The organism is Streptomyces sp. NPDC043854 (assembly GCF_056436005.1).
Map to the genome: position 1 here is coordinate 57,366 of NZ_JBWKDK010000014.1, position 57,671 is coordinate 115,036.

At 74.2% G+C, this 57,671-nt stretch carries 31 protein-coding genes and 1 pseudogene (2 of these 32 cut by a window edge); 18 read left to right on the forward strand and 14 right to left on the reverse strand.

The features are described 5' to 3' along the window. From AC068A_RS15440 to AC068A_RS15460, 5 genes are all read right to left on the reverse strand, one after another. Positions 1-142 carry the 5' portion of a hypothetical protein gene (locus AC068A_RS15440; RefSeq protein ID WP_478585067.1) on the reverse strand. The gene continues 422 nt to the left of window position 1, outside the view, so 142 of the gene's 564 nt are visible here — the first part of the coding sequence; the start codon lies at positions 140-142; its stop codon lies off the left edge, out of view. Positions 143-355: 213 nt separating this feature from the next. After that, positions 356-1,471: a hypothetical protein gene (locus AC068A_RS15445; protein WP_478585069.1), complete on the reverse strand. Its 1,116-nt coding sequence runs from the start codon at positions 1,469-1,471 to the stop codon at positions 356-358. A 112-nt stretch (positions 1,472-1,583) separates the two neighbouring features. Next, on the reverse strand, positions 1,584-2,210 hold the full coding sequence (locus AC068A_RS15450) for an SMI1/KNR4 family protein (protein WP_478585071.1): 627 nt from the start codon (positions 2,208-2,210) through the stop codon (positions 1,584-1,586). Positions 2,211-2,224: 14 nt separating this feature from the next. After that, positions 2,225-2,380: a hypothetical protein gene (locus AC068A_RS15455; protein WP_478585072.1), complete on the reverse strand. Its 156-nt coding sequence runs from the start codon at positions 2,378-2,380 to the stop codon at positions 2,225-2,227. 159 nt (positions 2,381-2,539) lie between these two features. After that, positions 2,540-3,733, reverse strand: coding sequence for a PucR family transcriptional regulator (locus AC068A_RS15460; protein ID WP_478585073.1), 1,194 nt, complete (start codon positions 3,731-3,733; stop codon positions 2,540-2,542). A gap of 182 nt (positions 3,734-3,915) precedes the next feature. Here AC068A_RS15460 and AC068A_RS15465 point away from each other — a divergent pair, with 182 nt between their 5' ends. The 3 genes from AC068A_RS15465 (at position 3,916) to AC068A_RS15475 (ending at position 6,163) form a co-directional block, all read left to right on the forward strand. Next, positions 3,916-4,884, forward strand: a complete 969-nt coding sequence (locus AC068A_RS15465) for an SGNH/GDSL hydrolase family protein (protein ID WP_478585075.1) — start codon at positions 3,916-3,918, stop codon at positions 4,882-4,884. Between the two features lie 134 nt (positions 4,885-5,018). Then, the gene (locus AC068A_RS15470) at positions 5,019-5,687 is read left to right on the forward strand and encodes a tetratricopeptide repeat protein (RefSeq protein ID WP_478585136.1); all 669 of its coding nucleotides are present in this window, start codon (positions 5,019-5,021) and stop codon (positions 5,685-5,687) included. Between the two features lie 143 nt (positions 5,688-5,830). Next, positions 5,831-6,163 (forward strand): hypothetical protein, encoded by a 333-nt coding sequence (locus tag AC068A_RS15475; protein ID WP_478585076.1) that lies wholly within the window; start codon positions 5,831-5,833, stop codon positions 6,161-6,163. A 35-nt stretch (positions 6,164-6,198) separates the two neighbouring features. Here AC068A_RS15475 and AC068A_RS15480 read toward each other — a convergent pair whose 3' ends face one another. Next, complete coding sequence (locus AC068A_RS15480; RefSeq protein ID WP_478585077.1) at positions 6,199-6,552, reverse strand: hypothetical protein; 354 nt, start codon at positions 6,550-6,552, stop codon at positions 6,199-6,201. A gap of 268 nt (positions 6,553-6,820) precedes the next feature. Between AC068A_RS15480 and AC068A_RS15485 the strand changes: the two genes are divergently transcribed. Further along, positions 6,821-7,186 carry a hypothetical protein gene (locus tag AC068A_RS15485; protein ID WP_478585079.1) on the forward strand — a complete coding sequence of 122 codons (366 nt, stop codon included), beginning with the start codon at positions 6,821-6,823 and terminating at the stop codon, positions 7,184-7,186. 24 nt (positions 7,187-7,210) lie between these two features. Here AC068A_RS15485 and AC068A_RS15490 read toward each other — a convergent pair whose 3' ends face one another. Then, a complete protein-coding gene (locus AC068A_RS15490) occupies positions 7,211-7,396 on the reverse strand; it encodes a hypothetical protein (RefSeq protein WP_478585081.1) in 186 nt (61 codons plus the stop codon). Between the two features lie 181 nt (positions 7,397-7,577). Between AC068A_RS15490 and AC068A_RS15495 the strand changes: the two genes are divergently transcribed. Beyond that, positions 7,578-8,219 (forward strand): endonuclease, encoded by a 642-nt coding sequence (locus AC068A_RS15495; protein ID WP_478585082.1) that lies wholly within the window; start codon positions 7,578-7,580, stop codon positions 8,217-8,219. 420 nt (positions 8,220-8,639) lie between these two features. On the opposite strand, the gene AC068A_RS15500 is transcribed toward AC068A_RS15495, so the two are convergent. Continuing rightward, on the reverse strand, positions 8,640-10,427 hold the full coding sequence (locus AC068A_RS15500; protein WP_478585084.1) for a thiamine pyrophosphate-requiring protein: 1,788 nt from the start codon (positions 10,425-10,427) through the stop codon (positions 8,640-8,642). 219 nt (positions 10,428-10,646) lie between these two features. On the opposite strand from AC068A_RS15500, the gene AC068A_RS15505 reads away from it, so the two are divergent. The 6 genes from AC068A_RS15505 (at position 10,647) to AC068A_RS15530 (ending at position 16,205) form a co-directional block, all read left to right on the forward strand. After that, positions 10,647-11,153, forward strand: a complete 507-nt coding sequence (locus AC068A_RS15505; protein WP_478585086.1) for a DUF5709 domain-containing protein — start codon at positions 10,647-10,649, stop codon at positions 11,151-11,153. 42 nt (positions 11,154-11,195) lie between these two features. After that, the gene (locus AC068A_RS15510; RefSeq protein ID WP_478585088.1) at positions 11,196-11,915 is read left to right on the forward strand and encodes a UdgX family uracil-DNA binding protein; all 720 of its coding nucleotides are present in this window, start codon (positions 11,196-11,198) and stop codon (positions 11,913-11,915) included. A 70-nt stretch (positions 11,916-11,985) separates the two neighbouring features. Next, entirely contained in the window at positions 11,986-12,252 is a 267-nt protein-coding gene (locus tag AC068A_RS15515; protein WP_478585090.1) for a DUF4235 domain-containing protein, read from the forward strand. Between the two features lie 255 nt (positions 12,253-12,507). Continuing rightward, on the forward strand, positions 12,508-12,996 hold the full coding sequence (locus AC068A_RS15520; RefSeq protein WP_478585092.1) for a (2Fe-2S)-binding protein: 489 nt from the start codon (positions 12,508-12,510) through the stop codon (positions 12,994-12,996). After that, a complete protein-coding gene (locus AC068A_RS15525) occupies positions 12,993-13,991 on the forward strand; it encodes an FAD binding domain-containing protein (RefSeq protein WP_478585094.1) in 999 nt (332 codons plus the stop codon). Before AC068A_RS15520 ends, AC068A_RS15525 begins: the two co-directional genes overlap by 4 nt. Positions 13,992-14,048: 57 nt before the next feature. Further along, on the forward strand, positions 14,049-16,205 hold the full coding sequence (locus tag AC068A_RS15530; RefSeq protein WP_478585096.1) for a xanthine dehydrogenase family protein molybdopterin-binding subunit: 2,157 nt from the start codon (positions 14,049-14,051) through the stop codon (positions 16,203-16,205). Positions 16,206-16,662: 457 nt separating this feature from the next. Here the strand turns inward: AC068A_RS15530 and speB are convergent, their stop codons facing one another. Further along, on the reverse strand, positions 16,663-17,652 hold the full coding sequence (gene speB, locus AC068A_RS15535; RefSeq protein WP_478585098.1) for an agmatinase: 990 nt from the start codon (positions 17,650-17,652) through the stop codon (positions 16,663-16,665). A gap of 139 nt (positions 17,653-17,791) precedes the next feature. Then, a pseudogene (locus AC068A_RS15540) lies at positions 17,792-18,064 on the reverse strand (carboxyl transferase domain-containing protein); the annotation flags it as partial. A 483-nt stretch (positions 18,065-18,547) separates the two neighbouring features. Between AC068A_RS15540 and AC068A_RS15545 the strand changes: the two are divergent. From AC068A_RS15545 to AC068A_RS15560, 4 genes are all read left to right on the forward strand, one after another. After that, positions 18,548-21,454, forward strand: a complete 2,907-nt coding sequence (locus AC068A_RS15545) for a helix-turn-helix transcriptional regulator (protein WP_478585100.1) — start codon at positions 18,548-18,550, stop codon at positions 21,452-21,454. Further along, positions 21,435-22,361, forward strand: coding sequence for a metallophosphoesterase family protein (locus AC068A_RS15550; RefSeq protein WP_478585102.1), 927 nt, complete (start codon positions 21,435-21,437; stop codon positions 22,359-22,361). The genes AC068A_RS15545 and AC068A_RS15550 overlap by 20 nt, the downstream gene beginning before the upstream one ends. Further along, entirely contained in the window at positions 22,358-23,125 is a 768-nt protein-coding gene (locus AC068A_RS15555; RefSeq protein WP_478585104.1) for a 4'-phosphopantetheinyl transferase family protein, read from the forward strand. The genes AC068A_RS15550 and AC068A_RS15555 overlap by 4 nt, the downstream gene beginning before the upstream one ends. A gap of 183 nt (positions 23,126-23,308) precedes the next feature. Then, positions 23,309-24,976: a flavin monoamine oxidase family protein gene (locus tag AC068A_RS15560; RefSeq protein WP_478585106.1), complete on the forward strand. Its 1,668-nt coding sequence runs from the start codon at positions 23,309-23,311 to the stop codon at positions 24,974-24,976. Between the two features lie 67 nt (positions 24,977-25,043). On the opposite strand, the gene AC068A_RS15565 is transcribed toward AC068A_RS15560, so the two are convergent. Together AC068A_RS15565 and AC068A_RS15570 are read right to left on the reverse strand one after the other, a co-directional pair. After that, on the reverse strand, positions 25,044-26,459 hold the full coding sequence (locus AC068A_RS15565) for a class I adenylate-forming enzyme family protein (RefSeq protein ID WP_478585108.1): 1,416 nt from the start codon (positions 26,457-26,459) through the stop codon (positions 25,044-25,046). Positions 26,460-26,781: 322 nt separating this feature from the next. Continuing rightward, positions 26,782-27,429: a thioesterase II family protein gene (locus tag AC068A_RS15570; protein ID WP_478585110.1), complete on the reverse strand. Its 648-nt coding sequence runs from the start codon at positions 27,427-27,429 to the stop codon at positions 26,782-26,784. A gap of 492 nt (positions 27,430-27,921) precedes the next feature. Here AC068A_RS15570 and AC068A_RS15575 point away from each other — a divergent pair, with 492 nt between their 5' ends. The 3 genes from AC068A_RS15575 (at position 27,922) to AC068A_RS15585 (ending at position 30,994) form a co-directional block, all read left to right on the forward strand. Next, the gene (locus AC068A_RS15575) at positions 27,922-28,932 is read left to right on the forward strand and encodes an ABC transporter ATP-binding protein (protein WP_478585112.1); all 1,011 of its coding nucleotides are present in this window, start codon (positions 27,922-27,924) and stop codon (positions 28,930-28,932) included. Then, complete coding sequence (locus tag AC068A_RS15580; RefSeq protein WP_478585114.1) at positions 28,929-29,795, forward strand: ABC transporter permease; 867 nt, start codon at positions 28,929-28,931, stop codon at positions 29,793-29,795. Before AC068A_RS15575 ends, AC068A_RS15580 begins: the two co-directional genes overlap by 4 nt. Before the next feature lie 248 nt (positions 29,796-30,043). Beyond that, positions 30,044-30,994 (forward strand): ACP S-malonyltransferase, encoded by a 951-nt coding sequence (locus AC068A_RS15585; protein ID WP_478585116.1) that lies wholly within the window; start codon positions 30,044-30,046, stop codon positions 30,992-30,994. 99 nt (positions 30,995-31,093) lie between these two features. Here the strand turns inward: AC068A_RS15585 and AC068A_RS15590 are convergent, their stop codons facing one another. Together AC068A_RS15590 and AC068A_RS15595 are read right to left on the reverse strand one after the other, a co-directional pair. Continuing rightward, positions 31,094-48,079 carry a type I polyketide synthase gene (locus tag AC068A_RS15590; RefSeq protein ID WP_478585118.1) on the reverse strand — a complete coding sequence of 5,662 codons (16,986 nt, stop codon included), beginning with the start codon at positions 48,077-48,079 and terminating at the stop codon, positions 31,094-31,096. Between the two features lie 76 nt (positions 48,080-48,155). Beyond that, a protein-coding gene (locus tag AC068A_RS15595) for an SDR family NAD(P)-dependent oxidoreductase (RefSeq protein WP_478585120.1) crosses the window boundary here: on the reverse strand, positions 48,156-57,671 show its end. Its footprint extends 13,014 nt past the window's final position; 9,516 of the gene's 22,530 nt are visible here — the last part of the coding sequence; its start codon lies beyond the right edge, outside the window — the gene reads right to left on this strand; its stop codon occupies positions 48,156-48,158.

The following is a 57,671-nucleotide window of genomic DNA, read 5'->3' on the forward strand; positions in this document are numbered from 1 at the left end:
AGGCGGCGCCGAGGTATCCGGCGGCCGCGCACCACCCCCACAGCCGGTGCGTGGCGAGTGTGGACACCAGCGGGAACGACAGCGCCCAGGCGGCCGCGCACAGCCAGCCGAAGGCCCACCAGGAGATACGGGAGGAGGTCATGCCCTCATTGCAGCCGCGGCCGCCCCGCCGGGTCTGCACACCCAGGCGGACACTTGGGGGTCGGGTTTCCCCTACCCCGCGGAGCCGTGGAAGGGTGGCCGGCGGCGGCCGCCCGGGCCGGCGGCGCCGTCAGCGCTTCGGCCCGGAGCTGCCTCGCCCGCCCGCCACGGCGGGTCGCTCCGTGGATCCCGATGCCGGATGCCGGCGGCCCCGTCAGGCCTTCGGCAGGAACGCCTGCCTGCTCGCGCAGGTCCACACCGTGGCCCGGCCGTTCCCGTTCTCGTCGAGGAGGCTGCCGCCGACCCGGTCGTCGTCGGTGACCGCGTGGGCGCTGCCGCGGCGCGGTCCGGAGCCGCCGGGCAGGGCCAGCACCGGGCCCTGGCCGGGCCAGTACGCGGGCTGCGTGCTCTTCCTCCAGCCCTCCTCCATGGAGACGGCCGAGCCGACCACCGCCCCGCTGGTGGGGCTGGTGGCCTCCAGGGACAGTTCCTCCTCGCCGGCCAGCCGACCGGGCTCGGTGGGGAGCCCGTCGTACGGCCTCTTCCAGGTCGCCGGCCGGAAGTGCTGGAGTTCGCGCCAGGACGTCCACTCGTGGCCGACCACCCGGCCGCGGTTGTCGATGGCGCTGCCGATCGTGGAGTAGATCTGCGCCTCCTGGTTCCAGGCCCGGAGGCTGTACGGCGGGTACCCGCCGGCCGGCCAGACCACCGGGTGGGAGCGCATGATGATCTCGTCGGTCTCCTGGTTCCAGTACTCGCCGTACAGGTTGCCGAGGACGTCCCCGCGCTTGTTGATCGAGCTGACGGCCACCCGGCTGTTCGGGTAGGCATCGGCGGGCGCCGGGAGTTCGCGGACCACCGCGCCGTCCGCCCACTCCTTCGCGACGCCGTTCTCGCTGGTGACCACCCGCCCGGTCGCGCTGATCGCGGCGGCCGCCCCGTAACGGCCCGGGGTGGTCAGCAGCCGGACGGCGGTGTCGCCCGGCCGGTGGCTGAACGCAGCCTTGGTGTCGACGTCGCGTGTCAGCGTGCCGACCATCAGCCCTTTGTCGCTGATCGAGGTGACGGCGCCCCCGGTCCAGCCGTCGGGCAGCGGCACGGCGTGCGCGGTGGTTCCGGTCCAGTAGACCGGCAGGCCGTTGCTCGTGCCGACCGCGAGGTCGCCGCGCCCCAGGCCGTACACGGTCCCGCTGCGCGTCGGCCCGCCGGCGGACAGCGCGTCCAGCGTCCGGAGTTCCGGCGTGCAGCCCGCTGCACCGGCCGGCCCCGCGGCCGTGATCAGTCCTGCAAGCGCGATGGCGGCAGCGGCCGCGGCAGTGCTCTCCCGCATTCGGAAAATCCCCCTGGTCATGACATGTACGAGCACATACTGCCGGGTAAGGGAGCGGAACGGTACGGACCGCTTGTGATCATCAGGCACGTAGGTCGTCGTGCCGCAGCGCTCACTGGGTGTGCGCCATCCATTCGGCGAACAGGTCGGACGTGTTGGGGAACGCGTCGAGTGCCGTGCCCTTCGGCCTGACGGCGCCTCCCTCGAAGACCCAAGCGCCGGATCGCAGGCCGCGAAGGTGGCCTTCCAGGGCGTCGCGGAGGCTCGATCCCATGACCACCAGGTCGCACTCGGAGACGAAAGTGATCACTTGGCCGCTGGATCCGTGAGGCCCCGGGTACAGGTCGACGTACGTGTTGTCGCCGTCCCACCATTCGTTTCCTGCGATCGGGATGCGTCGAGGATGTCTCACCAGGTTGCGCAGGAGCCCGTCGTCACTGATCGTGTGGTCCGCCTCGTCGCCCTCGTCGAACCACTCCCTCTCGTCGCGCCATTGCTCGACCACCGCTTCCAGCGGTGCCAGGGGACTGCACCCGGGCAGCCATTCGAATGGTTCTCCGGAGGACGGGTCCTGGCCGTCGTGGTGGAGGAAGGACTCCCGCAGGTCCCTCGGAAAGGCCACCCCCATGGCCTTCTCCGCCTTCTCGATGCGTTCCGGTGATACGCCGGGCCGGAGGCGGAGCGACCGGTCCGCATGTGTCCGCGCCCACTTTTCGAGCTCGTCCCAGAGGGTGTTCATGATTCCGGCTCTCCTCAGCCCTCGTAGCCCTTGTCGGACAGGATCCGGTCGATGCCGCCCGGGACGCCTTCCCACAGGGGGCGGATCCCGCTGTCCAGGACCTGCCGGCGGCCGAGGATGTCCGCCAGGGTGGTGGTGGGCGTGCTCTTGAAGCCGCTGACGTCGCTCATGTCCCGTTTCCCCCTACGCCTTGGTGTCGTCCCCGGCACCCTACGCACTCCCCTCAGGTCGATCACTGCCGGGAGGGGTCCACGAGCCGGTCCGGGGCGGCCGAGGCCGGCGTCGAGGACGGGCGGCGGACGAACCACGCCCGGAGGGGGACCGGCGGGCTACGGTTCGGGCATCAGCCGCAGCGCGTGGAGCGCCACGGCGAGGTCGGCCACCGCGCGGGGGTCGCGCAGCGGGCGCCCCGTCAGCTCCTCCAGTCTGTGCAGCCGGTAGCGGACGGTGTTGCGGTGGCAGTACAGGAGCCGCGCCGCGTCGGCGTTCGAACCGGCCGCCGCGAACCAGCACTCCAAGGTCTCCAGCAGGCGGTCCCGTTCGTCGGCCGGCAGCCGCAGGACGCCCTCGAGGACGGCGCGGGCGATCCGTCCGGCCTCCTCCGGGGCCGCTGCCACCAGCAGGGCGGCCGGGCTGTTGTCGAAGCGTGCGACGCCCGCGGGTCGGCCGCGTGCGCCGGTGAGTGCCAGGCGGGCGAGCCTGAGGGCCCTGGGGGTGTCGCGCAGGTCGCGGTACGAGGGGCTGACGCCCACGCGGACGGCCGGCGAGCGTTCCAGGACGTGCAGGACCGCGTCGTCGGCTCCCGGGCGCCGGACGGCCACGACGCCGACGTGGAGGTCCGGCAGCAGGCGCCAGGCGGACCGCAGGTGTTCGGCGAGCAGGCGGGCCTCGATTCCGGGCAGCGCCTCCCGGCCGGGGCCGGGGACCTCGGCGGCGACCACGACGTAGGGACCGCCAGTGGGCAGTCCGAGTACGTCGGCGGCTTCCCAGAGGGTGGTGCGGTCGGTGAGCAGGCCGGTGAACAGGGCCTCGACCATGGCCGAACGCTCCCGCTCGCGCTGGAGCACCATCTCGGCGGCCTCCTCGCGGTACGCGTCGCTCGCCGACGCCGCGAGGCCTCCGTTCACCCACCAGGCGGCCAGCGACATGACGGTTTCCGTGGTGAGGCCCTGGGTGGCACGGGCCTCGGCGGCGATCGCGGACCACAGGACCTCGGAACCGACGCGGTAGGCGTGCAGCAGTTCGGCCAGCGGCGTTCCCTGGCGGGCCCGTTGGCGGCCGGTCTCGTGCGCCGGCGAGGCCCCGTCCCCGCAGCGGCCGTCGACGAGCTGCCGGAGCACCTGCTCGCAGTTGTGCCGGCACGATGCGGCCAGCTCCGCGAAGGGGACGTGTTCGTCGTCCCGGTAGTACGTCACCTCGGCACGGATGCGGCGGGCCATCCGCGTGCCGAGCTCCTGGGTGCGGGTGAGCAACGAGGCTGCCACGGGAGCGATTTCGGCGGGTGCGTCGGGGGTGCGGCTCATGCCCGCAGGCTACAAACGGACGATAGCGGGAGGGGGCGCATTGTGCCCCGGGACAACGGGGTCGGGGCGGGTCTGTGTGTCGGCACATGGCCCGCGCGGGGTCCGGCCAGCACGATACGAGGACGTTACCGGCCGGTATCGGACCGCATCCCGTCGTGCTGCCTCCTCAGGGGGAACCAACCGTGTCCACACCCGCAACACCCCACACCGCACCCCACACCGCACGCCGCACCGGACGCCGTACCGCGGGCCGCGCCGCCCGCCGGGCGTCCGCCCTGGCCGGCGCCGCTCTCCTCGCCTCGACCCTCACCCCGGCCACCGCAGCGGCCTCCGCGCAGGCCGCGGCCGCGGCCCCGGCCCCGGCTCCCGCCTGGACGGGGAAGTACGTGGCCCTCGGGGACTCCTACGCCGCCGGGGCGGGGGTTCCCGCCCAGTCCGCCGGCCTGTGCCTGCGCTCCGACCGCAACTACGGCCACCTCGTCGCCGCGGCCCTCGCCCCGTCCTCCTACGTGGACAGGACCTGCACCGGGGCCAAGGTGAGCGCACTCACCACGCCCCAGACGGACGCCGGGACCGTCGTCAACGGCCCGCAGCTCGACGCCGTCACGCCCGACACGTCCCTGGTCACCGTCACGCTCGGGGGCAACGACATGGGCACCTCCGATGTCGGCTTCGTGGACGTCGTGGCCGTCTGCTCGACCCTGGCCGTGACCGAACCCCTCGGATCACCCTGCCGGGACCACTACGGCGACACGCTCAGCAGGCGGCTCGACTCGGCGGCCGCCCGGCTGGCCGACGGCCTGCGCACGCTGTCCGCCAAGGCTCCCCGCGCCAAGGTGGTGGTCGTCGGGTACCCGTCGGTGCTGCCCGACGACCCGCTGACGTGCCTGGGCAAGCTGCCCGTCACGACCGGCGACCTCCGCTTCCTGCGCTCCGTCATCGGCGAGCTCAACGAGAAGGCGGCCGGGGCCGCCGCCGCGGCGGGCGCCGCGTACGTCGACACCCTCGGCCCGACCAGGGGCCACGACAGCTGCTCCTGGTCCCCTTGGATCGAAGGGGTTCTGCCCACCTCGCCCGCAGCGCCCCTGCACCCCAATGCCACCGGCCAACGCGCCATGTCCGAGGCGGTGCTGAGGGCCCTGGGCCACTGAACCCGCCCGACCGCCCCCGGGGCGGCGGGCCCCGGCAGTGATCTGGGCATCGATCTCTTCCGCGGTTCTGCCGCCGTATCGGAGGATCTGCTGCTGCCGCAGGGCCGGATGGTCTGCCGGAACTGGCCGGCCTGCTGAACGAGTTGGCCGTCACCTGCAAGTACACCGGTGAGTTCGACGAGGCCGAGCGGCTCTACCGGCGGGTGTGGGCGTTGCTGGTGGAGGCCGGGGGTCCCGCCCATCCGGAGCTGGCCACCGTCTGGCACAACCTCGCGGGCCTGGCGCATGCGCGCGGGGACTTCGCCGCCGCCGAGCCGCTGGCCCGCCGGTCGGTCGCCCTGCGCGAGCGCGTCCTGGGCCCCGACCACCCGGCCGTGGCGGAAGACCGTGCCGCCCTCGCGGCGGTCCTGGACGGCCTGGGCAGACGGGAGGAGGCGGAGGGGTTGTTGCGGGCGGCGCTCGAGGTCTTCAGCCGTGTCCTGGGCCCCGGGCACCACGAGACCGCCGTCACCTGCCACAACCTGGCCGGCCTCGCCTACCGCCGCGGCAGCCTCGACGAGGCCGAACAGCTCTTCCGGCGTGCGCTGGCCGTCAAGGTGGCGGTCCTCGGCCCGGACCATCCGGAACTGGCGGTGACGCTGCACAACCTGGCCCTGGTCCTGGAAGACCGCGGCAGGCGGGCAGAGGCGCTCACGCTCGCACGCCGTGCCCTTGCCGTCCTGGACGGGGCGGTGTCTCCCGACCATCCGTTGCTCGCCGCCTGCCGCGGACTGGCCTGCCGCCCGAGCGCGCCGCCGCGTTGATCGCCGGCCGGTTGGACGCGGTCACCGCGGCGGCGGAGTCGTCCTCGCCGTGGAAGCAGGTCACGGCGGTGAGGGGCGTGCGGGTGGGCGCGTCGGCCGTGGAACGGGGTCCCGCGCCGATGTGCGCCTCTACAGTGCGGACTGTGGATGATCACGAGACGGAGTTCCTGGCTGCGGTACGCACCTTCCTGAGCGAGGCCGGGTTCACGGTGAGCGCGGCCGGCGCCGAGGGCGTCTATACGGTGCAGCACGCCCGCGGCGTCATGGTCGGCTGGATGCCCGAGGAGAACCCACGCGTTCGCGTGCGTCGACGCGGCCCGCGCCGCAACCGCAACGCCCGGCCCGACCTGCCCGGGCTTCGGCAGGCCTTCGGCCTGGCCCTCGCCGCCGCCTTCCGGAACGCCGGATTCACCGTCGAGGCCCGCGGCGACGAATGGCTGCTGGTCATCAACCCCCAGCACCAGCCCGAGCTGTAATACCGGGTGGCGGCTGCCGGACCGGCCACGCCGTGCTATCCCGCGCGGCCGTGGATCCGCAGGTGGATGTCCTTCTCCTGGTCGCCGGCGGCGGTCCCCACCGTGTCGATCACGAAGGCCGAGTCCAGCACGGCCACCACGCGGTCCACTGCCCGGTAGCCGCCCTGAGCCTCGACGCTGACCTGGTGTGCCAGGGGGGTGGCGGCCGCCGGGGTCCCTTCGGCGGGGACGGCCACGTCGTATTCGGACGTCCAGACCGTCGCCCCGGTGCCCGACCGCGGCCTGGTCGTCCTCTCCGCCGTGAAGGCCGCGTCCAGAGTCGCGAAGACGGCGCGGGCGTCCTCCTCGGCGCAGTCGCTGACCACCACGGTCACCTCCGTGCTGCTCATGACGGGCTCCTCCCTTGCAGCCGGAACGGGTTCGGGTCCTCCTCCAGCATCCACCCGCGCCCGCCGCGGCGCGCTGCGGCCTGTCCGTGCCCGTACGGACACCGACAGTGCCCGGCCCGTCTGACGTCGGCGGGCTCGTCCTGATGCTCGGCTTGGCCGCGTTGTTCGCGCATGGTCGCGGTCGCCGTGCTGATCGTGCTGCGCACGGTTCCGGGACCGGCGGCCGCCCGGGCGGCGGTCCGCGGGATGCGGGGCTACGCTCCGCAAGATGGAACGCGCAGAGATACTCAAACGGGTGATCGGCATCCTGACCGAGGCGCAGGACATCCGCCTGGCCGTGGAGGCCGGTCAAGACGTCGAGGCTCCCGCGGCGGGGAACGGCGTGGCCACGCTGCTCCTGAACGAGATGCTGCCGTCGATCAGGGTGCCGGCCGACGCGTCTCCGCAGCAGGTGGCGGCACATGTCTCCCGGGCGCTCGGCCCCGCGCTGCACACGATGGTCTCCGGATTCAGCCTGGCGTTCACCAGCCTGGCCATCGCCCACGACAGCGGGCGCACGGACGTCTCCTCGATCGAGGTCCTCCAGGAGCTCGCCCTGGAAGTCGAGGCGGGAATGTACGACGAGGGGCCGTAGGCCTCGGCATGCGGCCGGGGGTGGTCACTCCGCGTCGTCGGCGTGCCCTCGGGCCATCTTCCGCTCCTGCCGCCTCCTCAGTTCCTCGGGGCTCTTGCCGGGAACCGGCTTGCTGGCCTCGGGGTGAACCGGATCCGGACCAGGGTGCTTCTGCGGCTGCTCCTCGCGGCCCTGCTCCGGCTTCTGCCGCTTGTCGTCGTTGCCCTTCACGGCTGTGCCTCCCGGAGGGTCTCCGTCCGGTGTTCCGGACCGCCTGCGTCTGCCCGCCGGCGCCCGGTGCAACCTTCCCTCCGCCTTCCCCGGATCGGGAGTGGCTTCCGGGAGTCGGGGCAGGCGCTCCCGGAAGGGGCGGGCCTCCCCGCCCGTGGAACGACTGGGCAAGGACACCCCGATGGACTCCACGAAGGCGATGGCCCGGCGAATACTGCGCGACTACGGGGAGACGTACGTGCACGAGGCCGGTATCCGGCTGCGCGACACTCCCGCCCCGCTCTACCAGCTCCTGGTGCTGTGCGTCCTGCTGTCGGCGCCCATCCGTGCGGCGACGGCGGTCGCGGCGGCCCGGGAGCTGTTCGCGGACGGGCTCCGCACGCCGCGGCGGATGGCCGATTCCGAGTGGCAGGACCGCGTCGACGCGCTCGGCCGGGCGCACTACCGCAGGTACGACGAGAGCACGGCCACCGCCCTCGGCGAGGGGGCGCGGCTGCTGCTCGACCGCTGGAACGGCGACCTGCGCGCCCTCCGGGACGAAGCCGGCGGCGACCCCGCCCGGGTACGGGAGCTCCTCCAGGACGTACCGCGGATCGGCCCTGCCGGAGCGGACATCTTCTGCCGTGAGGCCCAGGCCGTCTGGCCGGAGCTCCGGCCCTTCGCCGATGCGCGGGTGCGTGACGCGGCATCCGGCGTCGGCCTGCCCCGTACGCCGGGGAAGCTCGCCGAGCTCGTGCCGCGGCGCGAGTTCACCCGGTTGGCCGACGGCCTGGTGCGCATGAGCCTGACCCGTGGCGCAGCCGATCGGGTGCGTGCCGCGTGACGACCGCCCGCAAGCCCCCGCCTGCATGCCGCGAACCCTGGAGCGAAACCACGGGCGCCGGCGGCTGCCGGAGAGCGGACGACGGGGAGTCGTCGGGCGGGTACGGGGTTGCTGCGCCGCCGCAGGACGCGCGCGTGACGGGAGCAGTCGTGATCGGACAGAGCCTGGAGCCGCTCCTGCGGCCGTACCGGCCTGCCGAGTCCCACGGGCACGGCAGGCGCATCGTCGACGGCCTGGCCACCGCCTGGGGCGTCACCCAGCGGCCCGACGGCAAAACCGTATGGGCGCCCCTTGCCGTGCCGGAACCCCTGTCCGTTGCCCGCCCGGCACGCGGCGACGGAGCCACGAGGGCCCGGAAGCAGTCTCACCAGCGGCAAGCGCCTTGAGGTTGAGGGCGCCGCACGGCCGTCCGCGAACACGTCAGCTTCCTCCGCCGCCCGGCAGGAACTCCTTGAGTTTCGCCTTGAATCCCTGCCGGACCACGGCGGCACGGTCGCTCTCCCCGCCCAGCACGTCGGTGGCGGCGGACTTGATCTGTTCCCAGGTGGCGTGCGGCGGGATCGGCGGCACGGCCGGGTCCGTCCGGAAGTCGATGACGTACGGCCGGTCCACGGCCAGCGCCCGGCGCCAGGCGGGGGTCACCGTCGCGGCCGTCTCCACCCGCTCGCCGTCCAGGCCGAACAGGGCGGCGACGTCTGCGTAGGGCGCGTCGGGGATGCTCTGCGAGGGTTCGAACTGCGGGGCGCCCTGGAGGGCGCGCATCTCCCAGGTGACCTGGTTGAGGTCCTGGTTGTTCAGCACCGCGACGACCAGCCGGGGATCGGACCACTGGTGGAAGTACTTCGCCGCGGTGAGGAGTTCGGCCAGTCCGTTCATCTGCATCGCGCCGTCCCCGACGAGCGCGATCGCCGGGCGGTCGGGGTGGGCGAACTTCGCGCCGATCGCGTACGGCACACCGGGGCCCATCGTGGCGAGGGTGCCCGAGAGGGAGCCGCGCATGCCGTCGCGCAGCCGCAGGTGCCGCGCGTACCAGTTCGCGGCGGACCCGGAGTCGGCGGTGACGATCGCGTTGTCCGGCAGCAGTCCGTCCAGGGCGTGCACCACGTACTCGGGGTTGAGCGGTTCGGCCGGCACCTGGGCCCGCTGCTCCATGACCTCCCACCAGCGCGCGGTGCCCTTCTCGATCGTCTCGCGCCAGGCGCCGTCCGTACGGCGGTCCAGCAGCGGTACGAGGCGCCGCAGCGTCTCGGCCGCGTCACCGACGAGATTGAGCTCGAACGGGTAGCGCAGGCCGACCATGGCCGGCTCGATGTCGATCTGGACGGCGCGGGCCTGGCCGAACTCCGGCAGGAACTGCGTGTAGGGGAAGCTGGAGCCGACCACGAGCAGCGTGTCGCAGTCCCGCATCATCTCGTACGAGGGCCTGGTGCCGAGCAGCCCGATCGCCCCGGTGACGTACGGGAGGGTGTCGGGCAGGGCGTCCTTGCCGAGCAGCGCCTTGGCGACGCCCGCGCCGAGGAGGTCGGCGACCTGCTCGACCTCGGCGCGGGCGTGCCGGGCGCCCTGGCCGATGAGGATCGCCGGCTTCTCGCCGGCGTTGAGGATGTCCGCGGCCCGCGCGAGGTCCTCGTCGGCGGGCACCGGGGCGTAGTGGCCTACGCCCAGGCTGGAGGGGACCTGCTTGAACGCGTGGGCGGGCGGCTCGTAGTCGAGTTCCTGCACGTCGGCGGGGATGATCAGCGCGGTGGGTGCCCGGCGGGTGGCGGCGATGCGCACGGCACGGTCCAGGACGTTGGGCAGCTGCTCGGGGACGGTGACCATCTCGCAGTAGTCGGAGGCGACGTCCTTGTAGAGGGAGAGCAGGTCGACTTCCTGCTGGTAGGAGCCGCCCATGGCGCTGCGGTCGGTCTGCCCGACGACGGCGACGACGGGCACGTGGTCGAGCTTCGCGTCGTACAGCCCGTTCAGGAGGTGGATCGCGCCGGGTCCGGAAGTGGCGGCGCAGACCCCGATCCGGCCGGAGAACTTGGCGTAGCCGACGGCCTCGAGCGCGGACATCTCCTCGTGCCGCGCCTGGATGAACCGCGGCCGGTCCTCGGCGCGTCCCCAGGCCGCGAGGAGACCGTTGATGCCGTCGCCCGGGTAGGCGAAGACGTACGTGACCCGCCATTCCCGCAGTCGCTGCAACACGTAGTCGGCAACCTTCATCGTCCTGCTCCCTCGTGGTCGGGTCTGCTGGGTCCACCCCCCTCGAACCTCGCCCCCCTCGCCCCTGTCGTCCCCCTCGCCCCGGTGTCTGCCCGGCCGGGTCCGTCCCATGCGGGGCCGGTCCGGGCCGGATTCCGGAAGGCGCGGTACGGGACGTGGAACGCGGGTAGCCGCAGGGCAGGGCACGGAGCAGCGGACGCCCAGTGAAAGGCGCACACCATGAGCGACACCGATCCCACAGGCGACAACGTGTACCAGCTGCCGAACCCGGACCAGCCCGGCGAGATGCAGCCGGACCTGGAGAACACCCTCGCCGAGCCCGGCCTCGACGAGCGCCTCGACACCGGTGAGTCGCCGCCCGAGCGCCCGTACGCGGCCACGGACTATGGCACCACCCGGCGCGAGCAGCGCGAAGGGGAGAGCCTGGACGAGCGCCTTGCCCGGGAGGTCCCCGAACCCGACCCGACGCAACCCGGTGAGGACAACGGAGTCGGCGACCTCCCGGGCGGCGAGGGCGAACCGATCGACCCGCAGGCCGGTACGGTGCGCGCCGGCCGCCTGGCTCCCGTCTACGACGCCGGTGCAGGGCGGCAGCTCACCGTTCGGGCCAGCGACGTGGGCATCGACGGGGGTGCCGCAGCGGCCGAGGAGGCCGCGATCCACGTGATCGAGGAGATCGAGGAGGAGGACGAGGGCACCGGTGCCCCGGGGGCGGACGCCGGGTGATGCCGGAGCACGGCGGCAGCGGACGCGACGGAGGTGAGCGACGTGGGGCAACGGACACGGGACGCGGACGGCGACCGGAATCCCGGCGCGGCGGACACGGCGGCAGAGCACGACGCCGGGCCGTACGTCCCGCACACGGACGACCTCGGTGAGCTACGCGAGGCCGCGGCCTCCTGCCGTGGCTGCCCCCTCCACGCGGACGCGACGCAGACGGTGTTCGGTGCAGGCCCGCGCAGGGCCCGTGTCGTCCTCGTGGGCGAGCAGCCCGGGGATCGGGAGGACAGGGACGGCGAGCCCTTCGTCGGACCGGCGGGCATCCTGCTGCGCCGGGCATTGGACGCGGCCGGGCTGGACGAGTCCTCGGTCTACTTCACCAACGCGGTGAAGCACTTCAAGTTCACCGTGGCCGAGGGAAAGAAGCGGCGGATCCACAAGGCCCCGAGCCTGCGCGAGATGGCCGCCTGCAGGCCGTGGCTGGTGGCGGAGCTGGCGGCGATCCGGCCCCGCCTGGTGGTGGCGCTGGGCGCGACGGCGGGAAGGGCGCTCCTCGGCGGGCCCTTCCGGCTCGGTGACCACCGGGGAGCGCTGGAGCCCCTGCCGGGAGGCGGCGCCGCCCGCGACGGCGAGCCGGACATGCCGGAGGCACTGGTGCTCGTGACCGTGCATCCGTCGGCCGTGCTCCGCGCGCCGGACCGGGACGCCGCGTACCGCGGCCTGGTGGCCGATCTGCGGGTCGCCGCCCGCGCCCTGGCGCGGGCGTAGCCCCCGCCCGGCGGCGCGCCCGTCGCGCCTGCCGCAGGGCCTGTACCGACGGAGACATCGGGAGGACGACGTGAACAAGGCCAAGATCGCCTACCGGCCGGTCGGACTGGCGCTCGGCGCCCTCAGCGGGCTGATCGCCGGGCTGGTGTTCAAACAGCTGTGGAAAACCGTGGGCGGCCAGTCCGACGCACCTGACGCCCTCGACGAGGAGCGCTCCTGGCCCGAGATCCTGCTCGCTGCCGCTTTGCAGGGGGCGGTGTTCGCCGGGGCCAAGGCGGCTGTGGAAAGGGCCGGCGCTACGGTTGTGCGCCGGCTGACCGGCACCTGGCCCGGCTGACCGCCGGCCGAGCTGGACGCCGGCGGGCGCCCCGGCGTCGGCGAGGAGCGGGTCTCGTGGCCGACCGACGCGGCTCCGTGCCTGCGGCCCGTGGGGTATTCCGCGTGCATGGACGGCGGCAGGGTGGGCAGGCGCGGCCTCGGAGGTCGATACGGATGGTTGCGCTCCTCTTGGTTCTGCCGGTGGTCCGGCCGCTCGGCTTCGCGGCCCGGCCCAGGACCGGCAGCGGCAGCCGGTACCGGCGGTAGAGCGGGCATGGACGGCCGCGACGGCTTCGCCTCGGACGTGGTGCTCCGCGTCAACGGCGTGGCGTACGCCCTGCACCTGGACCACCGGGTGACCCTGCTCGACGCGCTCCGCGAGCACATCGGGCTCACCGGGGCGAAGAAGGGCTGTGACCACGGGCAGTGCGGGGCGTGCACGGTCCTGGTGGACGGGAGGCGCGTGGACAGCTGCCTGCTGCTGGCTGTTGCCGTGGACGGGGCAGAGGTGACGACGGTCGAGGGGCTGGCTGCCGACGGGCGTCTCGACCCCTTGCAGGAGGCGTTCCTGGCCCGGGACGCCCTCCAGTGCGGCTACTGCACACCGGGACAGCTGTGCTCGGCCGTCGGCATGCTCGCGGAAGCCGCAGGGGAACTGCTGCGGTGGGACCGCGCCGAGATCGCCGAGCGTATGAGCGGCAACCTGTGCCGCTGTGGCGCCTACCCCCGCATCGTCGACGCCGTGCAGGACGTGATCGCATGAAGACGTTCGCGTACGTGCGTCCCGCCGATCTCGCCGGTGCGGTCGAGGCGCACGGCGGCCGGCCGGGCTCCGCCTACCTGGCCGGCGGTACCAACCTCGTGGACCTGATGAAGCTGGGCGTGGCCGAGCCGGACACCGTCGTGGACGTGGGCCGGCTCCTCGACACCGGCGTCACGCGGACTGCGGACGGTGCCGTGCGGGTCGGCGCCGGGGTCCGCAACAGCGACCTGGCCGCCCACCCGCTGGCCGGCGGCCGCTGCCCCGTCCTCGCCCAGGCCCTGCTGTCCGGGGCCTCCCCCCAGATCCGCAACGTGGCGACCACGGGCGGCAACCTCCTCCAGCGCACGCGCTGCCCCTACTTCCAGGACACCGCCAAACCCTGCAACAAGCGCCGCCCCGGAAGCGGCTGCGGGGCCCTCGACGGCATCACCCGGGACCACGCCGTCCTCGGCCACTCCCCGGCCTGCATCGCCACCCACCCCTCCGACCTCGCCGTGGCGCTGGCTGCCCTCGACGCCGAGGTGGAGCTTCTCGGTCCGGCGGACCGGGGAACCCGGACCGTGCCCGTCACCGACTTCATCCGGCTGCCCGGCGACCGGCCCGAGCGGGACACGCTGCTGGAGCCTGGCGAGCTCCTGACCGCCGTCCTGCTGCCGCCCGGCGCGTTCGGCCCGCCGTCGCGATACCGCAAAGTGCGTGACCGGGCCTCGTACGCCTTCGCCCTCGTCTCGGTCGCCGCGGTCCTGGAGGTGGCGGACGGACGCGTGCGGCGCGTGGCGCTCGCCTTCGGCGGGCTCGCCCACCGCCCCTGGCGGGCCCGCACGGCGGAAGAGCTCCTGCTCGGCGAGGAACCCGCGCCGGCGGTCCTGCGCACCGCCGTGGAAGCCGAGCTGGGCAGGGCGCGTCCACGGCCCGACAACGCGTTCAAAGTGGCCCTGGCCCGCAACCTGGCCTGCGAGGTCCTCGAGGGCCTGGCCTCCGCCCGGCCCACGTGATCGGCGGCAGCGATGCGCCGCCGGTCGGACGAAGCGACGGGAGCGACGGGAGCGATCATGGAGACGGAATCCCCCGCCACCGGGAAGGGCGCCGTGCTGGGGCGGCCGGCCGTCCGCCGGGAGGGGCCGGAGAAGGTCACCGGCCGTGCCCGCTATGCGGCCGACCACACACCGCCCGGCTGCCTGTACGCCAGGCCGGTCCCCGCCACCGTCGGCCCGGGCGAGGTCCGCGCCGTCGATGTCTCCGCTGCCCTCGCCGTACCGGGCGCCGTGGCCGTCCTCACGCCGTTCGACGCGCCGCGCCTGGGAGCCGCCGACGACCCGACGCTGCGGGTGCTCCAAGGGCCCCGGGTGCCGCACCGCGGCTGGTACGTGGCCCTGGCCGTCGCCGAGGAGCCCGAGGCCGCGCAGGCCTGCGCCGACGCCGTCCGCATCGACTACGGGACTGCGGCCGGCTTCGACGTCACCTTGCGTGAGCAGCACCCGGATGCGTACACACCCGACGAGGTCAACGGCGGCTATCCCGCCGTCCGGTCGAGCGGCGACGCCCCCGCCGCATTCCGCACCGCCCCCGTCCGCGTGGACTGCCGGTACACGGTTCCGCCGCTGCACAACCATCCCATGGAGCCGCACGCCGCGACCGCCCACTGGGACCCGGACGCAGGGCACCTGACCGTGTACGACTCCAGCCAGGGGTCGACGATGGTCCGCGCCGTACTGGCCTCCCTGTTCGACCTGCCGGAAGAGCGCATCACCGTCGACTCCACCCACGTCGGAGGCGGCTTCGGCGCCAAGGGCACCCCTCGGCCGCACGTCGTGCTCGCCGTGATGGCCTCCCTGCGCACGGGACGTCCCGTCAAACTGGCACTCCCGCGCCGCCACATGGCCGCCGTGGTCGGCCACCGGGCCGCCACGCTGCACCGGCTGCGGCTGGGGGCGCGCGAGGACGGCACGCTCATCGCAGTGGCCCACGAAATGACCACCTACACCTCCCGGGTAAGGGAGTTCGTCGAGCAGGCTGCCGTCCCCGCGCGGGTCATGTACGCCGCGCCGGCGCTCCTCACGGCACACCAGGTCGTCCCGTTGGACGTGCCCACGCCGTCCTGGATGCGGGCCCCCGGGGAGGCGCCGGGCATGTACGCGCTGGAGTCGGCCATGGACGAACTCGCGGACGCCCTGGGCATGGACCCCGTCGAACTGCGCATCCGCAACGAACCGCACGTCGAACCCGACAGCGGCCGCCCCTTCAGCAGCCGCGGCCTCGTGGAGTGCCTGCGGGAAGGGGCCGCCCGGTTCGGGTGGCCCGATTGCCGGGCGCCTCGGCGGGACGGAAGCCGGCTCATCGGAGCGGGTGTCGCGGCGTCGACGTACCCGGTGTGGGCCGCCGCGTCGTCCGCCAGGGCCCACGCGCGGGCCGACGGCACCTATCTGGTCGAGGTCAACGCCACCGACATCGGCACGGGCGCGCGGACGGTGCTGGGGCAGATCGCCGCCGAGACGCTCGGCGTGTCGCCGGAGCGGGTCGCCGTGGCGATCGGGCACACGGAACTGCCCGTCGCCTCGCTGGCCGGGGGCTCCTCGGGCACGGGTTCCTGGGGATGGGCCGTGCACGACGCGTGCGTGGCCCTGGCCTCGTCGGTGGCACGGCACGGCGGTGCCGTCCCGGACGGCGGGCTGACCGCCTCCGCGGACACCACGGCGTCGGCGAAGCAGCGGTCACCGTACGCGCGGCACGCCTTCGGGGCGCAGTTCGCCGAGGTCCGGGTGGACGCGGTGACCGGTGAGGTGCGCGTGGCCCGGATGCTCGGGGTGTTCGCCGCGGGGCGGATCCTCAACCCCGTCACCGCGCGCTCCCAGTTCATCGGGGGGATGGTGATGGGGCTGGGCATGGCCCTGACGGAGGGCAGTGCCCTCGACCCCGGGTTCGGGGACTTCACGGCCGTCGACCTGGCCGCGTACCACGTACCCGTGCACGCGGACGTACCGGACGTCCAGGTCGCCTGGATCGACGAGCACGACAAGCACCTCAATCCCATGGGCAGCAAGGGCATCGGCGAGATCGGGATCGTGGGCACCGCCGCGGCGATCGGCAATGCCGTGGCCCGGGCGACCGGTCGCCGTATCCGGACGCTGCCCCTCACCCCCGACCGGGTGCTCACCGCGCTGTCCTCCGGGCCCCTGGAACGCGCCACGACCGGTGGCGGCGGGTCGTGAACTCTATGAACGAAAGGATGACCGGGGTGCCCTTGCCGCGCCATGGTCTGAGGGGACATCACCGGCAGCAGGCCGCGCGGTGCGGAACCCGGCCGCGGCCGGGGCGGGTGGTCCGGGCTCTCCCCCACGGTGCCCGGATCCGGGCCGGGCGTCAGGCTGGAATTCGGGTCCGGAGTGGTGTCATGGGCATTCTTCGCTGCGGCCATGACAAGCCCTCGCCTGTTTATCCGCTTTTTATTTGTGCGAAAGGTGCGCACAGCCGGGGAAATGGTGAACGGAAGTCGCGCGCACCGGAATTGCCCAACAGGCCGGGGAAGCGAGTGCGGCCTGCACGCGCAATGGAAGAGTAGGGCCGGGAAGGGCCGGCACACGATGTCCTGACGGTTCCGCCACGGTAAATTTTGGCGAACGGGGGCGCGGCCGGTACCGCTCGCACCGGCCGCGCCCTCAACGGAGGTTATCCGCCCATCCCCCAGCGCACCGGGGCGATCTGCTTGGACATGATCGTGATCAGCTCGTAGGCCGCGTGCGAGGCCGCGATCGAGGTGATGCCCGCATGGTCGTACGCGGGCGCGACCTCCACGATGTCGGCGGAGACCAAGGTGCAGTCGGCCAGCCCGCGCAGGATCTCCAGCAGTTCGCGGGAGGTCATCCCGCCGGCCTCCGGCGTGCCGGTGCCGGGGGCGTGCGCCGGGTCCAGGACGTCGATGTCGATGGAGACGTACAGGGGCCGGTCGCCGACCCGTTCGCGCAGTTGCTGGGCTATCTCGTCCACCCCGCGCCGCATCACGTCCGCCGAGGTGACGATGCCGAAGCCGAGCTTGGCGTCCTCGTCGAGGTCCTTCTTGCCGTAGATCGGGCCGCGGGTGCCGACGTGGCACAGGGCGGAGGTGTCGATGACGCCCTCCTCAACGGCCCGGCGGAAGGGCATGCCGTGGGTGTACTGCTGGCCGAAGTAGTCGTCCCAGGTGTCCAGGTGGGCGTCGAAGTGCAGGACGGCCACCGGCCCGTGCTTCTTGGCGACGGAACGCAGCAGCGGCAGCGCGATGGTGTGGTCGCCGCCCAGCGTCATGAGGCGTGCCCCGGTCGAGAGCAGCTCGTCGGCGGCGGCCTCGACCGTCTCCACCGCCTCGGCCGTGTTGAACGGGTTGGCGCTGATGTCGCCGGCGTCCGCGACCTGGCTGTAGTGGAAGGGGTAGACGTCCTGTGCCGGGTTGTAGGGGCGCAGGGTGCGGGAGGCCTCGCGGATGGCGTTGCCGCCGAAGCGGGCTCCGGGGCGGTAGGTGACACCGCCGTCGAAGGGGACGCCGACCACGGCGATGTCCGCCTTCTCCACCTGGTCGAGGCGGGGGATCCGGCCGAATGTGGCCTGACCGGCGAAGTGCAGCGTCCTGTCGGTCTCGGTCGGCGGCAGCGGCGGGGTCACGCCGTTGGGCTGGGCGGTCATGGTGCGATCTGTGCCTTTCCAGGGATCACTGCGGCGGGTTGCCGTGCTTGCGGGACGGCAGGTCGGCGTGCTTGCTGCGGAGCATCGCGAGGGCGCTGACGAGGGTCTCGCGGGTCTCGGCGGGGTCGATGACGTCGTCGAAGACCGTGCGGCCTTCGACCGTGCCCCAGCCGGTGACGACACCGTCCGTATACGGCTTCTCGCCCTCCAGGCCGAAGCCGGTCGCCCGGTGCCGGCGCAGCTGCTCGACCTCCTTGAAGGAACCCTCGTCGAGGAGCAGCGCGATGCGCTCGCGCGCCGTCAGCTTGCCCTTCGCATGCTGGGCCTCGGTCGCCCGGTCACTGGGTCCACGCCGCGCCTGCCCGCGCAGGGAGTGCAGCTCGGCCGGCTTTCCGGTGAGGTTCGTCGTCATGTGCCGCCCTCTCGACCCCTGCCCCCGCCCCGCGACACGGGCGGGTCCCTCGGTTCGCGCCGGGCCCCAAAGGCCCGCGCCGGACCATTAAACGAGCGGCCGCCACGGCTCCTCCACCGCCTCCGACCCCTAATCTCGGCGCGGCCACCCCTAGAGCGCAAACAGTTCAATGCGCCCGCATTTGAGGTTTCCTTGAGGTTTCCAGCGCACCGGAGGACGGCTGATTCGGCTGAACCGGAAGCAACTTGAAGACGTGTCATTCCAAAGCAGCTCCGTTAGCCGACCGGTCGGGAGTTGGTACAGTTCAATCGAACCTGCGAACGGGGAAGCACCGTGCCGCCGTTTGACCTGCGGCGAGCGCTGAATTCCATGCGCTCCACGGGCACGCCTTCCTGCACGCGCAGGAACTCGCATGAATAGCCATGTCATGCCATGGAACCGACATGTGAAATTTCGCATCTCATCGGGGAGGCTTCCACAGACATGTTGGTGGAGCGGGACGAACAGATCGCCAAGCTGACCTCCTGGGTGTCCGGCGCCGCCCGGCCCCACGGCAGCACCCACGGAAGCAGACACGGAACCGGGCACGGCACGGCCACTGACGACCCCTCCAGACCCGGCCGGATCGCCGTGGTCAGCGGCCCCGTCGCCGCCGGCAAGACGGCCCTGCTGCACCGCGTGCTGGAGCGGACGGCCGACTCGGGCATCCGGCTCCTCAGCGCCGTCACCTCCGCCGCCGAACAGGACATCCCCTTCGGCGTGGTGGAGGAACTGCTCCGCGACACGCGGGACGGTGCGGGCGGCCCCCTCGCCCTCCACGGGGCGCGAGCCGGCACCGACGACCTCATCCCCGCCGAAACCCTCGTGGCCTTCCACGCCCGGCTCGCCGGCCTCGCGGCGCGCGGACCCGTCCTGATCGCCATCGACGACGTCCAGTACGCCGATCCGCAGTCCCTGCACTGCCTCCTGTACGCACTGGGGCGGGCGCGCACCGCGGGATCAGGCCCCGCCCTGCTGGTCACACGCGGTCCCGATGCGGGGGCCTCCCCGCCCCGAGTCCTGGACGAACTCCTCCGCCAAGCCGACGGACCCCGCCTCCGGTTGGGCCCGCTCAGTACGCGGGGCGTGGAAGCACTGCTGGCCCACCGGGCCGAGGACGCCGCCCTCACGGCCGGCACCGCCACCGCCCGCCGGCGCACCAGCCGGCTCGCCGCCTCCCTCCACACGGCCACCGGCGGCAACCCCCTGCTGGTCCACAGCATGCTGGACGACCACCTCCCGCGGCTGGGAGCCACCGCCGAGGCACCCGAGGAGTCCCTCCCCGCGGGCGAGCAGTTCCTGCAGAACGCGCTGATCTGCGTGCACCGCACCGGCACCGACGGCCTGCGGCTCGCCCAGGGCATCGCACTGCTGGACAACGCTGCCGGTCGGATCCCGCTGCTCGCCCGGCTCGTGGAGGCCGAGGAGAGCAGGGTGGAGCAGGTGGTGGCCGCTCTCGACGAGGCGGGCCTCCTGCAAGGAGGGCGCTTCCGGCACGACGCGGTTCGGGCGGCCGTCCTGGAGAGCCTCGCCGACGACGACGTGGCCCTGCTGCGCCGGCGCGCAGCGCGGCTGCTGTACGAGGCGGGCGCGGCACCGGTGGCCGTCGCCACGCACCTGCTGGGCCACGGACCGGGTGTTCCCGAAGAGGAGTGGGTGCCGGGGGTGCTGAGCGACGCCGCGCACACCGCACTCGCCTCCCAGCAGGTCGGATTCGCGGTGCGCTGCCTGCGGCTGGCGGAGCAGTGCTCCCGGGACGAGCGGGAGCGGCTGCAACTCCGCGCCAGTACCGCCAAGTTCATCTGGCGGGTCAACCCGTCCGCCTGGGCGCACGAACTCCACCCGCTGAACGCCGCGTCGCACAACGGCACCCTGCCGGTCAGCGAGTCCCTGCGGCTCGTCGGCGACCTGCTGTGGAACGGCTGGATCGACGACGCGGCGACGGCGATCCAGCACGCCGTCGAGGGCCTGCGGGACACCCCCGACCCGACGCTCGCCGGCGAACTGCGCGGCGTCCGGGCCGTGCTGGCCTCCACCTACCCCACCCTGCTGGAGCGGATGGAAGGTGCGCTCGGCCCGGCCTGGGACAGTGCGGAGCGCCCGGCGGCCGCCCCGGAGGACGGCGTCATCGCCGCAACGAGGATCCTGCACGGGGTCCTCAGCGCCGGCTCCGGCGCCGACGGGGAGTTCACCGAGGGCGCCGAGCGGATCCTGGCCGGCACCCGCCTCACGGAGGAGAGCCACGTCACCGTGCGGGCCTGTCTGCTGGCCCTGCTGTACGCGGACCGGCTGGGCGCGGCGACCGTGTGGACCGACCGGCTGCTGGAGGAGGCCGCCGAGCGCAGCGCCCCCGGATGGACGGCCGTCATGCAGGCCATGCGGGCGCACATGGCGCTGCGCCGCGGCGAACTGGCCCGGGCCCGGCACCTCGCCGAGCAGGCGATGGAGCAACTCCCCCCGCACGGCTGGGGCGTGGGGATCGGCATGCCGCTGTCCGCGCTCATCGAGGCGCGGACCGCGATGGGCGACCACGAGGCGGCGGCCGCCCTGGTGGACCATCCGGTGCCCGAGCAGATGCTGATGACGCGCTACGGCGTCCACTACGTCTACGCGCGTGGCAGGCACCAGCTGGCCACCGGACGGCACCACGCGGCGCTCACGGACTTCATGCTCTGCGGGAAGCTCATGCGCGACTGGGACATGGACCGGCCGGGACTGGCGCCCTGGCGGGTCGGGGTCGCGGAGGCCTCGCTGGCCCTCGGCAACCGCGACCAGGCGGAGTGCTACGCCAGGGAGCAGCTGGCCGAGCACGCCGGACCGCGGGTGCGCGGCATGGCCCTGCGGGTCCTGGCGGGTGCGCGGCCGTCGGCCGAGCGGCCGGCCCTGCTGGACCGGGCCGTGGCCCTGCTCCAGGACGAGGGCGACTCCCACGAGCTGGCCCGGGCCCTGACCGATCTCGGAACGGCGTACGAGCAGCTCGGCGACGCGGCCCAGGGGAAGACCTGCACGCGCAGGGCCTGGCGGATCGCCGAGGCCTGCGGCGCGCGGGGCCTGTCGTCCCGCCTCCAGTCCGACGCGCCGCCGCAGGGCGTGCCGCCGGAGCCCGAGCCGGGTGGGGCTCCACGCCCCGTGCGGCCGCGGTCGTCCGCGGTGTCCACCCTGACGGACGCCGAACGACGGGTGGCGGCGCTGGCCGCGCACGGGTACACCAACCGGGAGATCGGGGCGAAGCTGTTCATCACCGTCAGCACGGTGGAACAGCACCTGACCCGGGTCTACCGGAAGATCAACATCACGCGTCGGCAGGACCTGCCGGTCAGTTGGGACATCGATGTCGCACACACGGCCTGACCCCGCCGCACCGCCCGCCACCGCCGCCGGCGGACCTGCGGCCGGGCCCGGACCCCGGTTGCTCGCGGTGAGCGATCTGCACATCGGGATGGCCGACAACCGGCCCATCACCGAGTCCCTGCGGCCGACGCACCCGGACGACTGGCTGATCGTCGCCGGTGACGTCGGCGAGCTCACCGAGGACATCGAGTGGGCGCTGCGACTGCTCGCCGGACGCTTCGCCACGGTGGTGTGGGCTCCGGGCAACCACGAGCTGTGGACCCCCCGCGAGGACCCGGTCCAGGCGCGCGGCGAGGCACGCTACCGGTGGCTGGTGGACCTGTGCCGCAGGCTCGGCGTGGTCACCCCCGAGGACCCCTGGCCCGTGTGGCGGGGGCCCGGCGGCCCGGTGGCCGTCGCCCCGCTGTTCCTGCTGTACGACTACACCTTCCGGGTGGCGGGGACGGCGACCAAGGAGGCGTCGCTGGCCCGCGCGCACGAGGCCGGAGTCGTCTGCACGGACGAGTACCTCCTGCACCCCGACCCCCACCCGAGCCGGGACGCCTGGTGCAGGGCCCGGGTCGGGCAGACCCTGCGCCGGCTGGAGGCCCACGACCCGGCGGTGCCGCTCGTCCTCGTCAACCACTTTCCGCTGGTCCGCGAGCCCACGGACGTGCTGTGGCACCCGGAGTTCGCCCAGTGGTGCGGCACCGTGCTCACCGCGGACTGGCACCGCAGGTTCCGTACGGCCGCCGTGGTCTACGGGCACCTCCACATCCCCCGGACCACCTGGTACGACGGGGTGCGCTTCGAGGAGGTGTCGATCGGCTACCCGCGCGAGTGGCGCCGGCGCGGCCACCCCAAGGGCCTGCTGCGGCAGATCCTGCCGTACGCCGGCCGTCCCGACGGCGAGGAGGCCCGGACGTGATCGAGACGCTGGTACCCGCGGAGGCGAGCGCGAGCGAGGCCTTCGGCCCGGACGGCTCCGCCGTGCTGTACCCGGAGGAGGCGGCCCTGGTCGCCGCCGCACCGAACGAGCGGCGCGAGGAGTTCACCACCGTACGGGGCTGTGCCCGGCGCGCACTGGCGGCCCTCGGGCTGCCTCCCGCGCCCGTCCTGCCCGGGAGGCGGAACGTGCCCCGGTGGCCGGCCGGCGTGGTGGGGAGCATGACCCACTGTTCCGGCTACCGGGCCGCCGTCCTCGCCCGGGACACCGACCTGATGGCGGTCGGCATCGACGCCGAGCCGCACCGGCCGCTGCCCCGGGGGGTGCTGGAGTCGGCGGCCCTCCCCCAGGAGCTCGCCTGGGTGCGCACCCCGGCCGTCGGCGCGGCGCCGTTGTACCGGGACCGGCTGCTGTTCAGCGCGAAGGAGGCCGTATACAAGACCTGGTACCCCCTGGTGGGGACCGAGCTGGACTTCGAGGACGCCGTCATCGCCTTCCGTGAGGACGGCCCCGCCGGCGCTCCGGTCGGCGGCCCGGGCGCCGGGCCGGGCACCGGCGCGCGGACCGGCACCTTCCGGGCCCGCGTGCTGCGTCGGGGAGCCGCTCCCGACGGGCACCCGGTGACGGCCTTCGACGGGCGCTGGATCGCGCACCGCGGCCTCGTCGTCACCGCGATCACCGTGCCCGCCCGCCGGCCGGCCGCGGCGGCCGGTACGGCGGGCGGGGTCGGTCACCCGGGTCGATAGGGGTTGTCCGGCTCCGGCGCCGCTGCGTAGCGTGCGAGGACCGGACCGGCCGTGCACGGCATGCGGCGGCGCGTGGATCTCCCGCCGTCCGGGCCCGCTCCGATGCCGCGGTCCCGGCTGCGGCCGGCTCGTCTGACGGTTCTCCCTGGTAGCGATGCCGCACCGGCCCGAGAGGTACTCGAGATGACATCAGCAAGCCCGGCCACCACCATGCTCGTGCCGGACTTCCCGTTCTCCTACGACGGCTGGCTGCGCCACCCGGCAGGCCTGGGCTCGCTGCCACCGGGGCGTGCCGGGACGCCCGTGGCCGTGGTGGGCGGCGGCATGGCGGGGCTGACCGCCGCCTACGAGCTGATGCGGCTGGGCCTGCGCCCGGTCGTCTACGAGGCCGACGAGGCGGGCCGGCTGGGCGGCCGGATGCGCTCGGTGCCCTTCCCGGGGGACTCCGGCTGTGTGGCGGAGATGGGCGCGATGCGCTTCCCGCGGTCGGCCCGCGCGCTGTTCCACTACATCGACCTGCTGGGGCTGCGGACCCGCCCCTTCCCCAACCCGCTGGCGGAGCACACCCCGAGCACCCTCATCGACCTGGGCGGGGTGCGCCACACCGCGCGGAGCGCCGAGCAACTGCCCGACGTCTACCAGGAGGTGGCCGCCGCCTGGGAGAAGGCGCTCCACGAGCGCGCGGAGCTGGCCACGATGCGCGACGCCGTGCAGCGGCGTGACGTCGAGACGCTCAAGCACGTCTGGGAGCGGCTGGTGCGGGAGTTCGACGACCAGTCCTTCTACGGCTTCCTCGCCACCAGCGCGTCGTTCCGGTCCTTCCGCCACCGGGAGGTCTTCGGGCAGGTGGGGTTCGGCACGGGCGGCTGGGACACCGACTTCCCCAACTCGCTGCTGGAGATCCTGCGCGTGGTCTACACGGGGGCGGACGAGGACCAGGTGGCCATCGCCGGCGGCTCCCAGCAGGTGCCGCACGGGCTGTGGGAGCACCGGCCGCAGGAGTGCGCGCACTGGCCGGCGGGGACCTCGCTGGCCTCGCTGCACGGCGGGACCGCCCGGCCCGGGGTGCGTGCCGTCACGCGCGACGGCACGGAGTTCACCGTCACCGACACGACCGGGCGCCGGGAGCGTTTCCCCGCCGTGGTGTACACGCCGCACGTGTGGACGCTGCTCAACCGCGTGGAGGCCGATCCCGGGCTGCTGAGCGCGCCGGTGTGGACGGCGGTCGAGCGGACCCACTACATGGGTGCGTCCAAGCTGTTCGTCCTGACCGACCGGCCGTTCTGGCACGACGTGGATCCGGACACCGGGCTGCCGGTGATGAGCATGACCCTCACCGACCGGATGCCGCGCGGGGTCTACCTGTTCGACGACGGCCCGGGCCGCCCGGGGGTGATGTGCCTGTCGTACACGTGGAACGACGACTCCCTGAAGATGGCGACGCTCAGCGCGGCGGAGCGGCTGGAGGTGCTGCTGGACAAGCTCGCGGCGATCTACCCGGGGCTGGACATCCGGTCGCACGTGACCGGCGGTCCGCTGACCGTCACGTGGGAGACCGAACCGCACTTCATGGGCGCCTTCAAGTCGAACCTGCCGGGCCAGTACCGCTACCAGCGGCGGCTGTTCACGCAGTTCATGCAGCGCGGGCTGCCCGCAGGCCGGCGCGGCTTCTTCCTGTGCGGCGACGACGTGTCGTGGACGGCGGGCTTCGCGGAAGGGGCCGTGACGACGGCGCTGAACGCGGTGTGGGGCGTGGTGGAGCACCTGGGCGGGGCCACCCACCCGGACAATCCCGGCCCCGGCGACCTCTTCGAGGCGCTGGCTCCCGTCGAACTGCCCTACGACGGCTGACGCCAGGAGCACGGGGACGAAGGCGCCCCCGCCACAGCGGCGGGGGCGCCTTCGGGGTGCCGGAAGGTCACGCGAGGCCGGCGGCCATCTCCGCCAGCTTCTTCTTGTCGGGCTTGCCGTTGCGGTTGAGCGGGAACCGCTCCAGGACCACGACCTTGTTGGGCTGTTCGAAGGCGGGCAGCAGGGCGCACAGCCGCTCCCGCCAGTGGCCGGACTCGCGCAGCTCCTCGTCCTCGACGAAGAACACCAGCTGTGAGCCGCGCAGTTCGTCCGGGACGGGCACGATCCGGGTCGGGCAGCCCTGCGCGGCCACCTTCCGCTCGATGAGCTCGGGGTACAGGGTGTAGCCCATGCGGTGCACGGCGAACTTGCGGCCGAGGACGTGGAGGTTGCCCCCGGCGTCGAGGTGGCCGAGGTCGCCGGTGGCCTGCCAGCCGCCGGTGGCGTGGGCCGGGACGATGGTGCCGTCGTCGGCCACCTGCCCTTCGAGGGCGTCGGGGGTGTCGACCTCGATCTCGCCCGTCTCCCCGGCGGGGAGTTCGCGGCCGTCCTCGTCGACGATCCGCAGCCGGATCCCCTCCATGGCGCGGCCGCAGGCGACCGGGTTGTCGAGGGTGGCGAAGGATATGTTGCCGAGCTCCGTTGAGCCGTAGCTGTCCAGCAGCGGCAGCCCGAACTCCGCCACGTACTGCGCCACGAGGGGTGCGTCGAGGGGGGCCGCGCCGACACAGAACATGCGGGTGCCGGCGAGGTGGTCGCGCAGCGCCGGCTTGCGGGTGACCAGGCTGAGGATGCTGCGGTAGCTGGAGGGGGTCGCGTCGATGACGGTGGCCCCCGCGTCACGGGCCATGCGCAGGGCGCGGTCGAGGCGGCGGTAGGGGGCGATCACCAGGGAGCAGCGGGTGAGCCAGGCGATGAGCACCATCGACAGGCCGTACTGGTGGGCGAAGGGCAGTAGCGGCAGCAGGACGTCGTCGGCGCGGTGTCCGACCTGGTCGGCGTTGCGCCGGAGGTTGCGCAGGAACGAACGGCCGGTCTTGACCACGCCCTTGGGTGATCCGGTGGAGCCGGAGGTCCACATGATGAGGCCGTCGGGGAGTTCGCCCCAGGCGTCGAAGGACAGGGCGGCGGCGGTGGGCTCGTGGTCGGCCACGGCGACCATGAGTTCGTAGAGGTGGACGGGGTCGGCGTCCGGGTAGACGGGGGTGTCGTCGTCGACGAAGGTGACCTTGACACCGGTGCGGACGGCGATGCGGCGGGTCTCCTCCGCGGTCTCCTGCTGGTCGACGAGGACGATCGAGGCGCCGACGTGCATGAGCGCGTACAGCACGCACACGTAGCTCGCCGAGTTGCCTGCTTTGAGCATGACCCGGTCGCCGAGGCCGACGCCGCGTTCGCGGATCGCCTCGGCGACCCGGAGGGCGTCCTGTTCGAATTCTTCGACGGGCCGTACCGCGTCGGCTGCGAATATCTTGGCGGTCATCGGTCGCACTATGTCCTTCCTCTGGGCCGTGACGCGGCCGGGCGGCGTAGGGTGCGCCGGGCCGGCGGTGGGTCGGGCCCGTTCAGGGGTGGATCGCGGGGTTCGCGGGGTTCGCGGGCTTCACAGGGGATGGGGATGCGGCCGCTGCCGTCCCCGTGGTCCGTGTGGTCGGGCGTGTGGCGTGACGGGTGCCGTCGGTGGGCCGCGGTGGCCGCTGCCCGCCCGGTCGTCGCCCGGTCGTGCCGTGGACACGGGCCCCCACCCCCGCACGCTAGGCAGCGGGCCGGGGCACGGGTACCCCTGGCCGCCCCCTGGGCACCCCTCAGTCGGGGTCCGGTCCGCCGAGCGAGATCAGCTGGTCGTGGACGATGTTGACCACCTCCCGGCGGTACGACTTCAGGTAGCCGCCGGCCCCGGGGAAGACTTCCAGGTCGAACCGGCCGGAGGTGCACCGCCGCCAGGCCCGGACACCGGCCAGCGTCGCGCGCGGGTCGTGGCGGGCCGTCAGGGCGACGACCCGGCAGCCCAGCGCGGGCGGGCCGAGGCTGCCCCGGTGGCCGGGCGCCGTCCGCCCGGAGGCGAAGAGGGTCAGCGGTGCCCCGTAGGTCTCCCGCTCCAGGCGGCAGCCCACCTCGTAGGCCAGGTCGGCGCCCATGCGGTGGCCGAAGAGGGCGAACGGGCGGTCGGCCCAGCCCCGGACCGCCTCGTACACCTTGTCGGCGAGTTCCTTGCCGGCCGCCGGGTCGGGATCGTCCTCGAAGGGCAGGGACGACGGGTACTGGACGATGAGCAGCTCCACGGTGGGCAGCAGCAGTTCGGCCATGGCGAGGTAGCACAGCGGCGAGTTCCGTGAGCTCGGGAAGCAGATCATGCGGTAGCTGCTCGGGAGCGACGGCTGCCGGATCTGGATCAGGCCGACCTCGTCCGGGGTTGTCTCCCCGCCGTCGGGCCGGCTGTGTGCATGGGTCATGCCCCTGGAACTCCGCCTCGGATGGTGCCCTCTGATGCGTGGTCGGGCATGCGGCCGGCGCCTCCGCAGCGGAGGGCCTTCATCAACAAGTCCGTGCCGTGCTGTGGCCGCCGGCGGTGCCGGCCGCCGGGTGGGGGTGCTCGGCGGCGGTGTGCAGGGGGCGCAGTCGGGTGCCGGATTCCGCCGACGGGACGAGTGTTTGCACGGGGTCTCCTCTCGCGGAATGGTGAGCGATCGGGGATGATCCGGCGCGGTCACCCGGGGATGCTATGAGGTTGTTCGCCGGGGCCGCAATACATGATCACCCCTATTCCCCCCTAACGCTTTTCCCCTTCCCCCTAGGGGCGGGCCAGGAGGATCCGCGGCGGTGATCCGCGTGCTAGACATTCCCCGTCCCTATCTACCTGCGCGGACCCGCCGGACCTCCGTTTCCGCGTCCCACTTGATTCGCAGGAACAAATGAAACCTGAACGACCCGTGGATTCTGCTGTCGTGGTCGACGGACTGGTCAAGAAGTACCGGGACCGTGACCGGCCGGCGGTGGACGGCTTGAGTTTCTCGGTCCGCCGGGGCGAGGTCTTCGGATTCCTGGGCCCGAACGGCGCCGGGAAGACGACGACCATCGGCATCCTCACCACCCGCGTGGCCCCCACCGCGGGCCGCGCGTTCGTGCAGGGTGTCGACGTCGTGGCCCATCCCGCCCAGGCCCGCCGCGCCTTCGCCGTCGTACCGCAGCGCAACAACCTCGACCAGTCGCTCACACTGCGGCAGAACCTGACCTTCCACGCCGGATACCACGGCATGGGCCGCGCCGAACGGCGCCGGCTCGCCGACGAGTGCCTGGAGTGGGTGGGGCTCGGCGACCGCGGCAAGGACCGCGCGGACGAGCTCTCCGGCGGGCAGGCGCAGCGCGTGATGATCGCCCGTGCGCTGATGCACCGGCCCGACGTGCTCTTCCTGGACGAGCCGGCCAACGGGCTCGACCCGCAGGCGCGGCTGTTCATCCACGAGCGGGTGGCGGAGCTCAGCGGGCGCGGTGTGACCACCGTGCTCACCACCCATGACATGGACGAGGCCGCACGGCTCTGCGACCGCGTCGGCATCGTGGACCACGGGCGGCTGCTCGCCCTGGACACCCCGCAGGCGCTCACGGAGGGCCTGAGCGGCACTGCCCTGGCCTTCACGGTCCGGCCGGCGCCGGCCGATTCCGGCGCGGCCGACGCCGTACGCCTGCTGGAGGAGATCGACACGGTCACCCGGGTGGAACGGCTCGCGCTGCCCGGCCGGGACGGCTCCGCGGACGGTGCGGACGACGGCCCGCCGGACGGTTCCGCGGACGCCGCGGTCCGGCTCCGCCTCTACAGCGACGCGCCGCCCGGCGTGGTGCTTCCGGCCGCCATCACCACCCTGGCGGCGGCGAGCTGCGACATCAAGGACATCAAAGTGGGCACCGCCACCCTCGAGGACGTCTTCATCGACCTGACCGGCCGGGAGCTGCGATGAGCACCGCCACGGCACCCGCGACCGCACCCGCACCCGGGCCGGCCTCCGGTTTCCCCCCGGAGCTGCGGCCCGCAGCCATCGGCGTCCGCTCGGTGGCCCGTACGTTCTTCTTCATCCTGTGGCGGGACGTCTTCGTCACCGGGCGCGAGCTGGGCACCTTCCTCGCGCAGGTGCTCGTGGAGCCGTTCTTCATCCTGTTCGTCTTCGGCAAGGTCCTCGGCGAACTCGGCTACACCGGCGGCGGCTTCCAGCAGGTCCTGCTGCCCGGTGTGGTGGCGCTGAGCAGCTTCCTGGTGAGCCTGCAGAACACGGCGCTCCCGCTGATCATCGACTTCTCCTGGAGCAAGGAGATCGAGGACCGGCTGCTGGCCCCGATCCCGATCACCCTGGTGGCCGTCGAGAAGCTGGTCTTCGGCATGCTGCGCGGCATCGTCGCCTCGCTGCTGATGATTCCGATGGGCTTCCTGATCCTGGACGACGCGACCTGGCCCATGGACAGCTTCCCGGCGACGGTGGGCGTCCTGCTGATGGGTGCGCTGGCCGGCAGCACGGTGGGCCTGACGATCGGCACGCTGGCCCCGCCGCGGCACATCAGCATCGTCTTCGCCGTGGCGCTGACCCCGCTGATGTTCACCGGCTGCACCCAGTTCCCGTGGCACGGTCTGGCGGAGGTCCGCTGGTTCCAGGCGCTGTGCGCGTTCAATCCGCTGACCTATGTCAGCGAGGGCATCCGGGCCCTGCTGCTGCCGCCCGGCGGCCCCGGTTCGATCCCGCTGTGGGTGGACCTGTCGGCCCTGACCGCAGCGATCCTGATCTTCGGCGCGATCGGCGTCAGGGGCTTCCACCGCAGGGCCCAGGACTGACCCCGTCCTCCGCTCCCCACTCCCCTTCGCCCTCTCCCTTTTCCGGCCTCGTGCCCGGACCGGCGCACCCGCGCCGGTCCGGGTGCGGGGTCTTTTTCTCGTCGACGGCTCCGGAATCAACTGCCGGTGCCACACCATCCCGGAAGCAAAGGTATTCACGCACCATGACTCTTTCCGATGCGATTCCCGCCGGGAATACGGCCGATTCCTCCGGTTCCCGGACCGGAACCGCGATCGTATTTCCCGGCATGGGCCCCGCGTCCTTCGCCGAGATCGGCCGGTTCCTGCTGCTCGACCCGTACGGGCGGGTGCGCCTCGCGGAGGCGGACGAGGCCCTCGGATATTCGGTGTTCGACCGTTTCCGTGACGCCGAGGACGACTATTCGGTGTATTCCCAGCTCGTCTTCCTGGTGGCCTCGATGGCGATGGCGGACCGGGCCGTCGACACCCTCGGCGTCTCCCCCACCGTCTGCGCGGGTCCCAGCTTCGGCCAGAAGGCGACCGCCGCGTTCGTCGGCACGCTGTCCTTCCCCGACGTCGTCCGGCTGACCGCGGACCTGGCCCGCTGCGAGGAGGACTACTTCTCCGGCGTGTACGAGGACGTGGTCACACACTGCTTCGTACGGACCCCGCAGGACCGCCTGGACGAGATCCTCGCCGGGTTCGACGGCCGCGGCGCCTGGTACGACCTGTCCGGCCGGCTCGACGCCGGCTTCCACATGCTGTCCGTGCGGGAGGGGGACCTCGACGCGCTCACGGCCGGGATCAGCGCGGCCGGCGGCTACTCCATGTACTCGATGCGGCCCCCCGTGCACGCGGCGGCCTTCTCGTCGCTGCGCCGCAAGGCGGAGGAGGAGGTCTTCGCCGGGTACGCGTTCGCCGACCCGGCCCTGCCCGTGGTCGTCGACCACGACGGCACGGTCGTCCGGGACGCCGCCGGCATGCGCACGATGATGCTGGACACCTTCGACCGGCCGATCCACTGGCCGAGCATGGTGGAGTCGCTGAAGGGGCTCGGTGTGGGCACGCTGTACGTGACCGGCCCCGACAACCTGTTCCACCGGCTGGACACCACCAAGGAGAACTTCGAGGTCGTCCCGGTGGGCCTGCCCAGGAAGCGGGACCGCGAGCGCGAGCGGAAGCAGGCCCTGGAGCGGTCCCGGGCCGCGCGGTCCCGGCGGGCCGCGTCGGGAGTCTGAGCCGCCGTCGGCAGGAGGAGGCGGACGAACGGGGCCGGGCCCCACCCCCTTGCCTGGGGGGTGGGGCCCGGCCCTTTCCCACCGGTCCGGCCGCCGCCCTCAGGGGCGGGCGTCGAGCCATTCCTCGACGGCCCGCGCCGTCGTCTGCGCGTGCTGCTCCATCATGGTGAAGTGGTTGCCGGGTACGTCGACGGCGGTGTGGTCCAGGTCCCAGTAGGAACGCCAGTCGCCGTCCGTGGCGCGGGTCCAGTCGAAGAACTGCTCCCCGGCCCGGACCAGCAGGGTGGGCGTCTTCACCGTTTCCGGCTTCCAGCCGGCGAACAGCCGGAAGTAGGCGCCCATCGCCAGCAGCCGGTTGTCGTCGACCGGCACGTAGGTGTCCTGCCGTTCGTCCACCCCCGCCGACAGCCCCGGCTGGATGCCGAGGATGGCGTCGTCGTCGTGCGAGTAGATGTCGATCAGGACCACGGCCTCCGGGAAGACCCCTGCCTCTTCCAGCTTCCCGGCCACCGCGTGGGCGAAGATGCCGCCCGAGGAGTGTCCGAGGAGCACGAACGGCGCCCCGTCCGCGTGCCGCAGTACGGCCTCGGCCTTCGCCTCGATGACCGCCTCGGTGGTCGAGGGCAGCTGCTCACCGCGTACGAAGCCGGGTGCGGCCATCGCGTGGACGTCCCGCCGCCCGCGGAACGCGGACGCGAACCGGGCGTACTGGTGCGGCCCGGAGATGGACAGGATCGAGGAGAAGCAGATCAGGCCGGGACGCGTCTCGCCGCGGGAGAGCCGTACCAGGCCGGGTGCCTTGCGCAGCTCGGCCGGGGAGGCGAACGACGGCCGGAACTGCGAGGCCTGCATGAGCAGTTCCATGAACCGGCCGGACGCGCCCTGCGTTCCGGCTTCCCGGAGCATCGCCCCGAGGACCCCGGAGGTCTCTTCCTCGCCCTGCCCGGCGGCGCTGTCCGGTCCGGTGGGGCCGGCCGCGGACCCGGCGAGCTCGATGCGCAGCCGCTGGGCGACCAGCAGCGGGGTCGGGTGGTCGAAGAGCAGGGTGGCGGGCAGTCGCAGGCCGGTGCCGGCGTTCAGCTGGTTGCGCAGCTCGACCGCGGTCAGCGAGTCCAGGCCCAGCTCCAGGAACTCCTGGGACTCCCCCACCGCGTCGGGCGACGCGTAGGCGAGCACGGCGGCTGCCTGGGCCCGCACGAGGTCCAGCAGCACCCGCTCCTGCTCCTCCTCCGACAGCCCGGACAGGCCCTGCAGCTGCCGCGCGGCGGCGGACACCGCCGCGTCGGCGGGACCGGAGGCGGCCTTGCGGAGTCCGCCGCGCACCAGTCCGCGGAAGAGGGGCGGGAGGGCTCCGGCCTCCGCCTGGGCCCGCAGGGGCGCCGTGTCGAGGTGCATGGCGACGAACACGCTGCCGTCGGCGGTCAGGGCGGACGCCGTGTCGAAGAGGGCGAGGCCCTCCGCGGACGACAGCGGGGCCAGTCCGGCCCGTGCCATCCGCTGGACGTCGGCGTCCGTGAGGTCGCCGGTCATCTCGCTGCGCTGCTCCCACAGTCCCCAGGCCAGCGACACGGCGGGCAGGCCGGCCGCCCGCCGGGACTGGGCGAGCGCGTCGAGGAAGGCGTTGGCCGCCGCGTAGTTGGCCTGGCCGGGGCTGCCGAGCGTGCCGGCCGCCGAGGAGAACAGCACGAACGCGGCGAGGTCCAGTTCGCGGGTCAGCTCGTGCAGGTGCAGGGCCGCGTCGGCCTTGGGCTGCAGGACCGCGTCGATCCGCCCCGGGGTCAGGGACGGTACGAGCCCGTCGTCGAGATGGCCGGCGGTGTGGACGACGGCGGTCAGCGGGTGTTCGGCCGGGATGCCGGCCAGGAGTGCGGCGAGCGCGTCCCGGTCGGAGGCGTCGCAGGCGGCGACGGCCGCCGCGGCGCCCAGTTCGGCGAGTTCCGCGACGAGTTCCGCGGCGCCGGCGGCGCGGGGTCCGCGCCGGCTGGTGAGCAGGAGGTGCCGGATGCCGTGCTCGGTCACCAGGTGGCGGGCGAGCAGGCTGCCGAGCACACCGGTGCCGCCGGTGATGAGGACGGTGCCGTCCGGGTCCAGCGCGGGGCCGGCCGGTGCGGCCGGTGCACGGTCCGCGGCCGCCTCGCCGTCGGACTCTGCGGTGCCTGCCGGCGCTTCCGGCGCGGGGCGGGCCGCGGGCACCTTCGCCAGTCTGGCGGCGTGCAGGGCTCCGCCGCGGACGGCGAGCTGGGGTTCGCCGCTCGCGGCGGCGGCCGCGACCAGCGCGCCGAGGTCCGCCGGAGCGTCCCCGGTGCCGTCGGCCGCGTGGTCCGCGTCGAGGTCGAGGATCTGGAACCGGCCGGGGTTCTCCGACTGCGCGGACCGCAGCAGCCCCCACAGCGCGGCGTGCGCCAGGTCCGTGACGCCCTCGCCCGGCCGTACCTCGACCGCGCCGCGGGTGACCACCGCCAGGCGGGCCTCGGCGAAGGTCTCCTCGGCGAGCCAGCCCTGCACGAGTGCCAGCGCGTCGCGGGCGGCCTGCCGGGTGTCGGCCGCGATGGCTGCGGCGGTGCCGGCGGCCGTGTCCGCGGCCGGTGCGGCGTACGAGACGAGCACGGTGCCGGGCAGCGGCTTGCCGGCGGCCACCACGCCGGCGAGGGCGTCCAGGTCGGCGTAGACGTCGGCGGTGATGCCCGCCTCGTGCAGCGCGGCCTCGAGACCGAGGGTGTCGGTCCCGACCACGGCCCAGCGTCCGCCCGGGGCAGCGGAGCCGGCGGGCAGTGCAGGCCACTCCAGCCGGAACAGCGACTCCTGGAAGGCGGGCCGGGCCGACTGCAGTCGGGCCGGGTCGAGCTCCCTCAGCAGCAGCGACTCGACCGACACGACCGGTTCGCCCTGCTCGTCGAAGGCCGTGAGGGACACGGCGCCCGATCCTGCGGGGGCCAGCCGCACCCGCAGTGCGCCGGCGCCGACGGCGTGCAGGCCGACGCCGGTGAAGGAGAAGGGCAGCCGCATCCGGACGTCCGCGCCCGGCGCCTCGTCCTCCGTGGCGAAGAAGGAGCCGAGCGCGAGACCGTGCAGCCCCGCGTCCAGCAGTGCCGGGTGCACGCCGAAGTGCGCGGCGTCGGCCTGGGGGCCGTCGGCGAGCGCGAGTTCGGCGAGCAGTTCGTCGCCGTGCCGCCAGGCGGCCCGCAGGTTGCGGAAGGCCGGGCCGTACGCGTAGCCGGCGGCGGCGAACAGGTCGTACAGGTCGGCCACGTCGAGCTGTTCGGCCCCTGCGGGAGGCCAGGCCTCCGGACCGGCGGCCGGGGCCACGGCCGGCGTGTCCGCCGTGCCGAGCACACCGGTGGCGTGCCGCGTCCACGGCTCGCCCTGGCCGTGCCCGGCCTCGTCGGCCGCGGTCTCGGCGCGCGAGTGCACCTGGAGCGTACGCCGGCCCGTGTCGTCGGGCGCGGCCACCGAGACCCGGAGCTGGAGGGCGGTGTGCTCGGGGAGCACCAGCGGCGCCTCCAGGGTCAGCTCCTCGAGGAGGGCGGTGCCGGCCCGCCGGCCGGCATGCAGGGCGAGTTCCACGAAGGCGGTGCCCGGCAGCATCACGGCGCCCGCGGCCCGGTGATCGGCCAGCCAGGGGTGTGTCCGGAGCGAGAGGCGGCCCGTGAACAGGAACCCTTCCGAATCGGGCAGTTCGACGGCCGCGCCCAGCAGCGGGTGTGCGGCCGGCCCCAGACCGGCGGAGGCCACGTCGCCGTACGGGGTGTCCGGCACCTCGATCCAGTAGCGGTCGCGCTGGAAGGCGTACGTGGGCAGGTCCACGCGCCGGGCGCCGGTACCGGCGAAGACGGCGTCCCAGTCCACGCTCGCGCCCCGGGCCCAGGCCTCGCCGAGCGACAGCAACAACCGCTCCGGTCCGCCCTCGCCACGGCGCAGGGAGCCCAGGACGGCGGCTTCGCGGCCGGCGGCTTCGACGGTCTCCTGGATGCCGACGGTCAGCACCGGGTGCGGGCTCGACTCGGCGAACAGGCCGAAGCCCTGGTCGAGGAGGGTGCGGACGGCCTGCTCCAGCTGCACGGTCTGCCGCAGGTTCCGGAACCAGTAACCGCCGTCCAGCTCGGTGCCCTTGACCCACTCGCCGGTCACGGTCGACAGGAGGGGGACCTCGGCGGCCCGGGGCGTGACGGCGGCGAGGAGCTCGGACAGCTCCTCGCGCAGCAGGTCAACCTGCGCGGAGTGGGAGGCGTAGTCGACCGCGATCCGCTTGGCCCGGACACCGTCGGCCTCCCAGGCGGCCAGCAGCTCGTCCAGGGCCTGGGCCTCACCCGACACCACGACGGACGACGGTCCGTTGACGGCGGCGACGGAGATCCGCTCCTCACCCCAGGCGGCGATCCGCTCGCGGACCTCGGCGGCGGGCAGCGGGACGGACACCATGCCGCCCAGACCGGCGAGCCTGCGGCCGATGGCCTGACTGCGCAGGGCCACCACCCGGGCCGCGTCCTCCAGGGACAGGATCCCGGCCACGCATGCGGCGGCGATCTCGCCCTGCGAATGCCCGATCACGGCACTCGGACGCACGCCGGACGCACGCCACACCTCGGCCAGCGACACCATCACCGCGAAGAGGACGGGCTGGACGACGTCCACCCGGTCCAGGGGCGGCGCGCCCCCGGCTCCGCGGAGGACGTCGGCGAGCGACCAGTCGGTGAAGGGCTCCAGCGCCTGCGCGCACTCAGCGATGCGCGCAGCGAACACCGGAGACGACTCCAGCAGCTCCGCGGCCATGCCCGCCCACTGCGAGCCCTGCCCCGGGAAGACGAACACCGTCTTGCCGCTGCCCGTGGCGCCGCGTGCCAGTCCGGCCGCAGCCGTTCCGGTCTCCAGTGCGGCAAGGCCGCGCATCAGCTCGGCCCGGTTCCCCGCCACGACCACGGCACGCCGGTCAAAGGCGGACCTCGTGGTGGCCAGCGACCAGGCCACATCGGCGGGGGCGAGGTCGGGAGCGTCCTGGAGGTGGGCCCGCAGGCCGGCCGCCTGGGCGCGCAGCGCCTCGTCCGACTTCGCCGAGAGCACGTACGGCAGGACGCGCGCGGCCATCGGGGACGCGGCAGGCTCGGTGTCCGCCGGCCGCACGGACGGGTCCTCGGCCTCGACCGGGGCCTGCTCGATGATGGTGTGGGCGTTGGTGCCGCTGATACCGAAGGACGATACGGCGGCCCGGCGCGGGCGGCCGGTCTCCGGCCACGGAGTGGCCGACTTGAGGAGCGAGACCGCTCCGGCCGACCAGTCGACGTGCGGGGTCGGCTCGTCGACGTGCAGGGTCTGCGGCAGGATGCCGTGGCGCATCGCCTGCACCATCTTGATGACGCCCGCGACACCGGCGGCGGCCTGCGTGTGGCCGAAGTTGGACTTCACCGAACCCAGCCACAGCGGGCTGTCCGCGGTGTGCTCGCGGCCGTAGGTGGCCAGGAGAGCCTGCGCCTCGATCGGGTCGCCGAGGGTGGTGCCGGTGCCGTGGGCCTCGACGACGTCCACCTCGGCGGCGGACAGGCCGGCGTTGGCCAGGGCCTGGCGGATAACCCGCTGCTGGGACGGGCCGTTCGGGGCGGTCAGGCCATTGCTGGCGCCGTCCTGGTTGACAGCCGAGCCGCGGACCACCGCCAGGACCGGGTGGCCGTTGCGGCGGGCGTCCGAGAGACGCTCCACCAGCAGCATGCCCACGCCCTCACCCCACGCCGTGCCGTCGGCCGCCGCCGCGAACGGCTTGCAGCGGCCGTCCGTGGCCAGGCCCCGCTGGCGGCTGAACGCGATGAACGTGCCGGGCGTGGCCATCACGGTCACACCACCGGCCAGCGCCAGGTCGCACTCGCCGTTCCGCAGCGCCTGAGCCGCCAGGTGCAGGGTCACGAGGGAGGACGAGCAGGCGGTGTCGACGGTCACCGCGGGACCTTCGAGACCGAAGGTGTAGGAGACGCGGCCCGAGACCACACTGCCGGAGCTGGAGGTTCCCATGTAGCCCTCGAGGCCCTGGGGGGCGCGGTGGAGAAGGCTGCCGTAGTCGTTGTACATGACGCCGGCGAAGACACCGGTGCGGCTGCCGCGCACGGTCGCCGGGTCGATACCCGCCCGCTCGAAGGCCTCCCAGGAAGCCTCCAGCAGCAGGCGCTGCTGGGGGTCGGTGGCCAGCGCCTCGCGCGGCGACATGCCGAAGAACACCGGGTCGAAGTGGTGGGCGTCGTAGAGGAAGCCGCCGGCGGTGCTGTAGCTGGTGCCGGCCTGGTCGGGGTCCGCGCTGAACAGACCGGCAAGGTCCCAGCCGCGGTCGTCCGGCATGTCCGAGATGGCATCCCGGCCGTCGAGGACGAGCTGCCACAGGTCCTCCGGCGACCGGACACCACCGGGGAAGCGGCAGGCCATCGCCACGATCGCGATCGGCTCGTCGTCATGCGCAGTGGTCGTGACCGGGGCGCCTGCCGCCGACGTCGCCTGCTGGCTGCCGAGCAGCTCGGCGTAGAGGAACTCCGCCAGCACGGCCGGGTTCGGGTAGTCGAAGACCAGCGTGGCGGGCAGGCGGACACCCGTGGCGGCGCCAAGCCGGTTGCGCAGCTCGACCGCCGTCAGCGAGTCGAAGCCGACCTCGCTGAAGGACCGTGCCGGATCCACCGCTTCCGGGCCCGCGAAGCCCAGGACCGCAGCCACCTGGCCGCGTACGAGCTCCAGTACGGCCCCCGGCTGCTCCTCCGGAGCCAGCGCCACCAGCTGCCGGACGATCACGCTGCCGGCGGCCGAGCCGCCCCTCGCCCGGCGCGCGGGCATCCGGAACAGGCCGGAGAGCAGCGGCGGGAGCATGCCGCTGCCCGCCTGGGCGCGCAGCGCCGCCAGGTCCAGCTTCACCGGCACCAGCAGGGCCTGCCCGGCCGCACAGGCCGCGTCGAACAGCGCCACACCCTCCGCCGCACCGATGGCGTCGACACCGCCACGGCCGAGGCGCGAGACATCCTCCGCACCGAGCGCGCCGCCCATACCGCCGACCTCGGCCCACAGACCCCACGCCAGCGACGTACCTGCAAGACCGCTCGCCCGCCGGTGCGCGGCGAGGGAGTCCAGGAAGACGTTTCCGGCTGCGTAGTTGGCCTGGCCCGCGCCGCCGAACACACCGGCGGCGGAGGAGAACAGGACGAACGCGGAGAGGTCCAGCCCGGCCGTCAGCTCGTGCAGGTTCCACGCGGCGTCCACCTTCGGACGCAGCACCGCCGACAGGCGGTCGGCCGTCAGCGAGCCGATGACGCCGTCGTCCAGGACACCGGCCGTGTGGACCACACCCGTCAGCGGGTGCTCCGCCGGAATCCCGGCCAGCACCGCCGCCAGCGCCTCACGGTCGGCCACATCACAGGCAGCCCAGGCGACCTCGGCACCCAGACCCGCCAGCTCCGCCGACAGCTCCGGGGCACCTTCGGCCGCCTCACCCCGACGGCTCACCAGCAGCAGACGCCGCACCCCGCGCTCGGCCACCAGATGCCGCGCGAACAGCCCGCCCAGCGAACCGCTCGCACCGGTCACCAGCACCGTGCCGTCCGCGCCCCACTGCGGGGAGGAGTCGCCGGTCGCCGTGGTGCGGGCCAGCCGCGGCACCAGGACGGCTCCGTCGCGCACGGCGGCCTCGGACCCGCCCGAGGCCAGCGCGGCCGAGACCCCCTCGGCGATGTCGGCGTCGGCGTCGGCGTCGATGTCGACCAGGACGAACCGTCCCGGGTTCTCCGACTGCGCCGACCGCACCAGACCCCACACGCCGGCCTGTGCCAGGTCGGACACGGCGTCACCCGGTACGGCGGCCACCGCGCCCCGGGTCAGGAACACCAGGCGCGAGTTCGCGAACCGCTCGTCCGCCAGCCACTCCTTCACCAGGGCCAGGGCCCGGCCGGTGGCCGCGTGTACCGCGGCGGCCGTGTCCTCGTCGGCCGGTGCCGTGCACGGCACCACGAGCGCCGCGGGGATCTCGCCGCCCTCGGCGACGGCCACGCCCGGACCGGCGAGGTCCGCGAACACCTGCGCACGCTCGCCGAGCATCAGCCAGTCGTCGAAGGGGCCGTCGCCGGCGGACGCCTCCACCCACTCCACGCAGAACAGCGAGTCGCGGTGGCCGCCGCCCGACTGGGCGAGCTGCTCGGGCGAGAAGGCGCGCAGCGCGAGGCTGTCGACGGATGCGACGGGCGCGCCCGCTGCGTCGGCGATCTCCAGCCGGACCGCGTCCCGGCCGGCCCGGGAGAGCCGTACGCGCACGCTGTCCGCCCCGGCGGAGTACACCGACACCCCGGACCAGGAGAACGGCAGCCGCCCCTGCCCGGTGTCCTCCACCAGCGAGCCCAGGCTGATGGCGTGCAGGACGGAGTCGAGGAGGGCCGGGTGGATCGTGAACTGCCCGGCGCCCGGCTGGGCTTCGGCACCGATGCTCACCTCGGCGTACACGTCCTCGCCCTGCCGCCAGGCGGCGCGCAGCCCCTGGAACACCGGACCGTACCCGAAGCCGGAGTCCGCCAGCAGGTCGTACAGGCCTGCCACCGGGACGGGCTTGGCCCCGGCCGGCGGCCAGGCCGAGAGGTCGAACGCCGGAGGTTCGGCGGCCCCCTCGGCGAGGACGGCGGTGGCGTTCCGCGTCCACGGCTCGTCGTCCTCGGCACCGTCCCCGCGGGAGTGGAAGAAGACGGTCCGGCGGCCCGACTCGTCGGGCGCCGCGACGGCGATCTGCAGCTCGACCCCGCCCTCCTCGGGCAGGACGAGCGGTGCGGCGAGGGTGAGGTCGTCGACGAGGTCGCAGCCGACCTGCTCGCCCGCCCGCAGGGCGAGCTCGACGAAGGCCGTCCCCGGAAGCAGGACGGAACCCATCACCATGTGGTCTGCGAGCCACGGGTGCGTGGCCGCCGACAGGCGTCCGGTGAGCAGCAGCCCGTCCCCGTCCGCCAGGGACACCGACGCGCCGAGCAGCGGGTGGTCGGCGGACCGGAGGCCCGCGGTGGTGACGTCCGCGGGGGCGGCGGCGGTGATGTCGAGCCAGTACCGCTCGCGCCGGAAGGCGTACGTCGGCAGGTCGATGCCTCGGGCGCCGGTGCCGGCGAAGTACGCCTCCCAGTCGACGCGGGCGCCCCGGGCGTGGGCCCGTGCGACGGCCGTCGTGAGGGTGTCGGCCTCGGGGCGGCGCTTGCGCAGGGCCGGGGCGAAGGCGGCGGATCCGGTGCGGTCGGTCAGGCAGGCCTGTGCGAGGGCCGACAGGATCCCGTCGGGCCCGAGTTCGAGGTAGGTGGTGACACCGGCGGCTTCGAGGGCGCGGACGCCGTCGAGGAAGCGGACGGCCTCGCGGACGTGCCGGACCCAGAAGTCGGCCGAGGCCATCTCGTCGGTGACGAGGGCGCCGGTCAGGTGGGAGACGACCGGGATGCGCGGGGCGGTGTACGTCAGCTTCTCCGCCACCCGGCGGAAGTCGTCCAGCATGCCGTCCATGTGGGGCGAGTGGAAGGCGTGGCTGACCGTGAGGCGGGTGTTCTTGCGGCCCGGGACGGCGTCGACGACCGCGACGGCAGCGTCCTCGTCGCCGGCGACCACGACGGCCCGCGGGCCGTTGACCGCGGCAATGCCCACCCGGTCGGTGAGCAAGGGCAGGATCTCGCCCTCCGAGGCCTGTACGGCGATCATCACTCCGCCGGCCGGGAGGGCCTGCATGAGGCGGCCGCGGGCGGCGACGAGCGTGCACGCGTCCTCGAGGGACAGCACGCCGGCGACGTGGGCGGCGACGATCTCGCCGATGGAGTGACCGGACAGGAAGTCCGGCTTCACACCCCAGGCCTCCAGCAGCCGGAACAGGGCCACTTCGACCGCGAACAGCGCCGGCTGGGTGTACTCGGTGCGGTCGAGAAGGCTCGCGTCCGTCCCGAACAGCACCTCCTTCAGCGGCAGTTCGAGTCGCCGGTCCAACTGCTCGCACACGGCGTCCAGGGCCGCGGCGAACACGGGCTGGGCGTCGTACAGTTCACGGCCCATCCCGAGGCGCTGGCTGCCCTGCCCGGTGAACAGGAAGGCCAGCTTCCCGGCCCCGGCGGCGCTGACGGTGCCGCTCGTGACGCCGGGGGCGGCCGGGTCGCCGTCCTCCAGCGCGGTCAGGCCGCGCAGCAGCTCGTCCCGGTCCCCGGCGACGACCACCGCCCGGTGGTCGAAGGCGGCCCGGCGGGTGGCCAGCGACCAGGCGACGTCCAGCGCACCGGCCTCGGGCGCGTTCTCCAGGTGGGCGCGCAGGCGGGCCGCCTGGGCGCGCAGCGCCTCGTCCGACTTCGCGGACACGACGTACGGCAGTACGGACGGCGCCGTCGGCGACGCCGCGCCATCCTCTGCCGGGGCGGCGGGCGCGGCGGCCTCGTCCGGGGCCTGCTCGATGATGGTGTGGGCGTTGGTGCCGCTGATGCCGAAGGACGATACGGCGGCCCGGCGCGGGCGGCCGGTCTCCGGCCACGTGACGGTCTCGGTGAGGAGCGAGACGGCGCCCTCGGACCAGTCGACGTGCGGGGTGGGCTCGTCGACGTGCAGGGTCTGCGGCAGGATGCCGTGGCGCATCGCCTGCACCATCTTGATGACGCCCGCGACGCCGGCGGCGGCCTGCGTGTGGCCCATGTTCGACTTGATCGACCCGAGCCACAGGGGCGCATCGGCCTCGCGCTCGCGGCCGTAGGTGGCGAGCAGGGCCTGCGCCTCGATCGGGTCGCCGAGGGTGGTGCCGGTGCCGTGGGCCTCGACGGCGTCCACCTCGGCGGCGGACAGGCCGGCGTTGGCCAGGGCCTGGCGGATGACCCGCTGCTGGGACGGGCCGTTCGGGGCGGTCAGGCCGTTGGAGGCGCCGTCCTGGTTGATCGCCGAGCCGCGGACCACGGCGAGGACCGGGTGGCCGTTGCGGCGGGCGTCCGAGAGACGCTCCACCAGCAGCATGCCCACGCCCTCACCCCACGCCGTCCCGTCGGCGGCGGCCGCGAACGGCTTGCAGCGGCCGTCCGTCGCCAGGCCCCGCTGGCGACTGAACGCGATGAACGTGCCGGGCGTGGCCATCACGGTCACACCACCGGCCAGCGCCAGATCGCACTCGCCGTTCCGCAGCGCCTGAGCCGCCAGGTGCAGGGTCACGAGGGAGGACGAGCAGGCGGTGTCGACGGTCACCGCGGGACCTTCGAGGCCGAAGGTGTAGGAGACGCGGCCCGAGGCGACGCTGCCGGAGCTGGACGTGCCCATGTAGCCCTCGAGGCCGGCGGGGGCGCGGTGCAGGAGCGTGCCGTAGTCGTTGTACATGACGCCGGCGAAGACACCGGTGCGGCTGCCGCGCACGGTCGCCGGGTCGATACCCGCCCGCTCGAAGGCCTCCCAGGAAGCCTCCAGCAGCAGGCGCTGCTGGGGGTCGGTGGCCAGCGCCTCGCGCGGCGACATGCCGAAGAACACCGGGTCGAAGTGGTGGGCGTCGTGGAGGAAGCCGCCGGCGGTGCTGTAGCTGGTGCCGGCCTGGTCGGGGTCCGCACTGAACAGACCCGCCAGGTCCCAGCCGCGGTCGTCCGGCATGTCCGAGATGGCATCCCGGCCGTCGAGGACGAGCTGCCACAGGTCCTCCGGCGACCGGACACCACCGGGGAAGCGGCAGGCCATCGCCACGATCGCGATCGGCTCATCGTCGTGGACGGTGACGGCGGCCGGGGCTGCGGCCGCCGTCGCCTGCTGGCTGCCGAGCAGCTCGGCGTACAGGAACTCCGCCAGCACAGAGGGGGTCGGGTAGTCGAAGACGAGGGTGGCGGGCAGGCGGACACCCGTGGCCGCACCAAGGCGGTTGCGGAGTTCGACGGCGGTCAGCGAGTCGAAGCCGACCTCGTTGAACGACCGTGCCGGGTCGACCGCTTCGGGGCCGGCGAAGCCGAGAACGGCGGCGACCTGGCCGCGGACCAGCTCCACGACGGCACCCTGCTGCTGGTCCTGCGGAAGTGCGGCCAGCTGCCGGGCGAACGCGCCCCCGGCACCCCGGGCGGGCCGGCGTACGGGCATCCGTACCAGGCCGGAGAGCAGCGGCGGGAGCATGCCGCTGCCCGCCTGGGCGCGCAGCGCCGCCAGGTCCAGCTTCACCGGCACCAGCAGGGCCTGCCCGGCGGCACACGCGGCGTCGAACAGCGCCACACCCTCCGCCGCGCCGATGGCGTCGACACCGCCACGGCCGAGGCGCGAGACGTCCTCGGCGTCCAGGGCGGCACCCATACCGCCGACCTCGGCCCACAGGCCCCACGCCAGCGACGTACCCGCGAGGCCGTCGGCGCGACGCCGGGCGGCGAGTGCATCCAGGAAGGTGTTGGCGGCCGCGTAGTTGGCCTGGCCCGCGCCGCCGAACACACCGGCGGCGGAGGAGAACAGGACGAACGCGGAGAGGTCCAGCCCGGCCGTCAGCTCGTGCAGGTTCCACGCGGCGTCCACCTTCGGGCGGAGCACCGCCGACAGGCGGTCGGCCGTCAGCGAGCCGATGACGCCGTCGTCCAGGACACCGGCCGTGTGCACCACACCCGTCAGCGGGTGCTCCGCCGGAATCCCGGCCAGCACCGCCGCCAGCGCCTCACGGTCGGCCACATCACAGGCAGCCCAGGCGACCTCGGCACCCAGACCCGCCAGCTCCGCCGACAGCTCCGCGGCACCCTCGGCCACCTCACCCCGACGGCTCACCAGCAGCAGACGCCGCACACCGCGCTCGGCCACCAGATGCCGCGCGAACAGCCCGCCCAGCGAACCGCTCGCACCGGTCACCAGCACCGTGCCGTCGGCGTCCCATGCGGCAGCCGTGTCGGCGGCCACCTCGGCACGCGCCAGCCGCGGTGCCAGGATCCTGCCCGCGCGTACGGCGACCTCGGACCCGCCCGAGGCCAGCGCGGCCGAGAGCCCCTCCGCGACATCGCCGTCGCCGTCGGCGTCGAGGTCGACGAGGACGATCCGGCCCGGGTTCTCCGACTGCGCCGACCGCACCAGACCCCACACGGGGGCGTGCACGAGGTCCGCAGGGCCCTCGTCCGGTGCGGCGGCGACCGCGCCGCGCGTCAGGAAGACGAGGCGCCCGTCCGCGAACCGGCCGTCGGCCAGCCACTCCTTCACCAGCGACAGGACCCGGCCCGTCTCCGCATGCACCGCACCGGCCACGTCGTCACCGGCGGGCTCCGTGCAGGGCACGACGAGTGCCGAGGGGATCCGGCCGCCCTCGACGACCGCGACGCCCAGGCCGGCGAGGTCCGCGAAGGCCTGCGTGCCTTCGCCGAGCAGCATCCAGTCGTCGAGCGACCCGCTCGCGGCGGCCGCGGCCTCGACCCACTCCACGCGGTACAGGGAGTCGCGGCCGTGGGACTGCCGGCCGAGTTGCTCGGGCGAGAAGGCGCGCAGCGCGAGGCCGTCGACGGATGCGACGGGCGCGCCCGCCGCGTCGGCGATCTCCAGCCGGACCGCGTCCCGGCCGGCCCGGGAGAGCCGTACGCGCACGCTGTCCGCCCCGGCGGAGTACACCGACACCCCGGACCAGGAGAACGGCAGCCGCCCCTGCCCGGTGTCCTCCACCAGCGAGCCCAGGCTGATGGCGTGCAGGACGGAGTCGAGGAGGGCCGGGTGGATCGTGAACTGCCCGGCACCCGGCTGGGCTTCGGCACCGATGCTCACCTCGGCGTACACGTCCTCGCCCTGCCGCCAGGCGGCGCGCAGCCCCTGGAACACCGGACCGTACCCGAAGCCGGAGTCCGCGAGACCGTCGTACAGCGCCTCGACGTCAACGGCCTCCGCTCCGGCCGGCGGCCAGGAGGCGAGGTCGTACGCCGGGGCCGGGGGCTCCTCCCCCGCCGTGGCCAGCACCGCGGTGGCGTTGCGCACCCACGGCTCGTCGTCGGCGGCGAAGCCGTCGCGGGAGTGGAAGACGACGGACCGGCGGCCCGACTCGTCGGGCGCCGCGACCGTGATCTGGAGCTCGACGCCGCCCTCCTCGGGGAGGACCAGCGGTGCGGCGAGGGTCAGGTCGTCCACCAGGTCGCAGCCGGCCTTCTCGCCGGCCTGGAGCGCCAGCTCGACGAAGGCCGTGCCGGGGAGCAGTGCGGCGCCCGCGACGCGGTGGTCGGCGAGCCAGGGGTGGGTGGCGAGCGAGAGACGGCCGGTGAGGAGGAGGCCGTCGGCGTCGGCCAGGGTGACCGAGGCGCCGAGCAGCGGGTGGTCGGCGGAGCGGAGGCCCGCGGTGGTGACGTCGCCCCCGAGGGTTCCGGCGTCGAGCCAGTAGTGCTCGCGCTGGAAGGCGTAGGTGGGCAGGTCCACGTGCTCGGCTCCGGTGGCGGAGTGGAACGCGTGCCAGTCGACGGCGGTGCCGCGTACGTGGACCCGGGCGAGGGCGGTGGTGACCGTTCCCGCTTCGGAGCTTCCCTTGCGGAGGGCCGGGGTGAAGACGGCGGCGTCGGTGTCGCCGGTCAGGCAGGCCTGGGCGAGGGCGGACAGCACGCCGTCGGGGCCGAGTTCGACGTACGTCGTCGCGCCGGCGGCTTCCAGGGCGCGTACGCCGTCGAGGAAGCGGACGGCCTCGCGGACGTGCCGGACCCAGAAGTCGGCCGTGCCCATCTCGTCGGTGACGAGGGCGCCGGTCAGGTTGGAGACGACCGGGATGCGCGGGGCCTCGAAGGCGAGTCCCGCCACGGCCCGGCGGAAGTCCTCGAGCATGCCGTCCATGTGCGGCGAGTGGAAGGCGTGGCTGACCGTCAGGCGCTTGGTCTTCCGGCCGTCGAGGGAGTCGGCGACGGCGGCCGCCGCGTCCTCGTCACCGGCGATCACGACGGACCTCGGGCCGTTGACGGCGGCGATGCCCACCCGGTCGGTGAGCAGCGGCAGGACCTCGTCCTCCGAGGCCTCCACCGCGATCATCACGCCGCCGGACGGCAGCGCCTGCATCAGCCGGCCGCGGGCGGCGACCAGGGTGCAGGCGTCCGCCAGTGAGAGCACGCCGGCCACATGGGCGGCGGCGATCTCGCCGATGGAGTGCCCGGACAGGAAGTCCGGCTTCACGCCCCAGGACTCCAGGAGCCGGAACAGGGCCACTTCCACCGCGAACAGCGCCGGCTGCGCGTACTCCGTGCGGTCGAGCACCGCGGCGTCGTCCCCGAAGACCACGTCCTTCAGCGGGGTGCCGAGGTGCGGGTCGAGGGCGGTGCACACCTCGTCGAGGGCGTCCGCGAACGCCGGGTGGGCGTCGTACAGTTCGCGGCCCATGCCGAGGCGCTGGCTGCCCTGCCCGGTGAACAGGAAGGCGGTCTTGCCGCGAGCTCCGGCCTCACCCAGGACGACCCGCGAGGAGGTGATGCCGCCCGAGGCGAGCGCGGCGAGGTCGGCGAGCGCCGTCTCCCGGTCGCCGGCCACGATGACGGCGCGGTGTTCGAGGGCGGCGCGACCGGTGGCCAGGGACAGGCTGATGTCCTGCGCCACCTGGTCGGGGTGGGCGCGCAGGTGGGTGAGCAGACGCTCGGCCTGGGCCCGCAGGGCCTCGTCCGTACGGGCCGACACCGGCCACGGCAGGACGGGGGGAACCACGGCGGGGCGGGGCTGCGCGCCGGGCTCGGCGGTGCCGGCCGTGTCGGCGTCGGCGTCGGCGACTGCCTCCACTTCGGCATCGCCGCCGGTGTCGGCGTGGTGGGGTTCGGCGGCCGCCGCGGGAGGCGCCTGCTCGATGATGGTGTGCGCGTTGGTGCCGCTGATGCCGAACGAGGACACCGCGGCGCGGCGCGGCCGGCCGGTGTCCGGCCAGTCCACGGTCTCGCGCAGCAGCGACACGGCGCCCGCGGACCAGTCGACCTTGGTCGACGGCTCGTCCACGTGGAGGGTCTTCGGGATGCGGCCGTGCCGGATCGCCATGACCATCTTGATGACGCCGGCGACACCGGCGGCGGCCTGCGTGTGCCCGATGTTGGACTTGATGGAGCCCAGCCACAGGGGGAGGTCCTCGGTGTGCTCCCGGCCGTAGGTGGCGAGCAGGGCCTGGGCCTCGATCGGGTCGCCGAGGGTCGTGCCGGTGCCGTGGGCCTCGACGACGTCGATGTCGGCCGCCGTGAGCCGGGCGTCGGCCAGGGCCTGGCGGATGACCCGCTGCTGGGAGGGCCCGTTGGGGGCGGTCAGGCCGTTGCTGGCGCCGTCCTGGTTGACGGCGGAGCCGCGGATGACCGCCAGCACGCGGTGACCGTTGCGGCGGGCGTCGGACAGCCGCTCCACGAGCAGCATGCCCGCGCCCTCGCCCCAGCCGGTGCCGTCGGCGGCGTCCGCGAAGGACTTGCAGCGTCCGTCGAAGGACAGGCCGCGCTGCTTGCTGAACTCGGTGAAGGTGCCCGGCGTCGGCATGACGGTGACACCGCCCGCGAGGGCGAGCGAGCACTCCCCCTTGCGGAGTGCCTGCATGGCCAGGTGCAGGGTGACGAGAGAGGAGGAGCAGGCCGTGTCGACGGTCAGCGCCGGGCCTTCCAGGCCGAACGTGTACGAGACGCGGCCGGAGGCGATGCTGCTGGACGCGCCGGTGCCGAGGTAGCCCTCGACCTCCGGGGGCACGGCCCGCAGGCGGGAGGCGTAGTCGTGGTACATGACGCCGGTGAACACGCCGGTGCGGCTGCCGCGCACCGACGTCGGGTCGATGCCGGCCCGCTCGAACGCCTCCCACGAGATTTCCAGGAGCAGCCGCTGCTGCGGGTCCATCGCCGTGGCCTCACGGGGCGAGATCCCGAAGAACGCCGGATCGAACCGGTTGGCCGAGTGCAGGAAGCCGCCCTCCTGCACGTAGCTGGTGCCGCGCCCGTCGGGGTCCTCGTCGAACAGCCGTCCCGTGTCCCAGCCGCGGTCGGCGGGGAAGGGCGAGATGGCGTCGGTCTCCCCCGCCACCAGCCGCCACAGGTCCTCGGGGGACTCGACGTCCCCCGGGTAGCGGCAGCTCATCCCGATGATCGCGATCGGCTCCTGCTCCTCCGACTCGACCTCCTGGAGCCGGCGGCGCGTCTCGTGGAGATCGGCCGTCACCCGCTTCAGGAAGTACCGGAGCTTTTCCTCGTTCATGCGTGCATCCCTCGTACAGAAGCCAGAGAGTCGGAAGAGTCAGAGTGGTGGGAAGGGGCGGAACGGAGCGGCCGCGTCATGAGATGCCGAACTCCTTGCCGATGAAGTCGAAGAGGTCGTCGTCGGTCGCGCTCTCCAGCGCCTCGGCGACATCGGCGCCGTCGGAGGCGGCGGGCGCGCCGGCGGCCTCCGTCCCGGCCTCGCTCCAGGCGGCCAGCAGGGCCTGGAGCCGCTCGCTGATGCGGTCGCGGCCGGCGTCGTCGGGCGTGGACGTGACGAGCGTCTTCTCCAGCCGGTCCAGTTCGGCGAGCAGCGGGGGTACCTCCGCGGCGCCGTCCTGCCAGAGCTCGTCCCGCAGGAACTCGACGAGCGCCGCCGGTGTCGGGTAGTCGAAGACGAGGGTGGCGGGCAGGCGGACACCCGTGGCCGCACCGAGCCGGTTGCGCAGCTCGACCGCCGTCAGCGAGTCGAAGCCGACCTCGTTGAACGACCGTGCCGGGTCGACCGCTTCGGGGCCGGCGAAACCGAGGACCCCCGCGACGTACGTGCACACCAGCTCCAGCAGGGCCTCGTCGCGCGCGGCCGGCGAGAGGCCGGTGAGGCGCTCGCGCAGCCCGGCTCCGCCGTCCGTGCCGGGGGCGGTGGTGCCTGCGGCCCGGCGTACGGGCGTACGGACCAGGCCGGACAGGAGCGGCGGCAGCATGCCGCTGCCGGCCTGGGTGCGGAGGGCGGCCAGGTCCAGCTTCACCGGGACGAGCAGCGGCTGCCCGGCGGCGCAGGCGGTGTCGAACAGTGCCACGCCCTCGCCGGCGGTGAGGGCGTGGACTCCGCCGCGGCCCAGGCGCGAGACCTCTTCGGCGTCCAGGGTGGCCCCCATGCCGCCGCCGGTCTCGGCCCACAGGCCCCAGGCCAGCGAGGTGGCGGCGAGGCCGCTCGCCCGGCGGTGGGCGGCGAGGGCGTCCAGGAAGGTGTTGGCGGCTGCGTAGTTGGCCTGGCCCGCGCCGCCGAACACGCCGGCGGCGGAGGAGAACAGGACGAACGCGGAGAGGTCGAGGTCCCGGGTCAGCTCGTGCAGGTTCCAGGCGGCGTCCGCCTTCGGGCGGAGGACCGCCGACAGCCGCTCGGCCGTCAGCGAGCCGATGACGCCGTCGTCCAGGACGCCGGCGGTGTGCACGACCGCGGTCAGCGGGTGCTCGGCCGGGATGCCCGCCAGTACGGCCGCCAGCGCGTCCCGGTCGGCCACGTCGCAGGCCGCCCAGGCGACCTCGGCGCCCAGACCGGCCAGCTCGGCCGTCAGCTCCGGGGCACCCGCGGCCGCTTGACCGCGGCGGCTCACCAGCAGCAGGTGGCGTACGCCGTGCTCGGTGACCAGGTGCCGCGCGAACAGGCCGCCGAGCGAACCGCTCGCGCCCGTCACCAGCACCGTGCCGTCGGCGTCCCACTCCGTGGCGGAGCCGGCGGCCGCCGCGGTCCGCGCCAGCCTCGGCACCAGGACCGAACCGCCCCGCACCGCGGCCTCGGACTCGCCCGAGGCCAGTACGGCGGGCAGGGCGCGGTGGGACGCGTCGCTGCCGTCGGTGTCGGCCAGGACGATGCGGCCCGGGTTCTCCGACTGCGCCGACCGCACCAGACCCCATACCGCGGCGTGCACCAGATCCGACGGTCCCTCGCCGGGTACGGCGGCCGCCGCGCCCTGCGTCAGGAACAGCAGGCGGGAGTCCGCGAACCGCTCGTCCGACAGCCACTCCTTCACCAGGGCCAGGACCCGGCCGGTCGCGGTGTGCACGGCACCCGCGACGTCCTCGGGGTTGGTCGCCGGGGGCAGCGGGACGCACACCACGGCCGGGTCGGCGAGGGTGGCGAGGGAGTCGTGGGCCTCGTAGCGGACGCCGACGGCGTCCAGGCCGGGGTGGCTGTCCCCAAGCAGTGCCCAGGGGCGCTGCTCGGCCGCGGAGACCGGGGTCACCGGTACGGCGGTCCACTCCACCTGGAACAGGGACTCCTGGCGGCCGCCGCGGGCCGCGCCGATCTGCTCGGGCGAGACCGCGCGCAGCGCCAGCGACGCCACCGAGGCCACGGGGGCGCCCGCCGGGTCGGCGAGCTCCAGTGCGACCGCGTCGCGGCCGGCCGGGACCAGGCGGACCCGTACCGCGGAGGCGCCGGCGGCGTGCAGCCGGACCCCGCTCCAGGCGAAGGGCAGCCGCCCCCGGCCGGTGTTCTCGACGAGGGAGCCGAGTCCGGCCGCGTGGAGGGTGGCGTCGAGGAGCGCCGGGTGGAGGCCGAACCAGTCGGCCGTGCCGGCGGTCTCCCCGTCCAGGCCGACCTCGGCGTACACGGCGTCGCCGGCGAGCCAGGCCGAGCGCAGGCCCTGGAAGGCGGGGCCGTAGTCGAAGCCGGCGGCGGCGAGGCCCTCGTAGAGGCCGTCGAGGTCCACCGGATCGGCTCCGGCCGGCGGCCAGGCCGTGAGGTCGGCCGCCGGGGGCGTGGTGTCGGCGGTGCCGGGGGCGAGGACGCCGGTGGCGTGCCGCGTCCACGGCTGGTCGGCGTCGCCGTCCTCGTCTCGGGAGTACAGGGCCAGGTCGCGCCGTCCGGAGTCGTCGGCCGCGGCGACGGAGAGCCGCAGCTGGGCGCCGCCGTGCTCGGGCAGGACCAGCGGGGCCTCCAGGGTCAGCTCCTCCAGGACCTCGCAGCCGACCTGGTCGCCGGCGCGGACCGCGAGCTCGACGAAGGCGGTGCCGGGCAGGAGGACCGAGCCGAGAACGGTGTGGTCCGCGAGCCAGGGCTGGGTGGCCGTCGACAGCCGGCCGGTGAAGAGGAGGCCGTCGGAGTCGGGCAGTTCGACGGCGGCGCCGAGCAGCGGGTGATCGGTCGCGCCGAGGCCGAAGCCTGCGGCGTCGCCCGGGGCGTGCTGCGCGCCGGCGGCGGAGTCGAGCCAGTACCAGTCGCGCTGGAAGGCGTAGGTGGGCAGTTCGGCCTGGCGGGCGCCGGTCGGCGAGAAGTACGCCTCCCAGTCCACCGCGGTGCCGCGGGTGTGGGCGAGGGCGAGGGCCGTGGCCAGGGTCTCGGGTTCGGGGCGGCCGGTGCGGAGGGCGGGCGCGAAGCGGGCCGCGCCGTCCTCGGTCAGGCAGTCCTGGGCCATCGCCGAGAGCACCCCGTCGGGGCCGAGCTCGACGTACGTCGTGACGCCGGCGGCTTCGAGGGCGCGGATGCCGTCGAGGAAGCGGACGGCTTCGCGGACGTGCCGCACCCAGAAGTCGGCGGAGGCCATCTCGTCGCCGGCGGGGGCGCCCGTCAGGTTGGACACGACCGGGATGCGCGGGGCCGCGTACGCGAGTCCCTCGGCCACCTTCCGGAAGTCGGCCAGCATGCCGTCCATGTGCGGCGAGTGGAAGGCGTGGCTGACCGCCAGGCGCTTGGTCTTGCGGCCCTGCGCCTCGAAGGCCTCCGCGACGGCGGCCGCCGCGTCCTCGTCGCCCGCGACCACGACGGACCGGGGGCCGTTGACCGCGGCGATGCCCACCCGCTCGGTCAGCAGCGGCGCGACCTCGTCCTCCGAGGCCTGGACGGCGATCATCACGCCGCCGGTCGGCAGTGCCTGCATCAACCGGCCGCGGGCGGCGACGAGTTCGCAGGCGTCGGCCAGCGGGAGCACGCCCGCCACGTGCGCGGCGGCGATCTCGCCGATGGAGTGGCCGGACAGGAAGTCCGGCCTCACTCCCCAGGACTCCAGCAGTCGGAACAGCGCCACCTCGACGGCGAACAGCGCCGGCTGGGTGTACTCCGTCCGGTCGAGCACGGCCGCGTCGTCACCGAACAGGACGTCCTTCAGCGGCAGTTCGAGCCTCGGGTCGAGCTCCGCGCACACCGCGTCCAGGGCGTCCGCGAACACGCGGTGGGTGTCGTACAGCTCCCGGCCGGTGCCGGGGCGCTGGCTGCCCTGGCCGGTGAACAGGAAGGCGAGCTTCCCGGCTCCGGCGGCGCCCACCGCGTCACGCGTGATCCCGGCGGCGGCCGGGTCGCCGTCCGCCAGGGCGGCGAGGCCGCGCAGCAGCTCGTCCCGGTCGCCGGCCACGACCGCGGCGCGGTGGTCGAAGGAGGCGCGGCGGGTGGCCAGCGAGTAGGCCACGTCCGCGGTGCCGGCCTCGGGCGCCGCCTCCAGGTGGGCCCGGAGGCGGGCCGCCTGGCCGCGCAGGGCCTCCGCCGACCTCGCGGAGAGCACGTACGGCAGCGCGGGCACCGGAGCACCCTCCGCGGTCCGGGCGGCCTCCGCCGGGGCCTGCTCGATGATCGTGTGCGCATTGGTGCCGCTGATGCCGAAGGACGACACACCGGCGCGGCGCGGGCGGCCGGTCTCGGGCCACGGCACGGACTCCGTCAGCAGGGAGACGGCGCCGTCCTCCCAGTCCACGTGCGGGGTCGGCTCGTCCACGTGCAGGGTCTTCGGCAGCACGCCGTGCCGCATCGCCATGATCATCTTGATGATGCCGGCGACACCGGCGGCGGCCTGCGTGTGGCCCATGTTGGACTTGATCGAGCCCAGCCACAACGGCTCGTCGGCCGCGCGCTCCCGGCCGTAGGTCGCCAGCAGCGCCTGGGCCTCGATCGGGTCGCCGAGGGTGGTGCCCGTGCCGTGCGCCTCGACCACGTCGATCATGTCGCTGGTCAGGGCGGCGGAGGCGAGGGCCTGCCGGATGACGCGTTGCTGGGACGGGCCGTTGGGCGCCGTCAGGCCGTTGCTCGCGCCGTCCTGGTTGATCGCCGAGCCGCGGACCACGGCCAGGACCGGGTGGCCGTTGCGGCGGGCGTCCGACAGGCGCTCGACGAGCAGCATCCCCGCGCCCTCGGCCCAGCTGGTGCCGTCGGCGGCCGCCGCGAAGGACTTGATGCGGCCGTCGGCGGCCAGGCCGCGCTGGCGGCTGAACTCGGTGAAGGTGCCCGGCGTCGACATGACCGTGACACCGCCGGCCAGCGCCATGGTGCACTCGCCGTTGCGGAGCGCCTGGATCGCCCAGTGCAGGGCGACGAGGGAGGACGAGCACGCCGTGTCGACGGTGACCGCCGGGCCCTCCAGCCCGAAGGCGTACGAAACGCGGCCCGAGGCGATGCTGCCGGAGTTGCCGGTGCCGAGGTAGCCCTCGACCCCGTCCGGCACGGAGGTGATCCGCGTGGCGTAGTCGTGGTACATGATGCCGGCGAAGACACCGGTCCGGCTGCCGCGCATCGTCGCCGGGTCGATGCCGGCCCGCTCGAAGGCCTCCCAGGAGGTCTCCAGGAGCAGCCGCTGCTGCGGGTCCATCGCCACGGCCTCGCGCGGCGAGATCCCGAAGAACGCCGGGTCGAAGCGGCCCGCGTCGTGCAGGAAGCCGCCCGAGCGGGTGTAGCTGGTGCCCCTGCCGTCCGGGTCCGGGTCGTACAGCGACTCCAGGTCCCAGCCGCGTCCCTGCGGGAACTCCGAGATGGCGTCGATACCGCCGGCCACCAGGCGCCACAGGTCCTCGGGGGTCTCGACCCCGCCGGGGTAGCGGCAGCTCATGCCGACGATCGCGATCGGGTCCTCGTGCAGCGCGCCGCCCGGGGCGGCGGGCACCGTCGGGGACTCGGAGACGGGGTGCTCGTCCGCGGACAGGCCGAGGACCTCGGCCCTCAGGTACGCGGCGAGGGCGCTCGGCGTCGGGTAGTCGAAGACGAGCGTGGCGGGCAGCCGTTCGCCGGTGGCGGCCCCGAGCCGGTTGCGCAGCTCGACGGAGGTCAGGGAGTCGAAGCCGAGCTCCTTGAACGCCCGGTCGGCCGGCACCTCGTCGGTGGAGGCATGGCCGAGTACGGCGGCGACCTCGGCCCGGACCATGTCCAGCAGGGCCGTCTCCCGTTCCTCGGCGGGCAGCCCGGCCAGCCGCGTGCGGAACGCGGAGCCGTCGCCCGTGGCGCCCCGGCCCGCGGCGGCCCGGCGTGCCGGGACCCGGACCAGGCCGCGCAGCAGGTCGGGGACCATGCCGGTACGGGCCTGGGCGCGCAGGGCGGCCAGGTCGAGCGGGAGCGGGACGAGCAGCGGGTCGGTGGTGCGCCGGGCCGCGTCGAAGAGCGCGAGGCCGGTCTCGGGGGTGAGGGCGCCGATGCCGCCGCGGTTGATGCGCTCGCGGTCGGCGTCGGTCAGCTCGCCGCCCATGCCGCCGACGCCGGTCCACAGGCCCCAGGCCAGCGAGGTGGCGGCGAGGCCGCTCGCCCGGCGGTGGGCGGCAAGGGCGTCCAGGAAGGTGTTGGCGGCTGCGTAGTTGGCCTGGCCCGCGCCGCCGAACACGCCGGCGGCGGAGGAGAACAGGACGAACGCGGAGAGGTCCAGCCCGGCCGTCAGCTCGTGGAGGTTCCACGCGGCGTCGACCTTCGGGCGGAGGACCGCGGACAAGCGGTCGGCCGTCAGCGAGCCGATGACGCCGTCGTCCAGGACGCCGGCGGTGTGCACGACCGCGGTCAGCGGGTGCTCGGCCGGGATGCCGGCCAGTACGGCCGCCAGCGCGTCCCGGTCGGCCACGTCACAGGCGGCCCACGACACCTCGGCGCCCAGGCCGGTGAGCGCGGCCGTCAGCTCCGGAGCCTCACCGCGGCGGGACACCAGCAGCAGGTGCCGTACGCCGTGCCCGGTCACCAGGTGCCGTGCGAACAGCCCGCCCAGCGAGCCGCTCGCTCCCGTCACCAGCACGGTGCCGTCGCCGTCCCACGCGGCGGCCGGATCGGCGGCCGCGGCCGCGGCGCGGGCCAGCCTCGGCACCAGCACGGAGCCGCCGCGTACCGCCACCTCGGACTCGCCCGAGGCCAGCGCCGCCGAGAGCGCCCCGGCCACACCGGCGTCGGTCGCGCCGGCGTCGACGTCCACCAGCAGCAGGCGGCCCGGGTTCTCGGACTGAGCCGACCGCACCAGACCCCGCACGGCCGCGTGCGACAGGTCCGCCACGCCTTCGCCCGGTACGGCCTCCACCGCGCCCCGGGTGAGGAACACCAGGCGCGTGTCCGCGGACCGCTCGTCCGCAGCCCGGTCCTGGAGCAGCCGGAGCACCCGGGCGGTCTCCGCGTGCGCCGCGGCGACCGGGTCAGCGCCGGCGGGCGTCGTGCACGGCACGACCAGGGCGGCCGCGGACTCGCCGGACTCGCCGGAGTCGCCGGAGTCGCCGGACCCGTCCATCATCCGCCAGTCCGCGGAGGACCCGCCGGCGGCCAGCTCCGTCCACTCCACCCGGAACAGGGCGTCGCGGGTGGCGTCCGGTGCCGTGGCGAGCTGGTCGCGGTTGACCGCGCGCAGGGCCAGTCCGGCCACCGAGGCGACGGGGGCGCCCGTGGCGTCGGCGATCGTCAGGGCCACCTCGCCGTTGCGGGCCGTGGCCAGCCGCACCCGGAGCTCGGCGGCCCCGACCGCGTGCAGGGACACACCGGACCAGGAGAACGGGAGGCGGCCTTCGCCGGCACCGGAGTCCGCGGCGCCCAGGCCGAGCGCGTGCAGGGCCGCGTCGAGCAGGGCGGGGTGCAGGCCGAACCGTGCGGCCTCGCCCGCGGCGACCTCGGGCAGGGCGACCTCGGCGTAGTACGCGTCCTGGTGGCGCCAGGCGGCGCGCAGACCGCGGAAGACCGGCCCGTAGCCGAAGCCGGAGTCCGCGAGGCCCGCGTACAGGCCGTCCACCGGGACGGGCTCCGCCCCGGCCGGAGGCCACTCGGCGAGGGTCTGCGGGGCCTGGCCGGTGCCCGGCGCGAGCACACCGGCGGCGTGCCGCGTCCACGGCGTGTCCGGGTCTGCGCCCTCGGGCCGGGAGTGCAGGGTCAGGCTGCGCCGGCCGGCCGCGCGGTCGACGGCGCCGAGGGAGAGCCGCAGCTGGACGCCGCCCTGCTCGGGCAGCACCAGCGGTGCCTCCAGGGTGAGTTCGTCGACCAGGTCGCAGCCGACGTGCGCGCCGGCCCGGAGGGCGAGTTCGACGAAGGCCGTGCCCGGGAGCAGGGCGGAGCCCATGACCCGGTGGTCCCCGAGCCAGGACTGGCCGGCCAGCGACAGGCGTCCGGTGAAGACGTGGCCGTCGGAGTCGGGCAGCTGGACCTCGGCGCCGAGCAGCGGGTGGTCGGCGGTGCCGAGACCGGCGGCGGTGACGTCGCCGTCCGCGCGGCCGGCGTCGAGCCAGTAGGGGGTGCGCTGGAAGGCGTACGTCGGCAGGTCGACGCGGCGGGCCCCGAGCGGGGCGTAGAAGGCCTGCCAGTCGATGGCGGTGCCGCGGACGTGGGCGGTGGACAGGGCGGTGAGCAGGGTCTCGGACTCGGGCCGGCCGGCGCGCAGGGCGGCGGCGAACGCGGCGGAGCCGGTGTCGTCGGTCAGGCAGTCCTGGGCCATCGCGGAGAGGATGCCGTCGGGGCCGAGCTCGACGTACGTCGTGACGCCGGCGGCTTCGAGGGCGCGGATGCCGTCGAGGAAGCGGACGGCTTCGCGGACGTGCCGCACCCAGAAGTCGGCGGAGGCCATCTCGTCGCCGGCGGGGGCGCCGGTCAGGTGGGACACGACCGGGATGCGCGGGGCGGCGTACGTCAGCCCCTTCGCGACCTCGCGGAAGTCGGCCAGCATGCCGTCCATGTGCGGCGAGTGGAAGGCGTGGCTGACCGTCAGGCGCTTGGTCTTGCGGCCCTGCGCCTCGAAGGCCTCCGCGACGGCGGCCGCCGCGTCCTCATCGCCCGCGACCACGACCGACCGGGGGCCGTTGACCGCGGCGATGCCCACCCGGTCGGTCCCGGCGAGCAGCGGCAGGACCTCGTCCTCCGAGGCCTCCACGGCGATCATCACGCCACCGGCGGGCAGGGCCTGCATGAGGCGGCCGCGGGCGGCGACCAGGGTGCACGCGTCGTCCAGCGAGAGGACACCGGCCGCGTGCGCGGCGGCGATCTCGCCGATGGAGTGGCCGGAGAGGAAGTCCGGCTTCACGCCCCAGGACTCGACGAGCCGGAACAGTGCCACCTCGACGGCGAACAGTGCCGGCTGGGTGTACGCCGTCTCGTTCAGGAGCTCCTCGTCCGGCCCGAACAGTACGTCCTTCAGCGGCCGTTCGAGGTCCAGGCGGGCGCACACCTCGTCGAGTGCGGCTGCGAACACCGGGTGGGTGTCGTACAGTTCGCGGCCCATGCCCGGGCGCTGGCTGCCCTGTCCGGTGAACAGGAAGGCGAGCTTCTCGCCGGGCGCGGGCGTGCCCCGCACCAGTCCGGCGGCCGAGCGGCCCTCGGCGAGGGCGGCCAGGCCGGTGCGGAAGCCGTCCCGGTCCGCCGCGACCACGGTGGCGCGCTGCTCGAAGACGGCCCGGGTGGTGGCCAGCGCGTGGCCGATGTCGGCCGGCTCCGCGGCCGGGTCGGCGTCCAGGTGGGCGAGGAGCCGCTCGGCCTGGGCGCGCAGGGCCTCGGAGGTGCGGGCGGTCAGGTGCCACGGCAGCGCGGCCGGGGCCGCCGCCCGGGTGGCCGGGGCGTCCGGGGTTTCCGCGGTTTCCGGGAGTTCGACGATGGCGTGGGCGTTCGTGCCGCTCATGCCGAAGGAGGAGACGCCGGCGCGGCGCGGGCGGCCGGTCTCCGGCCAGGGGCGCTG

Bases quoted from the DNA above. Each gene is read 5' to 3' on its own strand.
- AC068A_RS15495 (WP_478585082.1), top strand. From the start codon at position 7,578: ATGGACTCCACGAAGGCGATGGCCCGGCGAATACTGCGCGACTACGGG.
- AC068A_RS15445 (WP_478585069.1), bottom strand. From the start codon at position 1,471: ATGCGGGAGAGCACTGCCGCGGCCGCTGCCGCCATCGCGCTTGCAGGA.
- AC068A_RS15565 (WP_478585108.1), bottom strand. From the start codon at position 26,459: ATGACCGCCAAGATATTCGCAGCCGACGCGGTACGGCCCGTCGAAGAA.
- speB (WP_478585098.1), bottom strand. From the start codon at position 17,652: ATGACCGCCCAGCCCAACGGCGTGACCCCGCCGCTGCCGCCGACCGAG.
- AC068A_RS15505 (WP_478585086.1), top strand. From the start codon at position 10,647: ATGAGCGACACCGATCCCACAGGCGACAACGTGTACCAGCTGCCGAAC.
- AC068A_RS15530 (WP_478585096.1), top strand. From the start codon at position 14,049: ATGGAGACGGAATCCCCCGCCACCGGGAAGGGCGCCGTGCTGGGGCGG.
- AC068A_RS15460 (WP_478585073.1), bottom strand. From the start codon at position 3,733: ATGAGCCGCACCCCCGACGCACCCGCCGAAATCGCTCCCGTGGCAGCC.
- AC068A_RS15570 (WP_478585110.1), bottom strand. From the start codon at position 27,429: ATGACCCATGCACACAGCCGGCCCGACGGCGGGGAGACAACCCCGGAC.
- AC068A_RS15485 (WP_478585079.1), top strand. From the start codon at position 6,821: ATGGAACGCGCAGAGATACTCAAACGGGTGATCGGCATCCTGACCGAG.
- AC068A_RS15455 (WP_478585072.1), bottom strand. From the start codon at position 2,380: ATGAGCGACGTCAGCGGCTTCAAGAGCACGCCCACCACCACCCTGGCG.
- AC068A_RS15545 (WP_478585100.1), top strand. From the start codon at position 18,548: ATGTTGGTGGAGCGGGACGAACAGATCGCCAAGCTGACCTCCTGGGTG.
- AC068A_RS15480 (WP_478585077.1), bottom strand. From the start codon at position 6,552: ATGAGCAGCACGGAGGTGACCGTGGTGGTCAGCGACTGCGCCGAGGAG.
- AC068A_RS15590 (WP_478585118.1), bottom strand. From the start codon at position 48,079: ATGAACGAGGAAAAGCTCCGGTACTTCCTGAAGCGGGTGACGGCCGAT.
- AC068A_RS15500 (WP_478585084.1), bottom strand. From the start codon at position 10,427: ATGAAGGTTGCCGACTACGTGTTGCAGCGACTGCGGGAATGGCGGGTC.
- AC068A_RS15450 (WP_478585071.1), bottom strand. From the start codon at position 2,210: ATGAACACCCTCTGGGACGAGCTCGAAAAGTGGGCGCGGACACATGCG.
- AC068A_RS15560 (WP_478585106.1), top strand. From the start codon at position 23,309: ATGACATCAGCAAGCCCGGCCACCACCATGCTCGTGCCGGACTTCCCG.
- AC068A_RS15520 (WP_478585092.1), top strand. From the start codon at position 12,508: ATGGACGGCCGCGACGGCTTCGCCTCGGACGTGGTGCTCCGCGTCAAC.
- AC068A_RS15580 (WP_478585114.1), top strand. From the start codon at position 28,929: ATGAGCACCGCCACGGCACCCGCGACCGCACCCGCACCCGGGCCGGCC.
- AC068A_RS15550 (WP_478585102.1), top strand. From the start codon at position 21,435: ATGTCGCACACACGGCCTGACCCCGCCGCACCGCCCGCCACCGCCGCC.
- AC068A_RS15525 (WP_478585094.1), top strand. From the start codon at position 12,993: ATGAAGACGTTCGCGTACGTGCGTCCCGCCGATCTCGCCGGTGCGGTC.
- AC068A_RS15585 (WP_478585116.1), top strand. From the start codon at position 30,044: ATGGGCCCCGCGTCCTTCGCCGAGATCGGCCGGTTCCTGCTGCTCGAC.